We start from the raw sequence: 51,894 nt of genomic DNA, 5'->3' as shown, positions 1-51,894 counted from the left end.
ATGGACAATGGCTTGCATGCAATGCCACTTTCCGGATAGTCACTTAGAGCGTTTTTCTCCATTTGCCGTGTCCCACAGTGCAACTTGATCTCCTCCAGCTGCCACAAATGATCCGTCAATGGAGAACACAACGCTCGTTATGTGCGACGTGGATGATTGTTTGATATTTGCATAGCGATAGAATCGCATTTGAATTCTCCAAGAGAAAAACTCTGCGCATCCACAATGGTCAAATCAATAAAAATCTTGATTTGATAAAACTACATAGGATTACGGAAGCCAGCTTTCAGAGTTCTAGATTTTCCTTTTATGTGTTGGCGATCTTATTGAATGATTATGTTTCGCCATTCCGGTCAGATTCCCGTTTCCGCATATCGTCGGCGTAATCGAATTCCTCCGGCGATAGGACCGGTGTTGTGAAGTGGCGTTGAAGCCGGAGGCGGCATTCGTTGATTTTCACCCAGTAGACAATCCACGCCACGAAACTGATGCCTCGCAACAATGTGCTTGGCATTTTGGTGAATACTTCACCGTCCAGCATGCCGTCGGCCATCCGGAGGCCGGTCGAAATGATGAGGCCGTAGAGGCAGATCAGGCCGGGCCACAAGCCGTAGGAATCGTTGGGGTCGGCTTCTCCCAGAGCCTTGAATTGCTTCCGGAGCGACGAGGCCACCGAGTGAACCATCCAAATGCCCGCGATCACCCCCGCCAGCGGGATCAGGCAGAGCCAGACGAGACCGGGGGCCATGTTCCGATGTTCCGGCCGGACCATCCTCATCGTGCGATAAACCGAGAACAGGAACAACGACAGCACGCCATGCCAGAGGAGACACAAAACCAGCAAGAACACGATGATGAAAAGCAAGAGGTCGTTGGAAATCATGGCTGTTCCTTGCGCCGACCATCAGGGAAACCGGCGGCTGTCAGCGCCGGGGACGATAAGAGTCGTCCTCTTCCGGGTCTCGCCGGCCGATGTCATCGCCGTAGTCCAGTTCGTCATCCGAATAGCTCGCGGTCAAATGGCGCTTGAGCCGGCCCTTATATACGGCGATTTGCGCCCAATACACAATCCAGGCAATGAAACTGACCATCAGGGGCAACAGGGTGACCCCCATCAATTCCGAGGAATCAAATGCGTAGCCGAGCAGTTCGATCACCAGCGAGACGCCAAAACCATACACCCAGACGATACCGCTCACCGAGGCATAGGCGTCGCCCTGTTCGGATTGGCCGAGGGCTTCAAATTGACGCCGCAAGGATGCGGAGGTCGCGTGAACCATCCAGATGGCCGGGAAGACGCGGAGATAAGGGATAAGGCAGAGCCAGACACAGCCGGGCGGCATGCTCCGGTATTGCGGCCGGATTAGTTTCAACGTGCGGTGCATCGTGAGCAGGAACAGCACGAGGACGATGTGGCTGACGATGAAGAACACCAGCAGAAAAGCCAGAAACACCAGCATCGCCTCGACAAATCCTTGGGCCATGTGCCGCCCCGTCTGTGGAAAGAATTTAATCGTTGCCCACGAGAATCACCCGGAGGTCCATCACGTTGGTGTTGGTCAGGCCCGTTTTCATCAAGGCGTTGACGCGGTCGAAAACATCGTAAGCCGAGTGCCGGTTCAAGGCTTCGCCAAGGTCGATCTTCAGGCGGCGAAGCTCCGCGAGCGTGCTCGCATCGGCCACCGCCCCGGCGGCGTCGGTCGGGCCGTCTTCGCCGTCGGTGCCGCCGCTGAGAACCACAAAGTTCCTCATGCCATCGTCGCCGAGGGCGTGCAGCATCGCCAGCACAAATTCTTGATTACGCCCCCCTTTGCCGGGATTGGGGCCAAGGTTGACGGTTGTTTCGCCGCCGATGAGTAGGCAATGAGGGGGGGAATGAGCCTGCATGTCCGGCGGCAATTTTGAATTTCGTTCGGCGAGAACCTGAAAGACTCCCAGTGTGTTGGCAAGCTGCCCGGCCACTTCTCGGGTATCCCCCTCCACCTCACCGGCACTGAACGTGCTGTAATTCCGGCGTTCCGCTTCTTTTTGGGCCGCGTTTAATGCCACGGCGCTGTTGCCCAACAACACGTTGCGCACATTGGCCGGGAGCGTCTTCAACGTCTCGGGAATTTCGCCCGCCGCCCCGGCCCGCAGATGGTCGATCACGGCGGCGGGAGTCTTCTCCGTCAGCCCGTATTTGCCGATGACGAATAACGCATCAGCAAATGTTGATGGGTCAACGGCCGTCGGCCCGCTGGCGATCACATCGAGCGGGTCGCCGACGACATCGGAAATGATGAGGCTGAACAACCGTCGGCCCGCGAATGCCTGGGCCAGCCGGCCTCCTTTGATGCGGGAGAGATGTTTGCGGACGCAATTCATCTCGTTGATGGTCGCGCCGCAGCCGTGCAGCAACTTGGTGACGGTCTGTTTGTCCGCGAGAGTCACGCCATCCGGGGCGGGCAAGAGGGCCGAGCCGCCGCCGGAGATGAGGCAGACGGCCACGTCGTCCGGCCCGGCGCCGCGAAGCAGTTCCAGCATCCGCTCGGCGCCCGCCACCCCCTCAATGGTTGGGTGATTGCTCCCGCCCGGTCGGCCGGGGTGAGTGATGATGCGTTGGAGCGGCCGAACCGCGTCGGCGGGAACGTTGACCAGGCCGGTGATTTTGGAATGAAATTCCGGCAGGGCGTTTTCAAACGCCGCCGCCATCGCCGCCCCGGCCTTGCCGCCGCCGACCACGAGAATCCGCTTCGCCCGGCCGAGGCTCTCGCGGAAGTCGGCATCCCCTTGAAGAAAGCCGGGAAGCAACACCTCCGGCCGCACCGCCTCCACACCGGCGTGCCAGATCGCGAGGGCGTCGGCCGTGGTGGGGATCATTTTTTCGTCCGCTTGAAGTAATGGAAGCCGGCGCCACCTTTGATGTTGGTGGTCAGGGCGACGAGTTCCCAGTTTTCCTTCTCAAGCGAGGCGAGGCCGGCGTCGAAATTATCCCCGCCAAGCTTTTCAATCTGCCCGGAGTCCAGCCGTTTGTACTCGAACACCGGCCGTGGCGTCGCGGCCGTCCACGGTTGCCGTTTCAGATAGTGAAACCCGGCGGCCCCGGTTTCCTGAATACTGGTGACGAGCATCAATTCGTAGCCAAGTTCGCCGTATTTGTTCAGCCCGGCGTCGATGGAATCGCCCCCGAGCTTTCGCAAGGTTTCCTCATCCCGTCGGACATGCTCCACCGTCTTGTTGGTCGGGCTTCCCAAGGGGGCCGCCCCCGTCTGGCAAAGGCTCGTCCCCGCGAGCAACACCACGCCGGCCACCGCAATCATCCATCGAAACTGCCACATGCCACGGACTCCTTTCGTTCAGATATCTCGGGGGTTGTTTTATGGACGGGGGATGAGGAATCGAAGGCAACTTCACCCCACGGATGCCTTCCCTGAAAGAGAGGGGACCAAGGGGGTGGAAATCATCGTGTCACGCGATTCCCTGGCTCAAGCGTGGCCCTCGCTGGCTCTTCAGGCTCGGAAAAACATCAATGCCAACTCGCTTCTCTTTCTTTCAGGTTTTGAAATTGCGTTTTTGGGATTTTCCAGTGTGTTCTTGGTCTTGGCGAGCCGAGCAGCGTAAGCTGCCGGGTGGCTCCCGGCGGGCGCGGGCTTCCCTTTTAATCAGCCTGACCGAAACCCGTGGCTGAGGCGCCTTCTCTGCCGGAAGCCACCCGGCAGCTTACGCTGCTCGGCTCGCCAAGACCAAGAACACACTGGAAAACCCCAAAAACGCAACTTCAAAACTTCGGCGAGAGGCCGGAAGGTGAGTTTCCCTTTCCGCACCCTCAGCATTCGACCCGGTTGACGGCCAATCCCCCCAGCGAGGTTTCTTTGTATTTCACCTGCATGTCCGCGCCGGTTCGGCGCATGGTTTCGATGACGTGGTCGAGGGAGATGCGGTGGGTGCCGTCGCCGTGGAGGACGGCGAGGCGGGCGGCGTTGATGGCCTTGATCGCCCCCATCGTGTTTCGCTCGATGCACGGCACCTGAACCAGCCCGCCGACAGGGTCACAGGTCAGGCCGAGGTTGTGTTCCATGCCGATCTCGGCGGCGTTCTCAATCTGGGCGTTGGTTCCCCCCATCACGGCCGCGAGGCCGGCGGCGGCCATGCTACAGGCTACGCCGACTTCTCCTTGACAGCCGACCTCGGCCGCCGAGAGGGAGGCGTTTCGCTTGTACAACATGCCGACCGCCGCCGCCGTCCGCAGGAAGGTTCGGCCCCCTTGCGGCGTGGCTCCAGGAAGGAAGCGATAGTAGTAGCCGAGAACTGCCGGGATGACGCCGGCCGCCCCGTTCGTGGGGGCGGTGACAACCTTTCCCCCGGCGGCATTTTCCTCGTTGACGGCCAGCGCGAACAGGCTCACCCAGTCAAATACGCTCAGCGGATCGACCGGCCCCGCCGCTGTCAATTTGGCGTGCAAATCAGGGGCGCGCCGTTTGACACCCAATCCCCCCGGCAACACCCCGCCGGTGACCATGCCCCGTTCTATGCACTGTGACATCACCGCCCAGATGCGATCAAGCCCGGCGTCTGTTTCGTGGGCTGGCCGCCAGGTCAGTTCGTTCGCGGCAACGATATCGGCAATGGCCAGCCCGGTGCGCCGGCCGATTTCCAGCAGTTCCCTCGCGGATGTAAACTCGTGCGGCACCCGAAGCTCTTCCCCGGCGGCCGTCCCCTCGCCTTCCTTCACCACGAACCCGCCGCCGACGGAATAGTACGTCTCTTGCGCGATCACCTCCCCGGCGGGCGAAAAAGCAGTGAACCGCACGCCGTTCGGGTGGAAGGGAAGGAACTCGGTTTCGTGAAACAACAGGTCGTCCGGTTCGCTGAACGGGATGACTTGGCTCCCGCCAACGCGCAACTTGGCGGTTCCCCGGATCAGTTCGACCAAGGCGTCCGCCGTGTCGGGATCGACGGCATCCGGTCGTTCCCCGGAAAGCCCGAGCAGCACCGCCTTGTCCGTGGCGTGTCCCCGGCCAGTGAGGGCGAGCGAGCCATACAGATCGGTGACGATACGGCCGATGCCCGGAAGCAACGATTGATCCCGAAGACCGGACGCAAACCGAAAGGCCGCCAGCATCGGCCCGACGGTGTGCGAACTCGACGGACCAATGCCGATTTTGAACAGGTCAAACACACTGAGATTCACATCACCCTCGGTTTTTGTGTCTTCGATTTGCAAAAGATGCGGAAGCAAACAAACAGGCCGACGGGAGAGACCGGATCACCCATCCTTCACTGTATGCAATATCCGGACGGACTGTTGGAAGATGAACAAACGCGAACGGTCGAAAGAGAGGAGAGCCAGCGAGTTTCGGCGAATTGTCCGAGACTGAGACGTGAGTTTTGAAGTTGCGATTTGCTGGGGCTTGGGTTTTCGATGGTGTTCTTGGTATTGGCGAGCCGAGCAGCGTGAGCTGCCGGGTGGCTTCCGGCAGGGAAGGCGCTTCAGCCACGGGTCTGAGTCCGGCTGAGTAAAGGGGAGGCGACTCGGCTACCAGAAGCCACCCGGCAGCTCACGCTGCTCGGCTCGCCAATACCAAGATATCTCTGCGAAAGCCAAAAAAACGCAACATCAAAACTCGCAGGAGAGGATGCCGGACGGATTGGTTTTCACCCTATAACAAACACAGCCGCCCAAGCAACTTTTGAGACTTCCAAACAATACTCATCAGACAAAGCACACATGGCCGCCATCCTCTATCTGTTGTCGGTGGTCGTGATTGATGCCGGCTGGATCGTCATGTTGCGGGCGGTTCGCCGTCGCCTGCGGGCCGGGCGTTTCAATCAATCGCCGGAGGATGAGCTTCCCGTGTTGGACGGGGCCGAACTGGCGTTTCTGGCCGATGGTCCCCAACGGGTTTTCGAGATGGCGGCCGTGTGGTATGTGTCGAACGGCCACGCCGGGTATGTCGCCAAGACGCAACGACTGATCCCGCTGCGGCCATTGCCCGAAGACGCCCCGGCGATTGTGCGGATGCTGGAAAAGGATCTCCGGTTCGCCTCCGATCACACCCCGCTTTACAAAATCGGCCAACTGGTCGCCTCGGATTATCGATCGCATTTTGAATATCTCGAAACCCGGGGGCTGGTGGTTCCCATGTCTCGCCGGATCGCCCTCGGCGTCTATGCGGTCCTTCAATTTCTCTGTTCGATGGCTTTTTTTAGCGTCGGCCTGATTGCGGGCGAATTGATCCTCGACATGACAGACGACGATTTCGCCAGAATGCTGCCGCTGTATGTTGCCTTCTTTCCGGGGAGCCTCCTGTTTCTCTATTCGTTTTTTCTTGTCTCGGCCGTCTCGCTCACTCAATCGCGATTATCACGCCAAGGCCGAAAAGCGCTGGCCGCTTATCAACATCAACATTGGCCGGCCCGGCGCTGGTATGAAGTGTTTGGGCCGCCTCCCGGATTGGAGAATAACCTGCCGTTGGCCGTCGCCCTCTATGGCACATTGATGTTGCACCGGACCGATTTGAAAGACCTTGGCGACGGAATCAGCCCCCCGAGTTCCGAGTGACCGCGATGCCCCCCGAATATCATTCGCACCCGGAGTATCTGGCCCTGCTCGAAACCGTGCGGGCGTATCCGCATGACGACGCCCCTCGGTTGATTCTCGCGGATTGGATTGAGAAACATGGAGACGACGAACGGGCCGAATTCATCCGCTTGCAGATTCAGCGGGTGACTCTCGCCCGGATTCCCTTCAACCCCTTGGACGACACCAAACACGGACCCATCTATGGGTTGCTCGCCCGAGAGCGGGAATTATTGAGATACGCCAACCACGTCAAATGGATTGAATGGCGGGAAGCCAAATATGTCGGATGGTATGAAGGGGACATCACGCGGATCGACTTTAATGTTGGTCTTGACGAGTGGAATTATTGGTTCATCCGCGGATTCGTTTCCGAGATCATTCTCCCCTCTGCCGCGTTCATGACGCACGCGGCCACCCTGTTCGCCAAACACCCGATCGCCCGAGTGACGCTGACAAAAAGGCACCCCTGCCGGGACGCCACCTTCGGCCACTACACATTTTTCCCGTCCGATCACTTTGAAGACAACCCCTATGTGATCCCGGCGATTTTCGAGCCGCCGCCATCCGGGTTCCGTTTCGCCACGCGAGAGGCCGCCTTCGACTGGCTCAGCCGCCGATGTGTCGATTACGGCCGACAACTGGCCGGCCTGCCGCCCCTGCGGGATGTCACTTCTTGACCGGTTGGGACTGATGGACGGTGACACGGTGTTGATAGTGAAAGCCGGGGGCCGCGATGCCGATCACGTTCCCGGACATATTTCCCGGCTTCTTCGGTTCGTTGATCAATTCCTCTGGCATATCCACATTCCCGTCGAATTCGCCGTACTCGTGAACGTAGTAATCGAAGCGCTCGTCAGGCTTGGGTTTTGACACTTCCTTGGCGACCCTCAGAAATTCAAAATCCACCGGCTTCTTCAACGCTTTGCCATTCACTGTCTCCACACGAAGAAACGTCTTTCCTTCCGCCCCTTTTATCAACAAGGTTTTGCCATCGACAGTGATGCCGGTCACCCGGACGATGGTTCCAAGGGGCGCCCCCAGATAGCCAATCACATTCCCCGAATTGAAGCTTTCCACGGAGACCGGGGCGGCCTCTTTCGCCACCGGCTTGAGGCCGGGCGGGTCTTGCGCCCATGCCAAAATCGCCACCCCGGATGCGAACAAAAGCGTGAGCAGATAGGCCCGCTTGACGATCTGAGTTTTCATGGTGGTGATTCATCCCTTTGGCCGGAAGCCGGGTTTCAATCAGTCTTGGGTTCGCCACCCGGCAATAGCAGGAATGCCCCGGAAGGAAGGCCCGCCAGCATTGTTGCCGCGGCGCAGGCTTCCGGGAGAGTGGTGACCAGCGGGACGCGGGGGCAATCTTGGGCGAAACAGTGGCGAATGTAGCGTTCGCCGGTGAAGCCGTCTTCGATGCCGACGACCAACCGGACGCCGTCGCGTTCGTGCCGCACCTTCCACTCGGCCAGTTCAAACCGGGTGGTTTGCGCGTAGGCCCGGCCGGGGATGCTCACCACTTCGCGGGCCAGCCAAAACAGGATGACGCCGTTGTCCGCCGCCCGGCGCAAGAAGTGTGTTTCCCAATCGACCTGCCCGGCGTAGTCGAACTCCCCCGGCAAGCGTGGTCGGCGGGGCGAGGCGACCGTGATGCCCGGCGCGGAGTCCGCGAACCATTGGGTTGCCTCGGCCTGCCAGTCGGGCGCCCCCTTGATCGGGCCGGCCAGAAAGACCACCGGGCCGTCAACGGGAACAATCATCGGAGGCAACAACGCCATGCTCACGGCAATCCCCTCTTCTTATTTATTTGCCGCCCGGCTTCTTCTTGCGGGTCGGCCGAGCGGCGGCTTCCGATCGCATCGCGGCTTCCACTCGTTCAATCGCCGGGACGACGTCCTCAAAACCCTGCTCCAGCGCCTGCCGATACCAGTTGAGGGCTTCCTCCAAATCTTGGGGAACCCCCTTGCCCTGTTCGCAGCATTCGCCGAATTCGGCCTGACAGCTTGCCTCGCCGGCCTCGGCGCCCTGACGATACCATTCGGCGGCTTTGGCCAGATCCGGACCGACGCCCCGGCCGTTTTCGTAACTATACCCGAGCATGCCCATCGCGAGGGGATGCCCCATCTCGGCCGACTCCTGATAACACTCGAACGCCTTCCGGTGACTGGCCTTCACGCCGGTGCCGTTGGAGTAGCACAGCCCCAGCCCGAGTTTCGCGTCCGGGTGGCCGTGTTTCGCGGCCTTCTTGGTCCAGCGGTAAGCCTCGGCCTCGTCCTGCTCGATTCCCTCGCCCTGTTCGAGACGGCGGGCCAGTTCCAGTTGGGCGGCCGAATCTTCGTTCTCGGCTGACCGCCGAAGGGATTCGACATCCGGGTAGTCGGCCTGCGTGGGATGCTTGAGCGCCTTGGCGTAATCAACCTTGTTTTCTTCGAGCGATTCGGCCAGTTCGCCGAGCTTCTCCAAAATCGGCTCTTCGCTTTTGTTTCGGTTGACAAAGAAAAACTCGATCACAAACTTGAGGGTCCGGCCGAGTTGTGTCCCGTAGGCCACCGGCGGGAGGGCCAGCGGGCGCATCTGGACATGGTGCCCGCCCCGCGACAAATCACGCACCCACCACGCCAGAAATTCCAAGGCAACCCAGCCCTCTTGATTCTGGAGAAACCAGATCTCGGCCGCCACGAGAAATTCGTGTTTTTGGCCCCCTTTGGTGCGCCGAAGCGCCAGATGAGGCAGGTCGGCAATCTCCCCCGGCAGGGACAGTTCCTTCTCGCCGAGACCCTCCAGGCTGTGAATGTCAAACTCCACATCCCGGACGCCCGCCAGCCCTTGAATCGCCGACTGCAACCGTTGAACCTGTTCCGGATAATCACTCATGTCATGCGCCCCGCGAGCCAGACGATTGAATCGATTCGCCCCGTTCGGGGAGAGAGCTTCCCATTTCACGACCAACCGGGGGCCGCGTCAATACGCCGAAGGTTGACGGGCGGCCCGCTCCTTGGTCGGGTGATTTTGAAACACGGCCATGTATCGAAATCGCAAGGTGAATCCGCGCCCGTCGGGCGGTCTCGAACACCCGTGGGCGAACAATCAATTTTTCCGTTTTTCCACTCATCAACATCTCATTTCTCATGAGTGTTCGCCTTTGCCGAAAATCGCCGAACAAATCAACATTCGCCGATGCGTTTTGTTGCCTTGAAACCCTTGTTTTTGCGGGGCAAATTGAATCAATCGCGGGCAATGGCACGGCGTGTGGCAAGGCGTTTGCGTCAGGGGATTTCGCGGCTGGCGGGGCTTGTCTTGGTGGGCGAGGTTCCGGATTCACGCCGCATCCCATCTGTTGAAGGACACTGATTTCATGCGCATTTCCCTCACGCATGGCCTGGGCCTGACGGCTCTGGTCCTGGGAGTCATTTCGTTGATTCCCTTCCCGGTCGAGACGTCAGCCCAAGTTCGACCGTTCTTCCCCGGCGGCAGCCGGCCGGGGGTTTCCAACCCGCCGAAACTCGGGCAGGGCTATAACCAAAACATCTTCAAAGGCACCTCGAACACGGGCACGAACACCGGCACAAATACCGGCACGAACACCGGCACCAATAACAGCGGCCAAACCTTCAGTGGCAGTCAGAGTTTCAGCGGCCAAACCTTCAGTGGCAGTCAAAGTTTCAGCGGCAGTCAAAGTTTCAGCGGCACTCAAACGCAAATCAACCTGCCGGGGGTGCGAAGCCAACCCCAGATCGGCGGCACGCAGACGTGGCAATACATGCAAATGACCGGTCTGAGCGGCCAAAGCAGCCAGAGCTTTTCCGGCAGCATCAGCGGCCTCAGTCTCTCCGGCAGCATCAGCGGCCTCGGGCTCTCCGGCAACAGCCTCTTGGGCGGCATTGGCGGGATCGGCGGCATTGGCGGTCAAATCGGCGGGATCGGGGGAATCGCCGGTCAGATCGGAGGCATCGCCGGGAAGGGCATTGGCTTTGCCGGCGGGTATGGGCTGTGAGTCTTCAAGACGGCGAGTGTCTTCCGATATAGATACCTGTCGTATTTGTTAGTTATTAATGAGCTTATCATACTTATGAAACGGGCTCGGCCAGCGCCGGATCGTTGGCGTATTTTTGAGTGCCTGGCCCGCCCGATGGCGAACTTTCCCCCACACAAATGCGGCAAAATCGACCGTTCGCCCATTTGCGCCAAGGGGGGTCAAGACCCCAGGGGCGGCTTGAGAATTTTTAATGTTCTCCCTCCTCATCGTTGTCTCATTTGGATCGGCGATCTTCTTCTCCTTATTTTGTCGGAATTTGTGAACATTCGCCGCCCGGCGATTCCTTCCGGAACCATCATTTTGCAGGCTGGGGACAGAGTCGGCGGCCGACGGGAGGGGCAAACGGCAGGAAATTTGCGGCAAATGGGGAGCATACGCGACTGGCGCCGTCCATCAGGGGGCGCCGTCGGCTCTCCCTGCCATCCTCCTGAAGGACACCAATCCAATGCGACTTTCCGTTACTCGTTGTCTGGGTGTGTCGGCCCTGGCCTTGGGAATTGTCTCGCTGATCCCCTTTCCGAACGAGGCGTCGGCCCAACTCCGGCCGTTCTTCCCGGCCGGCCCGCGCCCGGGGATTCCCGGCCCCCCGGCGGTTCCTCCCGGTTATAACCAGAACATCTTCAAGGGGACCGTAAACAACAACACCGGAAATAACGGGAATAACAACGGCAACAACAACGGGAATAACAACGGCAACAATAGCGGCAACAACAGCGGCCAGTTTGGCGGTCAATTCGGCGGTGGCCAATTCGGCGGCGGCCAGTTCGGCGGCAGTCTCAGCGGTGGCAGCAGCTTTAGTGGCGGCAGCTTTAGTGGTGGCAGCTTTAGTGGTGGCAGCAGTTTCAGCGGCGGCCAAACGACGCTTAATCTTCCGGGCGTGACCTCCATGCCTCAAGTCGGCGGCACCCAGATCTGGCAATACATGCAGATGACTGGCCTTGGACAGCAAGGGGGCATTGGTGGCCAAATCGGCGGTCAGATTGGTGGCCAAATTGGTGGCCAAATTGGTGGCCAGATCGGCGGGTTCGGTGGCCAGATCGGTGGCATCGGCGGTCAGATTGGTGGCATCGGTGGCATCGGCGGTCAGATTGGCGGCATCGGGGGTATTGGCGGCATCGGGGGCATTGGTGGAATTGGAGGCATCGGCGGGATTGGGGGCATCGGTGGCATCGGTGGGATTGGCGGTCTCGGTGGCATTGGAGGCATCGGTGGGATTGCCGGTATTGGCGGCATCGGCGGGAAGGGGCTTGGCTTTGCTGGCGGATATGGGTTGTGATCCTCCTGCTCATTGATTCTTCGAGCGAATCATTCCCAATCGCGGTGATGACTCGCCCGATGTCAGCCATCAGCCGACGCGCGAGCAAGAGTATGGGATCGCTCCAACTCGCTCGCGCATCGGCTGATGGCTGACGTTCAGAAGGGAGAGAGTGTGTTTTGAGCAAATAGAAGGAAATCGAATTTGGATCGAAAACAAATAGGCCGATAATGGCCGAGTTGCGGAAGGCGAAATAAGGAGTTGGTTGGATGGGGGTGGCGTTGCCGGAGGATTAGAAAGCGATTTTCGCTAACCCGATTACATTCAAAAAATGTTTCAATTGATTGCTAATGAAAGGCTCATCACGGAGAAATAGACCCGGCAAACTCGGGTAAATACTGGCGTATTTTCGAGTATTATCTCAACACGCCGGGGATTTTTTCCCCACGGGGATGTATTGAAATTGGTCAGACACCCTTCGCGGATGAAGCGAGGAGTGTCAGCGAAAACGGCTTGGAAATTTTTCTGTCTTTTTCTTTATCTTTCTCTCCATTTCACATCAACGATCATTTTTGCCGTATTTCATCGGGATTTGTGAACGCGAAACTTTCCGGAACTCCCCAGATTTCCTGATCGGGCCACGTCCCGGCGGCCGGAGAGGCGGGAAAATGGCAGGAAACTTGCACCAACCACCGAGCTTGGCTGGCTGACATTCCCCTTCCAAGGGGAGTGGTCAGCTCCTTCCCCACCACCCTCCTGAGAAGGTCGGCAATTTCATGCGGTTTTCAATCACACACGGTCTGGGCTTGTCAGCCCTGGCCTTGGGAATTGTTTCGATGATTCCCTTCCCGACCGAATTGTCGGCCCAAATCCGGCCGTTCTTCCCGGGCGGCCCCCGACCGGGGATACCGAACCCCCCGAAGGTAAACCCTGGTTACAACCAGAACATCTTCAAGGGAACCTCGAACAACGGGAACAACAACGGCAACAACAACGGGAACAACAACGGCAACAACAACGGCAATAACAACGGCGGTCAGTTCGGTGGCGGCCAGTTCGGGGGTCAGTTCGGCGGCGGCCAATTTGGCGGGGGCCAGTTTGGCGGCGGGCAATTTGGCGGGGGTCAGTTCGGCGGAGGTGGTCAAAGCTTCGGCGGCGGCCAAACGACGCTTAATCTTCCGGGTGTGACCTCCATGCCCCAACTCGGCGGCACCCAGATCTGGCAATACATGCAAATGAACGGTGTCTCTCAAGGGGGCCAGATCGGCGGTCAAATCGGTGGTCAAATCGGTGGCCAGATTGGGGGCTTCGGCGGTCAGATCGGCGGTCAGATCGGCGGCTTCGGAGGCCAAATCGGTGGTCAGATCGGTGGTTTCGGCGGCCAGATCGGTGGCCAGATTGGTGGCTTCGGCGGTCAAATTGGAGGCCAGATTGGTGGCTTTGGGGGCCAGATCGGCGGTCAGATTGGTGGCTTTGGGGGCCAGATCGGCGGCATTGGCGGCAAGGGAGTCGGCTTCGCCGGCGGTTACGGGGTGTAAATAGCGGGGGCGGCGCCACCGGCGAACGTGGGCCGCCCCTCGGAGTCGAAGAATATTCCATCATCGGCCGCCGTCAGGCCGCCATCATCTGGCGGATGATCTCCGGCACGCGCACCGGTTCCGCGTCGGCGGGAGTATGGACCCATTCGGGGCTTGGCCTCACCCAGCATTCGGATTCGTCGCGGAATCGCACCAAGTGCAGGCCGTCGCGTTCTTCAATTCGCAGGGCGATCACGCAGAGCCTTCCGTCCACGATGTCCAGCCGGTTGGCCAGCAGGCGATGGCCGCCGCCGTCGGCCGTTTTCACGATCACCGGGGCGTCGAACCATGTGCCGTCCATCGTGCAGGGAATGAATACCAGTTCCATCGGTGTATCTCCATATGTTGATCGGTTAATCAATCATCATTTCTTGTCGAGCAGCGGAAACAGACAGTAAGTGCCGAAGCCGCCGCCGTGGCGGTTGCCTCGCTGGATCATGGTTCCCCAGGCCGGATGCCGGGCGAACAGGCTCATCAGGTGGACGGAGTCGCAGTCGGCCTCCAGCAGCAATCCTTCCTGCCGCAGAAAAGGAGTCCCGTTTTCGCGGGCACTCCACAGGGCCGCCACAATCTGGGATTGTTTGCCGGTGAAGTTGAAAATCTTCCCGTACCAGTTCACGCATTCAAAATTCGGCGAGTGCGAACACTTTTGCGACTCGGCCATTGGCGGCCCCGGCGACTCGTCGTCGCCCCCCGGAGGTTTGCCATCTTCGTCCATTGGAACGGAGAGCGTGACAAACAACCGGCCGCCCGTTTTCCGGGCCGCCTCGATGAGAGGATTGAGTTCCATGACGAAAAACCATCGGGCTTGGCGTGATTTTGTGATAGTGTACACATGTACATTTATCTCGGGCGATTCCGGAAGTCAATCCGAAGCAACGGCAAATCCCCGGAAATCGTCACAACACCGGATGGCCAGTGATCGGGCGTCGAACCCCAACGGAGCTTAAAGACGCGGATGGTTTCGAGACCCCAAGGGCTGTCTTGGGCCGCCGCAGGTCATATGGTTTGCCGATGAGATTGCCTGACCTGTGAGAATCAACTCAAACACCGAGGGCCCAATGGCTGACGACACCGAGACACGCGAACAACTCCTGCGTCGGGCTTATGCCGCGTTCAACGCCCGCGACATTGATGCGGCCTTGGCGACCATGTGGCCGGACGTGGACTGGCCCAACGGCATGGAGGGGGGCTGGGTTCGCGGGCATGACGAAATTCGAGCCTACTGGACCCGGCAATGGGGCCTGATTGATCCGCGAGTCGATCCGATCCGATACGCGCACGAGGGGGGCGAGGTCGCGGTCGATGTGAGGCAGTTTGTCCGCGATCTTGCGGGAACGGTATTGATGGACACCGTCGTGCGGCATGTCTATCAGATCGAAAACGGCCTTGTCCGGCGCATGGAAATCCGCGAGGCAGGGGATTGACGGCGGCCCGCCGGGCGGGGAGCATATCACTTTGTCGTCTGTTCCGCTCGCTTCATCTAACAAGCCGGCCGCCACGGCGAACAATTGCCCGTGTTTCCCATCGGAGCCTGCGAATGATCGTGTTCTTTCAATGTGTCGCCGAGTCGCTCGCGGCCAAGGGCTTTCGGTCGCTGGCGAAAGAATTGCCGTTCGGCACCTTTCTCTTTGAAGTCGCCGAGGATGTGTACAAGCGGTTGAAAGAGCAAAAACAGCATCAGGAAATCCGCGCCGAAATCGAGAACATGGCGAGGGTCGGAATTGATGAGGTAAAGAAAGCGGCGATGGCTGTCGCCAAGGAGGCGATGCCTGGCGATCCCGCGAAGGAAATCGAGCTGGAGCTTTATCTCTCGCAAATTCCCGGCGTGGTCAAGCAGTCGCTTCGCCGGCCAAGCGATCCGAGCGGCCACACGGCGCCGCCGGGTTTTACGATTTCCCGCGTTGAAGACGTGCTGGCCTTGTTGCCGACGCGGGTAAGCTCCTTTCGCCCCGGCGACCCGCTGCCCAACCGGGAGGGCTGGACGCTTCTTGAGATGCTGGGCACCGGCGGGTTCGGCGAAGTGTGGCTGGCCCAACACCCCAATTACAAATCGCTGCGGCGGGCCGTGAAATTTTGCAAAGGGCTGACGGACAAGGACCGAGCCTTGCTCCGCGAAGGCGACCTCATCGACCGGGTGATGGGGGCTGGCGCCGTTCCCAATGTCGTCTCCCTGATCGATGCCGACCTCGCAGGGGAAACGCCGTGGCTGATGTATGAATACTGCGGCCACGGCGACTTGGTCAAAGTGGCCTCCGGCTGGGCCGGCGCCCCGCCCGCAAAACGGCACGCGCAAGCCATTTCCTCGCTCAGGCAGATCATCACCGCTGTCGCCCATTTCCACCGACTGGGCGTGGTGCATCGCGACCTTAAGCCGGCGAATGTGCTGATCGGGCTGTCCAGTCTCGGCGAGCCAAAATTGATGGTGGCCGATTTCGGGATCGGCGGCATCGCCTCTCAAAAAGAATTGAACATGAACACCACATCAACTTCCAAGGGGGAGTTGATTGCGCTGGCCGCCCGAGGCGCTTATACGCCTCACTATGCCTCCCCTCAACAGAAGAAAGGTTTTCCGCCCGACCCGCGTGATGATATCTATGCGTTGGGAGTGATTGGTTATCAACTCATGATTGCGGATGTCACCGCCGAGCGCCCCGGCGGCAAGGGATGGCGGCGAACCCTGCGGGAACAAGGCGTGACGCCCGGCCTGCTCGACCTGCTGGAAAGCTGTTGGGACGACAAGGAGTCCGAACGCCCGAAAAACGCCGGGGAATTGTTGAGACAATTGGCCGGAATCGTGCCGGCCGGGGAACCGGTGGCCGCCCCCCCTGAAAGGCCCAAGAAACCCGAGCCGAGAAAAGAGAGGCCGCCGGAAAGACCAGAGCCAAAGAGACAGGCCAAACCCGAAAAACCGGGAAAAGCCGTGCAAATGTTGGTTTTATTCACCATTGTCGGGGGGCTGTTGCTGGCCGCCATCTGGGCGGTTTCCATGAGCATGATTGGAATGTTCGGCTTGGGTTCCCCGACAACCGCCTTGAACCCCGCCACAAGCAAGACTGCCATCCTCGATCCTGTTGAAGACTGGAAGCGGACACATCCTTGGCTAATTAACGGGACGGACTTGGATAAAACGTATTTATTGGGAGAATGGGGGGCGGCCTCCGGAGATTGGAAAGAGGCCCGATTCTTCCCAAGGTCAATGACATTTCTTGCCGATGGCACAATCAGAATCACCGAAGCCGAAGTTGTTTATTCAACGGAGCAAAGGCAGGTGGCCGGAATAACAACCACGGTGAATGTTCCAAAAATCGTGCTCAAAGACATCCCGTCGAAATATTCAATCGCCGGCATGTCGGCAACCATTGGCGACACGCATATGACCCTTGCCGATCAACAAACATTGTCGCTCACTCGTGGCTCAAAGATCATGACTTATATGAAGGGCAAAAAGCCCCCGGAGATCACCGGCCTCGAAACCGAAACCCCGCCGGGGTTTCTGCCGGGTAATCCGGGCCAATTCCCGCTGATGCCCCCGTCTCCCGATAAAAAAATGCCCGCGCCGGGCGGTTTTCCGGGATCGGGCAAGCTGCCGCTTCCGGGGGTGCCAGGAGGTTGACGAGGATGGCAGGCCCGTTTTCACGGCCTGCTATCCTCGGGAAGCCAGATGTCCGATCTGGTGCGCGGGCCACGCCGTAGCACCCCCTCGTCGGCCCGGTCGGACCGCAAAGTGTGCGAAACCGGGGTGGAATGCTCGACGGCCGCCACCACCTCGTCCTCAAACGGGAGGGTGAGTCCGCTGCGCCAAAGCACGGGAATGCCGTCAACGAATACTGTAAATTCGGCGATCAGTCCGTCCGCAATCCCGGCGTGAACATCCAGGTCTTTTTCCAAGGCGAGGACCATGTCTTCCGCATGGCTGCGAATCGCGGGGCAAGCGGGGCAGCGCCTGATAATGACATTCATGGTGGCTCCGTTGTGATGGGCGGGGACGCCCTGTTGGGCGCCCCGGTCGGAATGGTTCCATGACGATGAGAAGGCCGGGTCTCAGTGGTCGGAGTCTTTCTTGCCACCCGGCTCTTGAATCGAATGCTCGCCTTTGCCTTCAAAATCGCCAAGTCGCCGCTTGGGATCTTGCTCCTGCGCGGAGCCAACCTCGGCCGCCTCCACATCCTCCTGTTTGCCGCCGGAAAACGTCGGACCCATGTGGGATCGATTGCCGGCAGGCACGGAGCCGCTGTGTTTTTTCTTGTGTGACATCGTTGCTTCACCTTTCAAATTGGGCGGATATTCCGGGGAGATAAGGTGCATATGACGCGCCAGTCACGCAAAAAACGCTGTTTTCAAGGCATATTGACCGGTCAAACATACGGTCGCACGACACGCTCAACGATTGCGCGATGACTGGCCTCTTGCGTCGATAATACCTTCCCCCGAATGACTTTGACTGACAATCAAGCGTCGGTTAGCTTGCAACCACCGCAAACATGGCCAAGTCATGGCCGGGTGGCGAGCGAGGTGACCGATGATGGAGATTGTTGTTTTGTTCCGGCTCGGGCGGAGCATTGCCGCCAAGGCAAGCCAGCATGGCCGACAGCCAATATTGGCGGTTCTGCTGCTGATCGGGCTGTGGTTCGGCGGCGAATTCCTCGGGGGTTTGATCGGGTTTGTCGTTTCGTATGTCTTGTTTGAGGCCCGCGAGTCGAATCTGTTATTCATCTACGGGACGGCCCTCGGCGGCGCGATGCTGGGTGCGGTGATGGCATTCCGGTTGACCGGCCGACAGACGAACGTGACCCCCGAAGAATCCGGGCCGCCGGACGCGCACATCGGCGGGCTTCCCAAATTCCCCGAGTGACAGAACCAATTCTTCAAACCCGAAAGAAGTTCAGCGGCTTTGTGCGAGATATTCATTTTCCAAATTATTCTTCCTTTGACACATGTGTAAGCGGGAAACATCCGGCCATGAGTAAGTCGTCTTCCAAAGTGTTCATGTTTGACAACAATGATCCCGAGATGCAACAGGCCTGCGAGAACGCGCGGGCGTCTTTTCGGTATTTCTGGCGAGAGGTCTCTTGGGAGCGTCGGCGGATTATTCCGGCCCTTGACATGGCTTGCGTCAAAACCGCATTTTCCGATGGCGAACCGGAAGCGGGCGGAACGGATAATCCCGAGGTCGAGCAGATGTGGCTGGGGGATGTTGATTTCGACGGCGAATTCGTCAGCGGCGTATTGCTGAATTCGCCGAACTGGCTGAAGTCCGTCAAGGCCGGGGACACCGCGCGGCGGCCGCTTGGGGAGATCAGCGATTGGATGTACGGCATCAGTGGCGAGGTGTTCGGGGCCTATACGGTCAATCTTCTGCGATCCCGGATGGGCCGCGCGGAACGGCAGGAACATGATGCCGCGTGGGGCCTGAACTTCGGCGACCCGGCGAAAATCCGAGTCGCCCCCGAACCAAACAAGGGAGGCGGGCTGTTGAAAGGCTGGTTTGGCAAAAAACAGCCAGACTCGCAGGAACACCCGATGAGCGAAAACATGGCGGCCACCCTGAGAAAGCAACTGAAGGAAGACCCGTCCATGCTGACAGTGACCGACGACCGAGGCTGGACGTTCCTGCATCAAGAGGCTCTGGCCGGCAACGCCGCCACCGTGAAAACCCTGCTGGAAGCCGGCGCCGATCCCAAGGCCGCCACTCACGACGGCAAAACTCCGCTGCAACTCGCCCGCTCCCTCGGCTGGGAAAAAGTCGCCGCACTGCTGGCGGCCCGGTAGGCGCCGAACCTGCCGGAGTTTCGCGGCGTCATGTGGCGGGGATGCCCAATCAAACGGAGATTCCGTGGATCAACGATTGCATGAGTTGCATCTGCACGCCGGCTTGGTGTCCGGACGTGAGAAAACATGCGGCAAAAAGATGGCTTATCAGTCCGAAGAACTTGCGGTGCGAGCGGCGACGGCACACAATCGCTGGGACAAACGCCGGCATGATGTCGAACCGTATCCATGTGCATTTTGCCAGAATTGGCATGTGGGCAACATTATGCCGCTGGCATTGCTTGAGGCAATCGCAGCAGCATACGAACAAACTGGTAATGCTTAGCCCATTGAACCAGACAGCTAACCAAATGCCGTGCATTCCCGTCATCATCGAGAATGAATGAAAGCGGGTCTGACAAATCATTGTTGTCATTCGGGGTCCGTGGTCACAATGGAATGGCCGCTGATGGAGCATCGCAAACAACACTGGCCGAAACGCGCGGCCTCGCAAACGGGGCCTGTTCTCGGCTGCTTTGACGGCCAGTTGCGCATCCGGCGTGATCTTTTTGATGAGGCCGTCACGATTTGCGATATCGAGGCGCCGGAGACGCCGGTCGTTCGGCCGGGGGACGCCGAGGCATTGCAACTCGGCGATGCCACTGTTGAATTGTCGGGCCTCCTGGGCTGGCTGACCCCGTTTGCAGATCAATCCGGCCACACCTATTACATTCATCATCATGACAATATCGTGGCGGAGGTCGCCTTGTTCGATCCGTATGAACGGGTGGTTTTTGGTCGGCGATTGCGTCTGTTTCGCGCTTCCCCGGCCGATGAAGGGGGCTCCAATCTGCTGGGAGTCGCCGACCAAGGCCGGGCTTGGGTTCTCGTGATCGAAAACGACAATCAAGGAAGGTTCCGGATCGAGTTCCTTGGGCCGGCGGAGATGTGTCAAAGTCTGCGATCACATTTGAAAACGACAACCAATTGAATCGGACTTGAACATGGCAATGAAATGTCCGCGTTGTAATGCTCTCCGGGAACGGGACGACACGCCCTGCGTTTGCGGCCAGCCCGCCACGCGGTCGTCGTGGGGGTTGCCGGTCGCGCCGGTCCAGCAGCAGCAGCAGCCGAAGCCGACGCTTCAGGCTTCGATATCGGAATCCGTTTCCCACGAATCCCGTTCCGATTCCTCGGGAATTTCGGGACTCAGCGGGCCGAGGCTTCAGGCCGCCGTTATTTTTGTCATCTTGCTGGTGTTGATCGGTGGGTTGCTTGTCTACGCCGGGTGCGACGTGAGAACCGCTGTGTATGCGGCATGCACCTTCATTTTCGGCTCGTCCGTGATTTGCGCCGCGGTTTTCAATTGGAATTGGTTCTTCGATCAGGGGAAAACAGAGCATCTCGTCGATTTGTTCGGAAAGTCCGGCCTCCGGATAATTCACATCCTCCTGGGCATCATCTTCATTGGCCTTGGCGGCTGGCTCCTCCAATATGAGGGGTATCTCCAGAAATGGTTTTGACCGCGAGCGGCGATTCTGGCGATCATGCGGAAAGATCAAAAGCCCGGCCCTGACGGACAAGTCGGACCACGGGAGTCATCATGGCGGTGAGATGCCCGCGTTGCAATGCCTTCCGCGAACAGGAGGATGCCCCCTGTGCCTGTGGCCGGGCCAGTGCCTGGCAGTCGTGGCCGGGGTGGGCCGATAAGAACAAGACGTTGTCGGCCTCGATCACTGACTCCGTCACCTCCGAGGGGGAACGAAACAAGGATATCAGCGACGAGCGGTTGATGGCCGTCGTTGTGGCGTTCATCGTCTTGGGAGTGGTCTCGTTTCTGCTCATCCACGACGGATGCGAGATGCAAACCGCCTTGTGGACGGCGGGGTTTTTCGCCGGGGGATTGTTCGGGCTGGTCGGCGCCGCCTTCAATGCGGATTGGTTCTTTGAGCATCCGAAAACACAGTCCCTTGTCCGACGATTCGGCCGGCCCGGCGCCCGGCTGGTCTGCGTCTTCATGAGCCTCTTTGTCATCGCCTGGGCAGGGTGGCTCCTCGCGGAGGAAGGGTATTTCAAGAGATGGCTTTGACCGCGTGCGAGCCATTGTGGGGAAACCACGGCGTCGGCCATCGGACGCGGGTGTTGGGAAGCGGGCTGCGAGTGGCGTGGGCGACGCGGAGGGGGATGGCAAAAATCTTTCCCGGCATTGCCCTCTTGGAGCGAATGCCGCCAACGTAGTTCGAGGCAAACGAAGGGGACAAAACGCTTCGCAGGCCCCTGAAGAAAAGGTAAGAAATGAGAATTTGGTTGCGGCTTGAAGCGCTGGCTATCATCTCAGTGCCTCGACCGGCGACGATGCCGGTCGGGCGGCCCGGACGGCATGGAATGCGTCGGGGCAACTGACGGAGAATAGAGAAGCAAACCGCCAAACATAGCGGTTCAAAGTGGCGGGAAACGGGCCGGGTGGTCCGGGGTTTTGTCCCTTCTTTTCCGCAGGCTTCGATGGCTCGAACAGGAGTTCATGATGATGCGAGCGATTGTGACGATGGCCTTTGGTCTGGGGCTGTTTCTGGCGGCTGGCGACGCGCGGGCCGATCATCCGAAGCTCAAGGAAGCCATCCGGGAACTGGAAAGGGCCAAGGAGCATCTGAAGGGGGAAACGAAGCACGAACAGGTCAAGGCCGCCCACAAGGCCGTCAAGGAAGCGATCATCGATGTGAAGGAAAGCAAGCACACTTACGGCGGCCGCCGCGAGCAGCTTCTGAAGCATCTGGAATTCCTCGACAAGGAACTCGAAGCCCATTGGGCCAATTCCAGGAAGGCCATCGACGACGCCATTGTCGATCTCGAATTCGCCCAAAGCCGGGATTAACCACCCGGCGATTCGAGGGAGGCCGTGTTCGCCGCCCCTCTCCGCGAACATTACTCACGAAAACGCCCCAACCCATCAGCGATTGCTGATGGGTTTTTGCAATGGCCGGGGGACCGCAAACCCCGGCAAAGAACGTTGCATGGAAGAACTCTTCTCTTCCAAACTTCACAACTCTCAAACCACTTCCTCAACCAACTCCGGCGTCGGCAACACATGAGACGTGTTCGGCACATCGCCTGTCTTCAGCAATCCCACCAAGACCAGGCTAATCACGGCCGAGAGTGAGGAAATGATTCCCACCAGCGGGTAGCCGGGCAACCGGCTGTCGGGGCTTTGACCGACGAGCATCCCGATGGCCATGATGGCGAGTGCGATGAGGCCCTGCAATTTTTCCCCGAATTTTGTGGTCGGAGGTTCATTTGAGCCGACAAGCATTCCGGCGATGGTGCTGGCGAGGCCCATCGCCAGAAAGCCGATGGAGGAATTCAAACTGAGGAAGCCGCCGCGAACCTCCGGACGGGCGCTGCCGGTGATGAGGGCCTGCGCGGGCACGAACCGGCCGGACATACACACCATGAACCCGGTGCAAACGAGAATCACCACCCACAGCGGCACCGGATGCAGATTCGTCAGGATCAGGGCCATGACGATGGCGGCAATGGCCACAATCCGGAACACGAATTTCTTGCCGAAACGGTCCGCCAGCCGGCCGATCACGTTCGTGGAAACCAGCGTGAATATCCCGCCGACCAAGTAAACGTATTTCACGTTTTCCTTCGACTGCCCGGCGTTGGTGACCATCGCGTCCGCGATGAACGGGACGACCAGAAAGCCGCTCGTCGTCAGGGTCAGGTTGAAGGCGTAGGCCAGCAGGTGATTCCGCGAACCGGCCAATTCCAAAATGGTGGGGTGTTTCCGGCCGGCCAGCATGTGACCCCGCAACGACGGCAGCAAGAAAAAGCCCAAGAACCAGACAATCATGCTCAATCCGGCCAAGGCGGTGAAGGGGGCGCCGACGTCGAAGTTTTCCGCGAGGAACATGCCGATGGGGATGCCAATGACGGAAGCCACCGCGAAGGCCGACATCACGACGCCCATCGCCGTTCCCCGCCGGTAGTCCGCGAACACATCGCCGACAATCGCCATCACCGCCGCTCCGACGACGCCGCCGAAGAACCCGGCGACCGCCCGCGCGACCACCAATGATTCATAAGTCGGCGCGAGGCCGCACAACAATGTGCTGACGGTGAACCCGAGATACAGCGACAACAACGCTCGCTTGCGGCAAAACCGGTCGAGAAACTTCGCCGACAACAAACTTCCCAAACAGGCTGCGAACCCGTAAGAGCCGACGATATAGCCGAACTGTTTGGGAGTGATCGAATATTGTTCGCGGGCCAGCGGGGCGAGCGGCATCACAATCACGAAGTCGAGAATGTTCGTGAACTGCACGGCCGCGAGCAGCATCAACAGCCCCCATTCGGATCGGCTGATGGTGGGTCGCGGTCGATCGGTCGGCTTCATGGATTCCGGTTCCAGACAGGGTTGTTAGGGCATCCGGGAGAATACCACAGGCCCCCGCCCATCTTACAGGCCAGTTGGGGACCGGTCACCGGACGCCGGGGCCGTATAATCCGGGGTAACTCTTCCGAACTTGATTTGAATGGAACGGATCATGACCTTCCGCGACGGGCCGATTGACGGCGTCATTTGGAAACCGCTGAAATTTTTCAACGATCACCGGGGCTGGCTCTGCGAGTATTTTCGGCACGACGAACTGGACCCGGCCCATCACCCGGTGATGGCCTATATGTCCCAGACAAAGCCGGGCGTCGCCCGCGGTCCGCATGAGCACATCGACCAGACAGATTACTTTTGCTTCATCGGCCCGTCCCAATTCAAAGTGTTCCTCTGGGACGCCCGCCCGGCCTCCCCGACTTACGGCCACCGGGACATCAAGACCGTCGGCGACGGCGACCCGTTCGCCCTCGTCATCCCGCCGGGCGTCGTCCACGCCTACAAAAACGTCGGCGACACGGACGGTTTGGTGTTCAACGGCGCCAACCGGCTTTACAAAGGCTGGAAACGACAGGACCCCATCGACGAAATCCGGCACGAGGACGTGAAGGATTCGCCGTATGTGATGGAATGAGGCAATGACCAATGACCAATGACCAATGACTGGCGGGATGTTGGTTTTCCGGTCTGAAGGACCGGCTAACATAGCCCGGTCCGTGAGGGCCGGGTAAGCAACCCGTCGAACGACCTCGGTCTGAAGGACCGATTATCTGTTAAAGGTCCGCGAGGGCCGGGAAAACAGCCCCGCCGATAACCGGTCCTTCAGACCGGAAAGCCTTTTCGGGCGCCGTGTTCCCGGCCCTCACGGGCCGGGCTATGTTAGCCGGTCCTTCAGACCGGAAAGCCAAGGCCACATCAGTTAGAGGCGGTCAACGATGAAATCCTCTGAAACAAGCGAGACGGCAGCCGGAACAATTGATTCCTCAATTCACGCCTCGGCCAACTTGTTGGCCGAGGCGGCATCGGCAGAAGAAATGCGGCAGAAGATTCAAACTCGATTTGCCCGGTATTTCACTCCCGAGTTTACGGAACAACTCACCGCCCATGTCCGCGAGGCGGTTGCAATAGCGATCTGCGAAGCAAAATCGTGAAAAGGGTTTTCGTCGAAATATTTTCCGAATTACGAACGGTCTTGGAATTGTTGCCTCGTTCCGATCACGACGGCCAATGAGCCGGGACTTCCGACAGACACGATGTGAACGACAAATAGTGACGATCGAAGAAGGGACTCTCCAAATGGATTTCACCTCCGCCACCTCCGACTACGAACACTGGCTCGGGTCGTTTGTTCCGTTGCAAAGCGACGATCTGCGGCACAAGCATCGGCTGATGGCCAATCCGCAGTCGATGTTTCCGTTCTTTCGCGGGACGTATTATCGGTGGGCGCAACATTGGCCGCGAGTGTGCGCCGAACTCATCGTGGCGCCGACGGTGTTGTCGGTCGGCGATTTGCACGTCGAGAATTACGGCACCTGGCGGGACACCGACGGCCGGTTGGTGTGGGGCATCAACGACTTTGACGAAGCCGACGACCTGCCGTACACGCAAGATCTCGTGCGATTGGCCGCGAGTGTGCGACTGGCCCGGCGGGCGCGGGTGTTGACCATTCCGTTCCGGGATGCCTGCCGGGTGATTCTCAAGGGGTATCACCATACGTTGGCCGCGAGGGGCGGGCCGTTTGTGCTGGAAGAACGGCATCCGGAATTGCGGGCGATGGCGATGCACAAGGAACGCAGCCCCATTGAGTTCTGGGGCCATCTCTCCCGCCTGCTTCAAACGCCGGGGGTGGATCTGCCGCCGGATGTCAAGAAATTGATGATCGCCGAGATGCCGGTGAAGCATCTCGACGCCCAATACCGCCTGCGGCCGATGGTCGGGGTGGGAAGCCTCGGAAAACCGCGATATCTTGGCCTCGCCGAATGGGCCGGAGGCTGGATCGCCCGCGAGGCAAAGGCTGTCACCCCGCCGGCGACGGACTGGGCGTACAGCCGGGATTTGGGCTTTCGCTCCCGCGCGGCCGACGCGATCAAAAAAGCCAGCCGATGCCCGGACCCGCATTTCAAGCCGCACGGTTCATGGATCATCCGCCGGCTGGCCCCGCGATGCTCCCGCATTGAATTGCAACACCTGCGAAACATCACGGACCAAACACGCCTCCTCACCGCGATGGGAGCCGAGGCCGCCAACATCCATGTGGGCACGCCGGCCTCCATCCCCGCCATCTTGGAAGACCTGGACCGCCGCAAGAAAGGCTGGCTCCGGAAAGCCGCCCGCGAAATGGTCGCCGTGTTGGAACACGACTGGCACGAGTGGCAAAAATCAACGGCCGAGGGCGGGGCGGGCAAAAGAAAATAAGCGGCATGTTCATCACCACTTACGACATCCGGGAGGAAGGGTTTGGCGCCATGCGGTTTGCCTTTTGGGGCATGGTGTTGATGTTTTCAGGAATCGCGTATTTGTTGTTCAGCGGCAATGATCGTCGCCTGCATAACCGGCGGCCGTTGCTGATGTCTTCGGCCAGTTGGGAAAAAATGAAGGCCGCCCACCCGCAGATGGGCGAGTACGTCCGGCCGCACTTCATGGTCTATGTGGTGGTGTTATTCCTTACGGTGGTCGCTTGGATCGGAGCGGTGCATATCACCATTGACCGGTGTGCCTGTCTTCGGCAGGCCCGCACCGGGGATTTTGAAGTTGTTGAGGGGAACGTGCGGAATTATTCCACCCGGCTCGATGCCAAAGGGCGCGTGAACGGCGAGTATTTCACGGTCGGAGACTCGTCATTTTGGATGGATGAAAGCTTTCACGGCGGTCTCGAAAAAATGAGCGTGAACGGTGGCCCGATCCGTGAGGGAGAATATGTCCGGCTGTCATATCACGGCGGTCAGATCTTGCGAGTCGAAGTCTGGAAGTAGTTCTCTGATGACAACATGCCATTCTCCCTCCAAGCGGGAAGCTCGAAGGAAGAATGGACACCTTTCCCGAAATGCGAATCAATCCCGCTTGTCCAAGTCGATGCCCGGTTGGTCTTTGTCGAATTCCAGTTTGAAGTCCAAGCCCGGAATCGTTGGTTCCAGTTCGTCGAGGTTTTCCAGTGCCTTGTCCGGGTTGACCGGCTCCGGTTTCGGCACGGGTTTGGCTGGAATCGGGGTTAGAACCGGGATTTCGGCCTTCGGCTCCGGCTTCGGCGATTCTTTGGCCGGGACCGGCGGGGGCGGCGTCGGGATCGCGGATTGCGGGGCCGGGTTGCTCAAATCTTCCTTCGAGGGAACCTTGGCTCCGTCCATCAGCCCTTGGTGAAGCCGGAAACCGGGCACTTCCAAGGTGAAGTACATGGCACTGGCCGGGGCCTCGAACTCCAGGAAGGCCGGCAGGCCGACATCCGAGTAATCCTTTAGCACATTGCCTTTGGGGTCGAGAATCCGGCCGGTCGGGGCGACACGGGCGTTCTTGTCCACCACTTCCGCGAAGATCTGTTCGAGTGCCCGCATTTCACTGGCGAGTTTGTGGTCCCACAGATCCACTTCAGTGTCGAGGTCGTCCAGTTCCTCCATTTGCCGTTCGTCCGCTTCACGGCCGACGCCGATCAGCACGAACTTCACCGGATTGCGCTTCTTGCGGAAGATTTGCGAGGAGAGTTCTTCGGTGTATTCCTTCACCTCGTCGAGATCATGAATCGCCCCGTCGGTCACGAACACATAAAAGCCCCACGGGGCATCCTTGAAGCGTTCAACAAAGTATTTGACCGCCGGGAGCAATTGCGTGCCGGTGCCGAACCGCGTCGGGGCGTTGAAGACATGCCGCTCGGCCTCGTCGGCCGTGAGGTCGCCGACGACTTGAACCTCCGACCCGGCCGGGCCGGTCGCCCAATAGATGCAGGTGGTCCCGCCGTCCGCGTCGATCTTGCGGGCGAGATAGGCGCACACTTTTTGGGCCACCGGCGTGATGATGTTCATGGCCGTCGATTTCTCGGCGAACACGCTGGACAGGGCTCCGCCGCTGTTGATGCCGTACAGGTTGGACATCGAACCGGACCCGTCGAGGGCGATGCCGGTTTGCGCTCCCTCCTTGTGCGGGTCCATCAAAATAGTGGCTGAAACCTTCACTTTTCCCCCGGCGGAGATTTTGACATTTACTTCGCCAAAGGGGTCTTGCACGTTTTTGAGCTGAGCCATGATCGAAACTCCGAGGGGCGTCCGGTGAATTCCCACAAGATGATTCGCCTGACAAGCCGTCATCTTACCAGTTTGAACCCGCAAACCGGGGCATATAACATCGAGAAGACGTTCGACGAGACGAACCGGCAACCTCATCCAGAAAGATCACATGAAGGGCAACGACCAGATTATCGACGCGCTCAACCAGGCGCTGACCATCGAACTGACGGCCATCAACCAATATTTCGTCCAGGCGAAAATGTGCAAGAACTGGGGCCTGCACAAGTTAGGCGCGAAGCATTACGAAGAGTCGATCGGCGAAATGAAACACGCCGACCGGTTGATCGACCGGATTTTGTTCCTCGAAGGCGTGCCGGAAATCGCCCGTTACGACGTGATCCGCGTCGGCACGGACGTGAAGGAACAATTCGAGAACGACCTGAAACTGGAGTCGAAAGGGGTCCACCTTTACAACGAAGGCGTGACGCTGGCCGTCCAGTTGAAAGACAACGGCACCCGCGAGTTGTTGGAAGGCATTCTCGTGGAATCCGAGGAACACGTTGACTGGCTGGAAACCCAACTCGGGTTGATTGAACTGGTGGGCATTCAAAAGTATCTGGCCGAACAAATCGGCGAAGCCCCGGCCGGACACCATCATTAAAACAAACAAGGCGGCCTTTGTCGTCCGACTATTAAATAGTCGGACGACAAAGGCCGCCTTGTTCGCTCAAACACCTTTGTTATTCGGCCGCGCAGACCGTCAACGAAATCGAAGTGGAAGCGTGAGAATCAATGTACGACTGGATCTTCCGGTGACAGGCATTGCAGCCATCCCCGGCGCCGGTCAAGCGACGGACATCACGCACGCTGCGGATGTTCATCGTCGTAAGAGCTTCAACGAGTTGATCTTCGGTCACTTGCATGCAGTGACAAACCGTCGGCCCGCCATACATTTGGCAGCCGCCGCAATCCGATCCTCGGGGACACCCGTTAACCATCGCACCAATTCCTTGATGAGACTCGTTCTCAACTGAATCATAACCAAATTAGTGCTGTTGTCAAGAGTTGAGGAAAAGGGAAGCCGTTTTCCGAGGTTTTAGAGCAGATTTTCAAATTGACGTAGCGACCAAAGTGCCTTCTTTGTCGGTCCAACGGACCGATTAACATAGCCCAGCCCGAAAGGGCTGGGTCGGCCGACCGCCAATGCCCCCGGTCTGAAGGACCGGTTATCTTTGGGTTTCAGCCTTCGCGGCCCTGACGGACCTTGAGTCGATAATCGGTCCGTTGGACCGAGGTTTTTTGATGGCATTCTGACCCAGCCCTTTCGGGCTGGGCTATGTTAATCGGTCCTTTGGACCGAAAAACCATCCGTTTCGACCGCTATGCCAATTTGAAATCCGCTCTATTCATCCGAAGCGGCAAGGGAAGATGCGTCAAAGGGAAGCGATTCCAACAGCCTTCTCACTTCACCCGTTCAACTTCTCGGTGGCGAGCAAATCGGTGATGTCAACGCCATCGCTCGTCCAAAACCAGTCGCGGCCGACGCCGCCGGTCAGCGTGTCGATGGTGGCGGTGTCCGGCGTGACGACCAGTCGTCGGCTGAGTTGAACGTATGTTGACGGGCTGGCCGGATTGTAGTTGGCCAGAACATTCGCCAGAGTATCCGTTGTCGGATTGAAGACGGCGACGGCCCCGTCAAACAGGATGTCGTTCCCGGCATCGCCTTCGATTAGATCGGCCCCGAGGCCGCCCGCCAACAGATCGTTGCCATTGCCTCCCTTGATGGAGTCGGCGCCGCTGCCGCCGAGGATGACATCGTTTCCGTCGCCGCCGAGGAGATGATTCGTCCCGCCGAGGACCGAGATGAAGTCGTTCCCGGCCCCGCCATCAACGAAGGTTCGGCCCGCGCCACCCGTGACGGAGTCATTCCCCGCCCCGGCATAGATCGCGTTGATGCCGTTCCCGGCGGTCACCGTGTCGTTTCCGGCCCCGGCATCCACCCGATTGGTGCCGTCCCCGACGAACACGCGGTCGTTCCCGGCGCCGGCGGAGATCACATCGTCTCCCTCGCTGACGCCGACCGGATTGTCCCCGTAAATGGTGTCGGCCCCGCAACCGCCCGTGAGGACGTCGTTTCCGGTGCCGCCGATCAACCGCATCGGCCGGCTGACGGTCGATCCGTCGAACCAGTCGTTCCCGCCACCCAGATTCACGTCGATCAGGGTAAACGGCTGGCCCGCTTTCGGCGGATGAAGCGTCTGCCGAAACAATCCGTCCGGGGTCAGGATCTCCACATAAATCGATGTCGCGCCAACCGGTTGAAGACGGACCGAATCGGCCCCGTCGGTCCCGATCACGATTAACCTCGTCCCGTCAATCAACGCAAGCGGTCCTCGGGTCATCGTGACGGTCTGAACGGGGCTGTCCGCATTCCCGTCGTTCGCCTTGTATTGGAAGCTGATTCGGCCGACGAAGCCGACGGCCGGTGTGAACGTGAACGATCCGTCCGGCGACAAGTGCAGCGTTCCCGAGGGGGGCGGCGTCACCAGAACGGCGGTCAGGGAGTCGCCTTCGAGGTCGGTGTCGTTGGCGAGAACGCCGGAATCCGCCGGGACGACGAGGTCGCCATTCGTGGGAATCACATAGTCATCCGTGACAGCCGTCGGGGCATCGTTCACGGGATTCACGGTCAGGGTCACCGTGGCCGGTTCGCCCCGAAGCCGGTCGCTCAGATAGTAATCAAAACTGTCCGTTCCGTTGAAATTCGGGTTCGGGGTGTAGTTGAACCCGCCCTTCTGGCTCAGTCGCAGTGTGCCGTGGGCCGGGAGGCGGCTGATATAAATTCGGGTCGTCAATCCATCCGAAGTCGTGTCGTTGGCGAGAACGCCGGGGTTGTCGACGATAAGGACTTTGTCCTCGTCCGTCGTGTATGAGTCGTCTTCGGCCTCCGGGGGCACGAACGCCGCCGGTTGGTATCGGGCGACCACCAGATTCGAGCTTCCTCCCCCGGCCGTCAGAATCTTGTCGTCCGATTGCACGGCGACGCTGGCATATCCGTCGTTGTCATTGGGGACCAAGTCGGTGAGGACAACGCCCGGCATGGCGATGTGGCCGGGCGGCCCGAAACTGGGGTCGAGCTTCCCGTTGGCCGTGTACCGGGCGAGCAGCGACTTCGACCCTCCCTCGATGGCGGCCAGACCGGCCACCAGGATTCTTCCGTTTGATTGAAGGGCGACGCCGCTCAGGTCTCCCCCGCCGCCGAACGGCAGGTCCATCGTGGCGATCCCGTTGGTCCCAAAGGTGTGGTCCAAGGCCCCGGAGGTCGTGTAGCGAAGAAGAACCGGGGTTGGCTTGATCGACTGGCCGATGCCGCCGCCGCCCACCGCCAGAATCTTTCCGTCCGGGAGAAGGACGGCATCATGAATCGCCTCGAACTGCATGTTGTCCGGCGAGGTCAGAACCTGCCCGGAATTGCCGAAGGCGGTGTCCAAAGAGCCATCGGTGTTTAACCGGGCCAGGGCGAACCCGAAGTTCCCGCTGGAAGTGGAACTCAATCCCGCGAGAACGATTTTTCCGTTCGTCTGAACCATCACCGCCTCGGCCGTCGGGTTGGTGACGCCGAACGTGAGCTTCACGATCCCGTCGTGGTCAAACGTCGGGTCAAGCGTCCCGTTGGCGTCATACCGCAAGGCCAGCATCTGACCCGTGAATTGAGTCGGGCTGACCTGCGAACTGCCGCCGACCAGAATTTTGCCGTCCGGCTGGACGGCGATGGCGAAGCCGTTGTCATCCGCGGGCGACAGGTCCGTCAGGACGATGCCATCTCCCCCGCCGAATGTTCCATCGGGCGTCCCGTTGGAGTTCAGCCGGATCACCACCACTTCATAATTGCCCGACAACATGGCCGTGCCGGTGGCGACGATCTTCCCGTCCGGTTGCAGGGCGGCCGAGTACAACAGGCCGAATCCGGCCGGGACATTGATGGTCGCCACCCCGTCATTGCCGAACGTGGTGTCGGGGGTTCCGTCCCGGTTATACCGGAACACGGCCGGGGAACCCGCGCCCGTATTCAGCGACCCGGCCGACCCGGCGACAACAATCTTGCGATCCGGCTGGACCAGGATTTTGTGGGCCGATGTCTGCGGGGAACCGGGGGCGCCGTTTTGGTACAAAAGCCCGTCGCCGTTAAACGACGGATCAAGCGCCCCCGCGACGGGGGTGATACGGGCGTGGAGTTCTTCCAGACGGGGGCGAATATGCTTGGGCACGCAAAATTGTCCAATGCGGGGAGCCGGGCGTTGTTAATAACCGAATCATTATACCCGACAAGAGCCGGAATGATCGAGTTCGCCAGCTTTTGCCCAGAATCCCCGCCGTCTTCCCCCTGAATAATGTCGGCCGGCCATTGACGGGCAGTTGGTCAAAGAAACTTGCTCACGACACTCCGTTCAGCGGCTCCGTGGCGAGGCGGTCGGTGGCGTCAATGCCGTCGGTCGTCCAAAACCAATCCACGCCGGTTCCCCCGGTCAGGGAATCGGCCGAGGCGGCGTCCGGCGTGACAATCAGCCGTCCGGTAATTTGAACAAGCGTGGCCCGCCGAGTGGGGACATTGCCTGCCAGAACTTTCGCCAAAGTGTCCGTCACCGAGTTCTTGATCGCGACCGAGCCGTCAAAGAGGATGTCGTTCCCGGCGCCGCCGTCGATCGCATCGGCGCCGAGGCCGCCGGCCAGCAGGTCGTTGCCGGTTCCTCCCTCGATGGTGTCCGCTCCGCTGCCGCCGAGGATGATATCGTTCCCGGTCCCGCCGATCAGATGGTTCGTCCCGCCGAGGACCGAGATGAGGTCGTTCCCCGTCCCGGCATCGGCGAAGGTCTGGCCCGCGCCGGCCTTGATGGTGTCGTTGCCCGCGCCGGTGTTGATCGTGTTGATGCCGTCTCCGGCGATCACGGAGTCATTCCCGGCCTCGGTGTTGATCGTGTCGGCCCCGGTTCCGATGGTCACGGTGTCGTTCCCCGTGCCGGTGGTGATGGCATTGGCCCCGGTTCCGGCTCTGACCATATTGTTCCCGGCCCCGGCGTCGATCTGGTTGCCTCCATTGCCGGCAGCCACGAAATCATTGCCCGTCCCGGCGAGGATCGTGTTGTCACCGTTCCCGGCGGCCACGGTGTCGTTCCCGGTTCCGGCGTCAATCCGGTTGTTGCCGTTCCCGCCCCGAATGGAATCGTTGCCCGCCCCGGCGGTGATGATGTCGGCCCCGTTCCCGACGCTGATGTAGTCGTTGCCCGTGCCGGTGGTGATTGTGTTGTCGCCATCCCCGGCGGTCACGATGTTAACCCCGGTTCCGGCGTCAATCCGGTTGTTGCCGTTCCCGGCGATGATCCGATCGTCTCCCACGCCGGAGGTGATCGTGTCATTTCCGGTTTCAAGGCCGGCGAATGTGTCACCGTAAATCGTGTCGGCCCCGGCGCCGGTTTTGAGGAGGTCGTTCCCGGCCCCGCCCGTCAACCGGACCGGCCGGCTGATGGCCGATGAGTCAAACGTGTCGTCCCCGCCGGCCAGATTCACCGCAATCAGGCTAAACACCTTTCCCGCCGGCGGGCGATAGGTCTGCTTCAACACCCCGTTCGGGGTGTCCCGTTCAACGGAGATGGCCGCGCCGCCGCCCGACCGGAGACGGATGGAATCGACCCCGTCGGTCCCGGTGATGAACAGTTTTGTCCCGTCCACCACCGTGATCGCGCCGCGGGTCAGCGTGACGGTGCGGACGGGGCTGTCGGCCTGCCCGTCGTTCGCCTTGTATTGGAAAGTGATCTGCCCGGCGAAATCCTCGGCCGGTGTGAAGGTGAACGAGCCGTTCGGATTCAGATTCAGCGTCCCGGAAGGGGGCGGGATCACCAAGATGGCCGACAGGGCGGCGCTGTCGATGTCTCTGTCATTGGCGAGCAATCCGGCGGCCGCCGGGACGACGAGCGAGCCGATGTCGGGGAGCGAATAATGGTCGTCGGCCGCCGTCGGGGGATCGTTGACGGAGTTCACGGTCAGGCTGACCGTGGCCGGGGAACTTTGAAGCCCGTTGTCGAGTTTGTAGGCAAAGCTGTCGGCGCCGTGGAAATTCGGGGCCGGGGTATAGGTGAACGAGCCGTCTTGACGTATCTGCAAGCTGCCGTGATCCGGTTGCCGGGTCACGATGATCGATGCCGGGAGGCCATCTGACAAGGTGTCGTTGCCGAGGACGCCGGGGCTGCCGACCGTGAGGACATTGTCCTCGTCGATGGCGTAAGAATCGGCGACCGCCACCGGGGCGTCCGGCTCGGGGTTGATCGTCAGGGAGACGGTCGCCGGGTCGGATGACAACCCGTTGTCAAGTTTGTACTCGAAGCTGTCGGACCCGTTGTAATTCGGGGCCGGGGTATAAGTGAACGAGCCGTTCTGACGCATCTGCAAGACGCCGCGGGCTGGTTGCCGGGTCACGATGATGGCGGCCGGAAGATTGTCCGACAACGTGTCGTTGCCGAGGACGCCGGGGCTGTTGACGGTAAGAACCGTGTCCTCGTCGGTGGTGTAGGCATCGGGGGCGGCCACCGGGGGATCGGTCACCGGGTTCACCGTCAGCGAGACGGTGACGGTGTTGCTTCTCAAGCCGTTGTCGAGCTTATAGTCGAAACTATCCGGCCCGTTGTAATTCGGGGCCGGGTCATAGGTGAAGCCGCCGTTTTGGTTCAACTGCAGCGTGCCGTGATCCGGTTGTCGGGTGACGATGATGGACACCGGACGGCCGTCCGTCAAGGTGTCATTGCCCAAGACGCCCGGACTGCCAATGGCCAGGCGGGTGTCTTCGTCCAAGGTGTAGGAATCCGGCGCGGCGACCGGGGCGCCGGACAGGGGATTCACAGTCAGGCTCACCGTCACCGGACTGCTTTGCAAACCGTTATCGAGTTTGTACTGGAAGCTGTCTGCTCCGGTGTAATCCGTGTCCGGCGAATAGGTGAAGCCGCCGTCTTGGTTCATGCTCAATGTGCCGTGGGCGGGCTGCCGGGTGACGAGGACCAGCAGGGGATTCGCGTCGATAATCGTGTCATTGGCCAGCACGCCGGGGCTGTCCACGTTCAGCGGATTGTTCTCGCTCAGGGTGTAGGAGTCGGGGGCGGCCACCGGCGCGTCAATCACGGAACTGACCGAGAGGGAGACCGTGACTGTGTTGCTTTCCAGCCCGTTGTAAAGCTTATAGTCGAAGCTATCCGGCCCGTTGAAGTTCGGGTTCGGGGTGTAGGTGAAGCCGCCGTTCGGATTCATGTTCAACCGGCCGTGATCCGGTTGCCGGGTCACGATGATGACCGCCGTTCCGTTGTCCGGCAGCGTGTCGTTGCCAAGCACTCCGGGGCTGTTCACCGTCAATACGTTGTCTTCATTCAGGGTGTAACTGTCGGCGACAGCCGTCGGCTGGTCCGGCACCGGGTTGACGGTCAGCGTCACGGTGGCCGGATTGCTTTGCAAGCCGTTGTCGAGCTTGTACTCGAAACTGTCCTGCCCGAAATAATCCGGGGCGGGCGTGTAAATGAAGCCGCCGTCTTGGTTGAGGTCGAGCGTGCCGTGGGCAGGTTGTCGGGTCACGACGATGGCCGCCGGCGTGCCGTCGGGCAGCAGCGAGTCGTTGGCACGGATGCCGGGGCCGCTGACCGTGAGAACCGTGTCCTCGTCGAGGGCGTAAGCGTCGTTGACGGCGGTCGGCGGGTCGGGCACCGGGTTCACCGTCAGGGACACCGTGACCGTGTTGCTTTCCAAGTCGTTGTCGAGTTTGTAGTCGAAGCTGTCCGGCCCGTTGTAATTCGGGGCCGGGGTGTAGGTGAACGAGCCGTCTTGGTTCATTTGCAAGACGCCGTGGGCCGGTTGCCGGGTGACCATGATGACGGCCGAGGTGCCAACCGGCACAGTGTCGTTGACGAGGACGCCAGCGCCGGTCGCCGACAGGACGTTGTCCTCATCGACGGAGTAATTGTCGGCGACCGCCGTCGGGGCGGGGCTGGCAACGTTAAACCGGGCCAGCGACAAGGCCCCGCCCGCGTAGCCGCCCGTGACAATCTTCCGGTCGGACTGGATGGCGATGGAGCCAAAACTGGTGTTTTGTCCGGGGGACATGTTCGTCAGCACAATGCCCGGCATGAGCGTTTGTCCGGACACGCCGAAGGTCGTGTCCAGTTGCCCGTCGGGCGTGAAGCGAGCGAGAATCGACTTGGACCCGCCGGGGATGCCGTCCGCCCCGGCCACAAGGATGCGTCCGTTTGGTTGCACGGCTATCCCGCCCGCGATGCCGCCGTTTTCCGGCATGTTGACGGTCACCACGCCGCCCCCGGCAAACGTGGTGTCCAGCGATCCGTTGGCGTTGTAACGCAACAGCGCCAGTTCCGGTTTTTCCCCCGTGCCGATGTAGGCGCCGCCGGCCGCCAGAATCTTCCCGTTGGCCAGCAGGACGGCTTCCCGGATTCCCTCGAACTGCATGCCGTTTGGCGCGGTCTGCACCAAGCCGCCCGTGCCAAAGGTTGTGTCCAGCGAACCGTCGGGCTTCAATCGGGCCAGGGCGAACCCGAAGTTGCCGCCGCTGGAGGAAGTGTGCCCGGCCAGAATGATGTTGCCGTCCGGCTGGATCACGACGGAGTCGGCCGCCGGGTCGGCCGGGCCGAACGGGATTTTGACAAATCCGGCCGTTCCGAAGGTGTTGTCCAGCGAGCCGTCCGTGTTGAACCGCACGGCCAGCATTCGATTCGGCTGCCCCGGCGCGGGAGCCCCTCCGTCGCCGCCAACCACGATTTTGCCGTCCGGTTGCACGGCAACGGCATCGCCTCCATCGGACGAAGTGGAGGTGGCGAAGGCGAACCCGTCGCCGCTGAAGGTGTTGTCCAACGTACCGTCGGCGTTCAGCCGGACCACCATGATCTGATTGGCGTTGTTGATTCTCGCCGTTCCGACGCCGAGAATCTTGCCGTCCGGCAACAGGGCGGCCGTGGAAAAGCCGCCGGTCCCGCCCGGCACGGTGTCCAGCGGGGCGACGCCGTCGCCGCTGAAGGTGTTGTCCAGCGAGCCGTCCGAATTGAACCGAATGATGGCCGGTCGCGAGTCGCCGGTCGCCGTGGCCAGATTCGAGGAGGCAACGATTTTGCCGTCCGGCTGGACCATGATTTTGCCAAGGCCCTGGTTTGAATACCCCAGCACGCCACGGGTCAACATCCCGGTGCCGTTAAAGGTTGTGTCCAACGCCCCGGCGACAGGCGTGATGCGGTCGTGGAGTCCTTCCAGCCGGGGGCGAATGAGTTTGGACACGCGGAATCTTCCAGTGCGAGGAATCGAACGTTATTGGCAGCCGGATTATTATATTTTGACATCGACCGGAATCATCGGGCTTGCGAGTCCATGCCCGAAATTCCGGCCGCTTCCCAGCCACGCTGGCTTATGAAACGCTGTTCAGCGGTTCGGCGGCCAGCCGATCAGTGGTGTCAATTCCATCAGTCGTCCAGAACCAGTCCGTACCGCCGCCGCCGACAAGGCTGTCGGCCGAGGCCGTGTCCGGGGTGACGGTCAGTTCTTGGGTGATTTGAACGAGCGTGGCCCGATTGGAAGGGACGTAACTCGCCAGAATGGCCGCCAAGACTTCCGGCTCCTGGCCGGTCATGATGACGGCGCCGTCAAAGAGCATGTCGTTTCCGATGCCACCGTCAAGCGTGTCGGCCCCGAGGCCGCCAGACAGCAAATCCTTGCCGGCGCCCCCCTCAATGGAGTCGGCGCCATCGCCGCCGAGGATGACGTCGTTTCCGTCGCCGCCGAGGAGATGGTTGTTCCCGCCGAGGACCGAGATGAAGTCATTGCCGTCGCCGCCGTCAATGAAGCCCCCGCCAGTCCCGGCCATGACAGTGTCGTTCCCCCCGCCGGCGGTGATGGAGTTGATTCCATCGCCGACCGTCACGGAGTCGGTCCCGTTCCCGGCGTCGATGGTGTTGTTGCCATTCCCGGCCGTCACGGAATCGCTTCCATCCCCGGTGTTGATGGTGTTGCTTCCGTTGCCAACCGTGACGATGTCAATTCCCGATCCGGTGTTGATGGTGTTATTGCCGTTTCCGGCGGTGACGAAGTCGTTTCCGCCTGCGGTGGTGATTTGGTTGTCACCGTCTCCGGCAAGGATCACATTGACGCCGGAACCGGCGTCGATCACGTCGGCCCCGGTTCCGGCGCCGTCAACCGAGTCCCCGAAAATGGTGTCGGCCCCGGCCCCGGTCGTCAGAGTGTCATCTCCGTCTCCGCCGACCAGACTGACCGGCCGACTGACGCCGGATGAATCAAACGAGTCGTTGCCGCCGGCCAGATACGCCGTGATGACGCCAAACGACTGTCCGGGCACGGATGGACGATACGTTTGCGTCACCAGCCCGTTGGGTGTCTGGAGTTCGACCACCAAGGCCGGCCCGCCGGTCGGGCGAATCTGAACCGAATCGATTCCCTCGGTGCCGTACACGAACAACCGGGTCCCATCGACCACCGCGATGGCCTCGCGGGTCAATGTGACCGTCTGAACGGCGCTCTCGGCCTGTCCGTCGCTCACTTGGTATTGGAAGGTGATCTGGCCGATGAAATCTTCAGGCAGGAAAAGGGCGAACGATCCATCCGAATTGAGCAGCAGACCTCCGACCTCGGGAGGAGTCACGAGAGTCACCGTCAGGGGATCGCCGTCGGCATCTGTGTCGTTGGCGAGCAACCCATCCTCAGCCTGCACGTCAAATTCATCAACGGCATTGATGACGTAATTGTCCGCGACCGCGACCGGGGCATCGTTCACGGCGGTCACGCTCAGGCTGACCGTGGCCGGAAAACTTTGCTGCCCGTTGTCCAGCATGTACACGAAGCTGTCGGTTCCGCTGAAGTCTGGATCGGGCGTGTAGACAAACGCCCCTGTCTGGCTCAATTCCAAAGTGCCGTGGGCGGGCTGTTGAAGCACGGAGATGCTCGTCGGCGGGGTGTCGGTCACGGTGTCGTTGGCGAGGAGGCCATCGGCGCCATCGACCGTCAGGACCGAGTCTTCATCAACGGTGTATTCGTCATCCACCGACACCGGGGTCGGGCCGGGCCGGTTTTGGAACCGGGCAATGGCCAGTGTCTGGCCGGCGCCGGCCGCCACGATTTTCCCGTCCGGTTGGATAGCCACGCTTTGGAATCCGTTAACGGCGCCCGGAACCAAGTTTGTCACGACCACGCCCGGAATAATGCTGTTTTCGGGCGGCCCGAAGTTGGTGTCGATTTGCCCGTCCGGCAAATATCGGGTGAGGGTCGGGGACCCGCTGGCGAGGAGACCACCGAGGAGAATGTCGCCGTCGGTTTGTACCGCGATGGCATTGGCGATTCCGCCGCCGTCGCTCGGCAGATCTGTGGTCACGATTCCGTCGTCGTCAAATGTCGTGTCCAAGGAACCATCGGGCATGTAACGCAGAAGAACCGGAGTGGGTGTGATGGATGGGCCAATCCCCGCTCCCCCGGCCGCCAGGATCTTTCCGTCCGGAAGCAAGGCAATCCCCTCAATGGCTTCAAACTGCATGTCCGACGGCGCGGTCAGGACGAGGCCATCGTCGCCGAAAGTCGTGTCCGGGGAGCCATTGGCGTTGAGACGGGCCAGGGCAAACCCGAAGTTGTCGCTGGTGGTGGAACTGGTCCCCGCGAGGACAATTTTTCCGTCTCCCTGAATCTTCACGTCAAAAGCGCCCGGATTGCTTGGGCCAAAGTCCAGTTTGACAACTCCGTGGTTGCCGAACGTGTTGTCGCGCGAGCCATTCGTGTTGTAGCGAAGAGCCATCATCTGACTGTTGATCGAACTCGGATCGGTCTGAGTGCTTCCGCCGACCACAATCCTGCCATCGGGCTGGATGGCAACCGCGAAGCCGTTGTCATCAACCGGCGACTCGTCGGTCAGAACGACGCCATCCCCGCCGCCAAACGAAGTATCCGCGCTCCCGTCGGCATCGAATCGCGCCAAGAACACTTGATAATTGCCGTCGACACTGACGGTCCCGGTAACGACGATTTTTCCGTCCTGCTGCAAGGCGGCCGAGAACACCTGGCTGCTTCCCCGCCGGATATTGAAGGTGGCGATGCCATCATGACTAAACGTGGTGTCGGGTGTTCCATCCGAATTGAACCGGAACACCGCCGGGAAGCTGTTGACGCCATCGGAGCCTGTCCCGGCGGCGACAATCTTGCCGTCCGGCTGGATCAAAACGGTGTCGGCAGCACCGGCATAAAAGCCGGACTCGCTGTCAAGCACGATCCCGTTGTCGCCAAACGAGGGATCAAGGGCTCCGGCGGGATTGATCCGGGCGCATAGTTCCTCCATCCGGAGGCGAATAGGCTTGGGCATGTGGGGAAATCCTTGAAAGGGTGTGACGGGCATTTCACAGGCGGTTATTGTCCGGGCGATTGTTTGAAATGCAAGGGACAACAAGCCGCCGTGATGAGACAGTCATGCGAAGAGAAATGTTCGGCTCGTCGGGCCGGAAATTTTGTCTTTCCGGCTCCTTTTCTCAACACCGATCAAAGCGGTCGAAAAATCATTTTCGGCTACTTTTTGGATTCAACAACCGTCTTCACATCCGGCCGGTGGCGTTGGGCCATTGAGCGGAAGTCGCCGAGGTTGTTTCGCCAGAAATAGCGTTCGCTGAGATCCACCTCGGCCAGAACCACATCGTCGATTTTCGCGGCCTTGGCGAGGGGCGCCCCGGCGTGGTCATAGACGGCCGAGATCATCCAGTCGCGTTTGAGGTCCGAATAGGTGTTGCTCACCACATACACATGGTTCTCGCAGGCTCGGGCCTTCGCCAGCAACGGGTTGCACCCGGCGACGGGCCACGCGATCACCTCGGCGCCCCGGTTGGTCAGTTCGCGGGCCACTTCGGGGAAGAAGCCGTCGTAGCAAATCATGATGCCGATTTTGCCGATCTTGGTGTCGAACACCGGATACTCGTTGCCGGGGGCCACGCCCGCTTCCACTTCACTGTGCGGCAGGCACACCTTGCGATATTTGCCGATCAGTTTGCCATCCGGTCCGAGCAGCACGCCGGTGTTAAACACGGCTTTGCCGTCTCGTTCGTAAAGGCTCACGACAATGTGGGTGGAATGCTTTTTGGCGAGACCGCCGAAGTAGTCCGTCGTCGGGCCGGGGATGGCCTCGGCCGTTTCGTGCGGCGGCTTGTTGAGATTGATGTACGGCACGGTTTCTCCCAGCACCACCAAGTCGGCCTTCTGTTTGCCGGCCTCGGCGATCATCGGGACGTATTCCTCGCAATTTTGCCGCATTGATTTGCCCAAGGGAATGTGGTGGATGGTCGCCAGCCGCACGGGCCGGCTCGGCGGCGGGGCCGTTTCCGTGAAGCCCACGTCGGCCCATTCCACCCGGCCCTTCGGCGCCCATTGCAGGTGCAATTCCAAAATCGCCTGCGTGGCCTTCGTCGGCGCCCGATAGATGGCGGTCACTTCCGTCCAGCCTTGTTTGTCGGTGGCGCCGTCCAGCGGGTGTTCCGGCTCGGCCAGCGGCACGGGGCCGGTTTCCTTCTCATGGCCGGGAGGCACGTCAGCCAGAACCGATTTGCCGCCGGCGTTTTGCCAGACAATCCGAGCGATGGCGCTGCGGCGTGGTGCCTCCACCCCCGTGGTCTTGCGTTTGGCCGTGAAGAGATAAAACTTCCCGCCGGTGACGGGGACGGACTTTCGCAGCCACCCCTGATAGGCGACGGAATCTCCCGCCGTGAGAATCATCGCCCCGGAACCGGTCGGCCCTCCTTTCGGGTCAAACGAAAGCTCGGGCCGAATCTCCTCCCGCTGGGCCGTCAACTCCCAACCGCCCGGCAACTTGGGCGGAGCCGACTCGGCACGGATCGACAGCGGAACCGCCAACAGGGCGGCGAACAGCAGTGTTTGGCTGGCTGAAGACATGGTTTGCTTCTTGGTGTGTGGTCGGGAGGGTATGGATTAGTTTATCAAGGGACCGGGGGATGAGATGGCCTGTGCGAACGTCACCCACGGAAAAATTGACGGTGTTCTCAATTGTCAACTTCCCGTAAAGGGGGGAACATGCGATCATGAGAGACATTGAGGGATGATACCGTGGCAAAAAAAGACCCGATCCAACCGCAACGCTGTGCCCAGGTGCTGGCCGCCTTGGCCGCTCCGGAACGCTTGAAAATCGTGCGGTTTCTGGCCGAAGGCCCCCATAACGTGACCGAAATCGCCGAAATGCTGGCGATTCCTCCCGTCAACGTGTCCCATCATTTGATGATGCTGAAGCACGCCGATTTGATCGAAGGCACGAAAAAAGGCCGATTCGTGTGGTACGGCCTCTGTTCCGGCGTGCTGGAAGAGGCTGTCGAGGCGGGCATCCCGAAGGATGCCCTCAACCTCGGCTGTTGCCGGCTGGAACTGCCGATGCGAAATTGTGAGTAAGATCAGCGTCGGATTCGCAAGCCCATGCCGTTGACGACGCCTTCCACCTCGGCCTTTGTCAGCCACGGGAAATCGCCGGGGACGGTGTGTTTCAGCGCCCCCATCGCGGCGCCGTAATCCAAGCCTTGTTGCAAATCGCCGTTCATCAGCCCGTGAATCAACCCGGAGACGAACGCATCCCCGGCGCCGAGCCGGTCCACGATTTCCACCTCGTGGATGGCCGTGCGGAGGAATTGGCCCTTCGCGTGGCCGACGGCCGTGAAAGTGTTCTTCCAGACGGACGGCGTTTGCCGCATCGTCATGGCGACGGCGCCGAGATTGAACTTCTTCGCCGCCTCGGCCGTCGCCTGTTCCACGTCCTTGCCGGGGACACCGAAGAAGCGTTCGACATCCTCCGGGTTGGTCACCAACACATCAACGTATGTGATTGCTTTGTTCAGCCACGCGGCCGCCTGTTCGACGGTCCAGAGCTTGGCCCGGTAGTTGGGGTCGAGGCAGGTCGTCAGCCCGGCTTTCTTGGCCGCTTGCAAAGCTTCCAACGAGGCCTCGGCCGAACTCGGGCTGAGGGCGGCCGTGATGCCGGTGAGGTAGAACCACTTCACGCCCTTGAACGCGGCCGCCCAATCGATCATCCCCGGCGTGATCTTCGCCATCGCTGAATCGGCCCGGTCGTAGACCAACCCGCTCGGCCGGGGGGAGGCGCCGAGTTCGAGGAAGTAGACGCCGACCCGGTCTTGGTCGGTGAACAGCACATGCTCCGTCGAAACCCCGGCTTCTCTTGCCCGGTTGGCGATCAGATGTCCCAGCGGATTATCCGTCAGCCGGGAGGCCCACGCGGAGGTTCGCCCCAGCCGGGCCAGTCCGACGGCCGTGTTCAACTCGGCCCCGCCGATCTCGACATCGAGACTGTAAGCCTGTTCCAGCCGCCGAAAATTCGCGGGCGTGAGCCGAATCATCGCCTCGCCAAAAGTAACCACATCCATTCAGGGAGTTCCGAGTTTCAAGTGTGATTTCCGTAGGTCAGGCTTTCTAGCCTGACTGATCAGTCAGGCTAGAAAGCCTGACCTACTTGGTCGAAGAGGTCTGTCCGATCTTCTCCCGAATCATCGCATTCAGCATTTCCAATTTGACCGGCTCCGACGCCGGTTCGCTTCCAAGCCGGTCGCTGGAGCCAACCACCGTTCCGCCGGGAACCCCGGCCCCGGCCAGCAGAACGCTCCAGACGCCCGCCCAATGGTCGCGGCCGCCGAGGGGGTTTCGCTTGGGGGTGCGGCCGAATTCTCCGGCGGCCACCACCAGCGTGTCTTGCAAGAGGCCGCGTTGTTCCAGTTCCGTCAGCAGGGCGACATAGGCCCGGTCGAACATCGGGCCAATGGCCCGGTAATCATCAAGGGATGTCGCCAGCGAACCGCCGGCGGCGTGGCAATCCCAGCTCACCCGGTCGTACACTTCGGTGAACATGTTCACCACGACATTTCGAGTTCCCCGCTCGATCAGCCGACAGGCCCGCAAACAATCGTCGCCGAACGAAGAAGGGCCGAAAGTTTCGCGGGAACGATCTTGTTCCACATCGACACTGGCGGGGGTGAGGCCCGTTTGGCCGCGATCCAGATTGACGCCGGTGAAGCCGATGGGGCCGGGCAGGAGTTTCCCGCCGGTCAGCAGGTGCGGAATCGATTCATCGGGGCCGCTTAATTGGCCGGTTTGGAGCAGTTGCAGGCCGGTTTCGTGAATCGGGGCGGCGGTGTGATGGACCGACCGCACCACCTGAAACCGATGGGCGTTCGCGGCCATGTGCGGGAAGAGTTCCGTGAAGCGAACCCCCGGAATCCGCGTGGGGATGGCGGCAAACGGACTGCGGATCTCGGCCGGGGCCTCCGGCTTGGGGTCCCAGGTGTCCAGTTGGCCGGGGCCGCCGGTCAGCACGATGAAAATGCAGTTCTTCGTCTGGGGCAATGGATTCGCCAGCACGGGCGAAACGGCCAGCCCGATGGCGGACCCGGCGGCGGTTTGCAGGAAATCACGACGGCTGATCGGCATGGCGTTTCCCTTCAAAAACTCAATGGCGTGACACGTCCAATGCACAGACATTACTTTCCCGACGGGCAACAAACAATCTTTTTCAGCCCCGGACGGGCCAAACTCATTTTTCCGATCCGGGTTTTTCCCTGAATCATACCCGCCGCCGCGCGACTCTATTAAGATGAGTGGCTGAGGAGGCGGGCATGGTTTCTCCCACCGACGAGCCGCTGACACCCGAAGTGGTGTTCCGGGATTATGTGCCGCGTGTGTATAATCTCGCCCGGCGGATGCTGAACAACGACGCGGACGCCGAGGATGCCACGCAAGACGTGTTGCTTCAGGTGGTTCGGAAGCTGGACACGTTTCGCGGCGACGCGGCATTCACCACCTGGCTCCACCGGGTGACGGTGAATGCCGCCCTGGCCGTGCGGCGCAAGCGAAACCGGCGGGAGGAACATCGCGTTCACGACCCGCTGGAAAACTTCACTGAGGAAGGCCAGCATTCGGGGTTCGTCCGGCCGTGGCCCAAGCTGCCGGACAACATGGTTCTGGATTCCGAACAGCATCAATTGATTGAAGAGGCGATTGGCAAACTTCCCGAGACGTATCGGGACGTGTTTGTCCTCGCGGATGTGCAGCAACTTCCGAACGCGGAAATTGCCGAGTCGCTGGGCCTGAGTCTGTCGGCCGTGAAAAGCCGCCTGCACCGCGCCCGATTAATGATGAGGGATGCCCTCTCCCGGCACTACGAGGAACGATTGTCATGAACCTGACGTGTCGCAAAGTGACGGAAATCCTCGTGGATTTCGTGGACGGCAGCCTGCCGGAGGAAGAACGCGACACGCTCGAACGCCACCTCTGCGGATGCGTTCCGTGCGCGATTTACCTAAGAACCTATCACGACACGATCATCCTCACCAAATCCCTTCCGAATGTTCCCCTCCCCCCCGAATTTCTCACCCGCCTGAAGACCATGTTTGCCAAGGAATGCGGCCAGCAAGGCTAGCCATTCAAAATCGAGTTCTTCCGGCGACCGGATCGCGGTAAAATAACGCCGGAGGTGACACGATGCCCGCGCATGACTGGACCCGCGTCGATTCAAATTTGTACCACCACTTTCATCAAATGTGGTCGGCACAAATGACAAACACCCTCAATGCGATTCTCAAACCCAAGGGATATTTCGCCCTCGTTGAGCAACACACCGGCACGCCCGCTCCGGACGTGATCGCTCTGAAGACCGATTTTGATTCGGAAGACGATGAAACCGGGGATGTGGCGGTGGCCGCCCGCCCCAAAACGCGTCTGGTCCAGCAACTCGAATCAAACGCGGAAAAAGATGCCCGGCGGGCCAACCGGATTTCGATCCGCCATTCGCTTGGCAAAGTTGTGGCCATCATTGAGATTGTTTCTCCGGGAAACAAAAATTCCCGGCGGGCCATTCGGTCGTTTGTTGGCAAAACGGTGGAGTTCTTGGAAGAAGGCATTCACCTGTTGGTGATCGATTTGTTTCCTCCGTCAATACGTGATCCTCAAGGTATTCATGCGGTCATCACCGAGGCTCTTGGAGACACGCCGCTGGCCATGCCGGAAGGCAAGCCGCTGACACTTGTGAGTTACGAGGCCGCTGATCCAGTGACGGCTTATATCGAACCGTTCGCCGTTGGGGATGTGTTGCCTGACATGCCGCTGTTTTTGCGATCACAAGAACATATTTTCGTCCCGCTTGAGGCAAGTTATCAAGCCACTTGGGAGATGTTGCCCGAACCGTTCCGCGACGCCGTGCAACCATCCGCAAGTTAACATTGGTCGCCCCGCCTCACTTCTTCCCCTTCGGCTTCTTCGGCGGCAGCGAGCCGACAAACGTCATTGATGTTTGAATCAGATGGTGTTCCTCACGGTATTCGTCGGACTCTTCGCGGTCGATTTGAATCCAGCCTCGCATTGGCTGGCCGCCGGGTTTGAAGAATTCCACGCCGGGTTCGCCGACGCGGCTTTCGGCATAGTCGTCGGGGACTTTGAAGCAGACTCCTTCTTCGACCACGCAGGCGAACATGTGGTCCCGCAGGAAGTACGCCGGGTGGCCGAACATCTGGCCGAGACGGACGCCGGGACGGTTGAGAAGCAGGTCGTCCATCGTTTCTTTGTGGTCTTCGCGGTATTTTTTTCCGGCCGGCATCAGGGCATTCCTCGGGGGGCGTCGCCGGCGTATCGTGGCCGGGATGGCAAAATTTTTCAAGCGGCACTGGCCACTTTCCCACGTGCGCTTCAAAATAGTGCTTTCCCATATTGGGAAGACATTGCGAAAAAATGGCCTCGCGGCCAGCAACCGGGCGATGGACGAGACTCTATGCCGACGATTAACCAGTTGATTCGCGCTCCCCGCGTGGTGCAGACGTCCAAGCCGAAACACCCGGCCATGCTCGGCTGCCCGCAAAAGCGCGGCGTGTGTCTTCAAGTGAAGACCATGACGCCGAAGAAGCCGAACTCCGCTCTCCGAAAGATCGCCCGTGTGCGGCTCTCGACGGGGACCGAAGTGACGGCCTATATTCCCGGCGAAGGCCACAACCTGCAAGAACACTCCATCGTGCTCGTTCGCGGCGGTCGCGTCCGTGACCTTCCGGGGGTTCGTTATCACATCGTCCGCGGGGTGTTGGACTCCCAGGGCGTGCCTGATCGCAAGCAAGCCCGCTCCAAGTACGGGGCCAAGAAGTCCGGCAAGTAATCACGGTAGGAACCCCAACCCGAACAAGAGCGACCCGAGCCAGATATGTCGAAGAAATTCACCGCCAGTTACACCCACCAAAAGCCGGACGTGCGGTTTAACTCCGATTTGGTCAACAAGTTCATCAACTGCCTGATGGTGGACGGCAAGAAGTCCGTCTCCACCCGCATTTTCTACAAGGCGATGGACCACATCAAGGGCCGGATGCCCGACGCGGACCCGCTGCAAGTGTTCCTCGCCGCCGTGGACAATGTGAAGCCGAGCGTCGAAGTCCGCTCCCGCCGGGTCGGCGGCGCCAACTATCAGGTGCCGATTCCTGTGAAGTCGAAGCGTCAATTGTCGCTGTCGATTCGCTGGATCATCGCCGCCTGCCGCAGCAAGAGCGGACGCCCGATGTTCCTCCGTCTGGCCGAAGAACTCATGGCTGCCTCCCGTCGCGAAGGGGAAGCCATCAGCAAGCGTGAACAAACCATCAAGATGGCCGACGCCAACAAGGCGTTCTCCCACTTCGCGTGGTAACCAGCCGAGTTTGAACAGTGTCAATGGTCAGTGGTCAGTGCCGAACGCGGCATTGGTTGCTGGCCATTTTTGTGTTTCCGGATGTGATCGGCAAATGGGTATGTCAATCAGCAATGCCGACAAGAGCCCTCCTGCGTAAGCGGGAGGGGTTCACCCACAGAAATCAACCCCTCCCGCTTACGCAGGAGGGCTCTTGTTGATTGTGCGCAAGCCATTGTTCACCCACGGGTTTTCATTCTTTTTTGTTTCTTGATAAATGGCAGCCTTGGCCAACTGGCAAACCCTGTTTTGGGTTTTCCCTGATACCCGAATCACCTACTCCCGGATATACCCGTCCATTCCCAGTCCCAATAGTTCCGAATTTCCGGTGTCTCATGGCTGCGACCGCTGACTTAAAACTGATCCGCAACATCGGGGTGATCGCCCACATCGATGCGGGCAAGACCACGACCACGGAACACCTGCTTTACTACGCCGGGGAAAAACACAAGCTCGGCGGCGTGGACGAGGGAACCACCGAAACCGATTATGACCAAGAAGAACAAGAACGCGGCATCACCATCTACTCGGCCTGTGTGCCGTTCAAGTGGGCCGGACACAACGTCAACCTCATCGACACCCCCGGCCACGTGGACTTCACGGCCGAGGTCGAGCGGTCGTTGCGCGTGTTGGACGGTTGCGTCTGCGTGTTCGACGCCCAGAAGGGGGTCGAGGCCCAGTCCGAAACCGTCTGGCGGCAGGCCAACAAGTATTCCGTTCCCCGCATCGTGTTCGTCAACAAGATGGACGTGGTCGGGGCCAACTACGCCCAATGCCTCGATCAAGTCCGCGACCGGCTGGAGGGGCATCCGCTGCCGCTGGTCATCCCCATTGGGGCCGGTTCCATCAAGGAAACGCAGACGCCGTTCAAGGGCGTGATCGACCTGTTGGAAATGAAAGCCCTTTTCTTCGACGCCGGGGACAACGGCCGAACGGTTCGCAAGGCCGACATCCCCGAGGAGAACCTCGAAGAAGCCACCAAGTATCGCGAACAATTGTTCGACGTGCTGACGCAAAACGACCCGGACGACAAAATCACCTCGCTGGTGCTGGAGGGGAAAGAAGTCCCCATCGCCGCCGCCCAAACACTGATCCGCGAACAGACCATCAAGCGGACGATTCAACCCGTGCTGTGCGGCTCCGGCCGGGAACACATGGGCATCCAGCCATTGCTCGACGCGGTTTGCGCCTACCTGCCCAGCCCGCTCGACCGCCCGCCGGTTGTCGGGATGAACCCGAAGAAACCGGAGAAGGAAGAGAAACGCAAGCCGGATGTGAAGGAGCCGTTCAGCGGTCTCGTCTTCAAGGTGATCGCCCAAGACTCCGGGGACATCTTCTTTGTGCGTGTGTATTCGGGGATCATGAAGTCCAACACACGGGTGTTCAACCCCGGCAAGGACGCCAAGGAAGTCCTCGGTAAACTGTACCATATACACGCCGACCCGACCCAGCGGGACGAACTGACCGAGACGCACGCCGGGGACATTGTGGCTGTCATCGGCCTCAAGGATTCCGTCACCGGGGACACGCTGTGCGAAACGCAACAGCCGATCTTGCTGGAGAAAATCACCTTCGTCGAGCCGGTGGTCAGCCAGCGCATCGAACCGGAATCAACGGCCGACAAGGACAAGTTGCTCAACACGCTCAACAAGCTGCAACGCGAAGACCCGACCTTCATCGTCCGGCATGACAAGGACACCGGCCAACTCCTCATGAGCGGCATGGGCACGCTCCATTTGGAAGTGAAGCGGCACAAGATGGACCGCGATTATCGGCTCAAAGTCCGCGTCGGCAAGCCGCAGGTGAGCTATCGGGAGACGCTGAAAAACGCGATCACCACGACCGGCGAATGCGACCGGCAGATCGGCGGGAAGAACGTGTTCGCCCGTGTTCGCGTGGAATTCGACCCGCGCAAGGCCGAGCAGCCGGTGTCCGTCATCAACAAGCTGAAGCCAAACGAAATCCCGAACCCGTTCCCGGACGTGATCGTTCGCGGGCTGAAATCGGCGCTGCAATCCGGCGGCCTGGGCTTCCCGGTGTCGGACGTTCACGCAACGCTGATCGACGCCACCTTTGACCCGGAACGCTCGACGGAACCGGCCTTCGAGGCCGCCGCCGATGACGCCGTTCGCAAGGCGTTCAGCCGGGAAAACATGCAATTGCTTGAGCCGATGATGAAGCTGACGATCAGCGTCGCCGAAGAATCGGTCGGCAACGTGTTCTCCTATCTGATGGCCCGCCGGGCAGAAATCTACCATCAAGATTCCAACGGCAAAGTCTGCACGATCTATGCCTACGCCCCGCTGGTGACGATGTTCAACTACGCAGACGAACTGCGAAGCCTCTCCCAAGGCCGCGCCAGTTCCACCCTCGAACCGCACACCTACGCCCCCGCCCCGGATGAGTTGCTGCGGTCATTTTTGGACGGGTGAGGCAATAGGGGAATCAACGATTCCTGATCAGCCACATGGCCGAGGTTGGTTGCTCCTATTCTGAAGTGAAGCACAAAGCCCGCCCGACTGTTTGATGTTACCCCAATAGGCCAACTACCGGGTTGGTCTTTGACATGAACCGATGCGGCCGTTACGCTGACGGCTGTTCAGCCGTCGCGTAAACCACCCGACGGCAACCGGAATAGACCAATCTCCGAGTGGAGACGTCAGATCCAACGGAGTTGGTCTAATCATTGTTTGGTGGAAGAGGGCTTCGACGGTGGACGGCAACCGGAATATCGTCGTGACGGGCGACTGGTCCAATCCTGCGTCGCGGATGCTGTACGAGGCCCAGTGGCCGGACGAGCCGGTCTGCCAGGTGGCGTACCACGAGGGCCGGCAGTGCGGCGGGTGTTCGTTCTTCGCTGCGTTCGACGAGGACTGGGGTTTGTGCGCCCACCCCGGTTCGCGGCACCGGCTGGAGACGGTGTTCGAGCACTTCACCTGCCCGGCCCAGGTGCCGGAGGGGTGGGGGCCGCACAGCTTCGACGCCGACCCGAACTCCTGGTGCTTGTGCGGCGGGGAGGCGGACTACTGGCGGCCGCTGGTCGAGGCGGTCCGGCGGGCACAAGACGCCGAACAAGGCGTTGCAGGTGACCGGGGGCCTCAGTCGTCGTAATATTGGTGCCAGCCGCTTCGGCCCCGGCACCTGAACTGTGGCGTTAGGCCGTAGAAGGCAGATAGCCTGCGTTCGAGGTGTGGCGTGCTTGCGAACCTCCAAACCCTGAAACGTACCGTATCACCACCGAAACATCCTCGGTGCCCGAGTGGCGACTGGGCTGCGGTGGAGCGTGAGATTGGGTTTGCGCTCCCCCCGGATTACAAACAGTTCGTCGCCACTTACGGCACGGGTTCGCTGCAATCATTCATGCACGTCTGGAACTATCTGGACGTGCCAGACGGGACCGACTTGAAGACTGCCATCCGCCAAGTGACCTCCGAGTACGAACACGACCGTAGGGCCGGATACCAGATCGCATTCGAGCCGTACCCCCGGCCCGGATGCATGATCCCGTTCTGCAGCACCGATGACGGCAACTACCTGAACTGGCGGGCCGTCGGTGAACCGGAGACGTGGTGCGTGGTTGCTTACGACTGCGGGTCGGGACGGCTGATCCCCGCCGAGGGCGTCAACATGGTCCAGTGCCTGGCGATGCTCGCCCGGAAGTCAAACCCCTTTGGTGATGCGTTCTGTAACGTCGAGAGCTTTGAGCCGCCCGTGCGGTACGGCTCCCGCGAGTGACAGACTGTCCGAACTAGATAGCGTGTTGTCTCGGGGGGAGGCGGTGGGCAGATGGGCGGCTGAGGTCGCCGGCGAATCAAGATGCCTAACCCGGCGTTGCAGCCGCCCCCCGCCAGTAGGTTTTCCGTAATCACAGCTCACACGGGCGGGGGCCGCTGCTGAGCTTCATTGTTCGGCGGCGGGAGGATGTCGCAAATGGGTTGGGAGTTGTCGGCGTACAGTTACGACAGGAAGCGGCAGGGCGGGTTGAGCGAAAAGCCGCTGGCCGTGATGGACTATGGGCACGAAGGCGAGATGAGTGAACTGCTCGGGTTGAAGGACGGTCCCGGCAAGACTCGCGTGGCCAAGCACACTCTCCAAGAGGCGTTGTGCGAGTGCTGCGAGCAGTACGTCGATGACGAATCTTACATTGACGAAGTGCTGTTCTTTGCGACCGTTCTGGCGAACTGGCCGCACAAGGCGAATAATGTGTGCATCATGCTGTCGTAAGTAAATCGCCGCGTGAGATGCAACAGTCATCATCGCCGAACCAAGCGTTGCAGGTGACTGGCGGGGTGGGCTTTGCCACGCTAGCCCCCATTTTGGCCCCCTATCGTTGCATCT

The 51,894-nt window shown here is 60.2% G+C and carries 51 protein-coding genes; 29 read left to right on the top strand and 22 right to left on the bottom strand.

Annotated features, from left to right (window positions below):
- Positions 1 to 334 precede the first annotated feature (334 nt).
- From BGIM_RS0110755 to BGIM_RS0110730, 5 genes are all read right to left on the bottom strand, one after another.
- The gene (locus BGIM_RS0110755) at positions 335 to 883 is read right to left on the bottom strand and encodes a hypothetical protein (protein WP_020469787.1); all 549 of its coding nucleotides are present in this window, start codon (positions 881 to 883) and stop codon (positions 335 to 337) included.
- 40 nt (positions 884 to 923) lie between these two features.
- Positions 924 to 1,484: a hypothetical protein gene (locus tag BGIM_RS0110750; RefSeq protein ID WP_020469786.1), complete on the bottom strand. Its 561-nt coding sequence runs from the start codon at positions 1,482 to 1,484 to the stop codon at positions 924 to 926.
- A 25-nt stretch (positions 1,485 to 1,509) separates the two neighbouring features.
- On the bottom strand, positions 1,510 to 2,859 hold the full coding sequence (locus tag BGIM_RS0110745) for a glycerate kinase type-2 family protein (protein WP_020469785.1): 1,350 nt from the start codon (positions 2,857 to 2,859) through the stop codon (positions 1,510 to 1,512).
- Complete coding sequence (locus tag BGIM_RS0110740; RefSeq protein ID WP_020469784.1) at positions 2,856 to 3,317, bottom strand: hypothetical protein; 462 nt, start codon at positions 3,315 to 3,317, stop codon at positions 2,856 to 2,858. The genes BGIM_RS0110745 and BGIM_RS0110740 overlap by 4 nt, the downstream gene beginning before the upstream one ends.
- 488 nt (positions 3,318 to 3,805) lie before the next feature.
- On the bottom strand, positions 3,806 to 5,170 hold the full coding sequence (locus tag BGIM_RS0110730) for an L-serine ammonia-lyase (protein ID WP_029629928.1): 1,365 nt from the start codon (positions 5,168 to 5,170) through the stop codon (positions 3,806 to 3,808).
- A gap of 537 nt (positions 5,171 to 5,707) precedes the next feature.
- On the opposite strand from BGIM_RS0110730, the gene BGIM_RS0110725 reads away from it, so the two are divergent.
- Entirely contained in the window at positions 5,708 to 6,541 is an 834-nt protein-coding gene (locus tag BGIM_RS0110725) for a TIGR04222 domain-containing membrane protein (protein ID WP_020469781.1), read from the top strand.
- Positions 6,542 to 6,546: 5 nt separating this feature from the next.
- Complete coding sequence (locus tag BGIM_RS0110720; protein ID WP_020469780.1) at positions 6,547 to 7,239, top strand: TIGR02996 domain-containing protein; 693 nt, start codon at positions 6,547 to 6,549, stop codon at positions 7,237 to 7,239.
- On the opposite strand, the gene BGIM_RS0110715 is transcribed toward BGIM_RS0110720, so the two are convergent.
- Genes BGIM_RS0110715 through BGIM_RS57285 form a run of 3 tightly spaced genes read right to left on the bottom strand, consistent with a single transcriptional unit; the run spans position 7,229 to position 9,433 of the window.
- A complete protein-coding gene (locus tag BGIM_RS0110715) occupies positions 7,229 to 7,768 on the bottom strand; it encodes a hypothetical protein (RefSeq protein ID WP_020469779.1) in 540 nt (179 codons plus the stop codon). The two genes, BGIM_RS0110720 and BGIM_RS0110715, sit on opposite strands and share 11 nt — an antisense overlap.
- Positions 7,769 to 7,803: 35 nt before the next feature.
- Positions 7,804 to 8,337 carry a nucleoside 2-deoxyribosyltransferase domain-containing protein gene (locus tag BGIM_RS0110710; protein WP_020469778.1) on the bottom strand — a complete coding sequence of 178 codons (534 nt, stop codon included), beginning with the start codon at positions 8,335 to 8,337 and terminating at the stop codon, positions 7,804 to 7,806.
- A 25-nt stretch (positions 8,338 to 8,362) separates the two neighbouring features.
- Positions 8,363 to 9,433 (bottom strand): tetratricopeptide repeat protein, encoded by a 1,071-nt coding sequence (locus tag BGIM_RS57285; RefSeq protein WP_157368870.1) that lies wholly within the window; start codon positions 9,431 to 9,433, stop codon positions 8,363 to 8,365.
- Between the two features lie 481 nt (positions 9,434 to 9,914).
- Between BGIM_RS57285 and BGIM_RS0110695 the strand changes: the two genes are divergently transcribed.
- From BGIM_RS0110695 to BGIM_RS65775, 3 genes are all read left to right on the top strand, one after another.
- Entirely contained in the window at positions 9,915 to 10,553 is a 639-nt protein-coding gene (locus BGIM_RS0110695) for a hypothetical protein (protein WP_020469775.1), read from the top strand.
- A gap of 487 nt (positions 10,554 to 11,040) precedes the next feature.
- A complete protein-coding gene (locus BGIM_RS65780; RefSeq protein ID WP_193788965.1) occupies positions 11,041 to 11,871 on the top strand; it encodes a hypothetical protein in 831 nt (276 codons plus the stop codon).
- Positions 11,872 to 12,626: 755 nt separating this feature from the next.
- Complete coding sequence (locus tag BGIM_RS65775; protein ID WP_157368868.1) at positions 12,627 to 13,388, top strand: hypothetical protein; 762 nt, start codon at positions 12,627 to 12,629, stop codon at positions 13,386 to 13,388.
- A gap of 73 nt (positions 13,389 to 13,461) precedes the next feature.
- Here the strand turns inward: BGIM_RS65775 and BGIM_RS0110675 are convergent, their stop codons facing one another.
- Positions 13,462 to 13,755, bottom strand: coding sequence for a hypothetical protein (locus BGIM_RS0110675; protein ID WP_020469772.1), 294 nt, complete (start codon positions 13,753 to 13,755; stop codon positions 13,462 to 13,464).
- A 36-nt stretch (positions 13,756 to 13,791) separates the two neighbouring features.
- Entirely contained in the window at positions 13,792 to 14,217 is a 426-nt protein-coding gene (locus BGIM_RS0110670; RefSeq protein ID WP_029629925.1) for a hypothetical protein, read from the bottom strand.
- 271 nt (positions 14,218 to 14,488) lie between these two features.
- On the opposite strand from BGIM_RS0110670, the gene BGIM_RS0110660 reads away from it, so the two are divergent.
- The gene (locus tag BGIM_RS0110660; RefSeq protein WP_020469770.1) at positions 14,489 to 14,854 is read left to right on the top strand and encodes a nuclear transport factor 2 family protein; all 366 of its coding nucleotides are present in this window, start codon (positions 14,489 to 14,491) and stop codon (positions 14,852 to 14,854) included.
- 113 nt (positions 14,855 to 14,967) lie between these two features.
- Positions 14,968 to 17,043, top strand: coding sequence for a serine/threonine-protein kinase (locus BGIM_RS0110655; protein ID WP_020469769.1), 2,076 nt, complete (start codon positions 14,968 to 14,970; stop codon positions 17,041 to 17,043).
- 20 nt (positions 17,044 to 17,063) lie between these two features.
- Here BGIM_RS0110655 and BGIM_RS61245 read toward each other — a convergent pair whose 3' ends face one another.
- Together BGIM_RS61245 and BGIM_RS0110645 are read right to left on the bottom strand one after the other, a co-directional pair.
- Positions 17,064 to 17,390: a hypothetical protein gene (locus BGIM_RS61245; RefSeq protein ID WP_193788964.1), complete on the bottom strand. Its 327-nt coding sequence runs from the start codon at positions 17,388 to 17,390 to the stop codon at positions 17,064 to 17,066.
- A gap of 81 nt (positions 17,391 to 17,471) precedes the next feature.
- On the bottom strand, positions 17,472 to 17,684 hold the full coding sequence (locus BGIM_RS0110645; protein ID WP_040888949.1) for a hypothetical protein: 213 nt from the start codon (positions 17,682 to 17,684) through the stop codon (positions 17,472 to 17,474).
- Positions 17,685 to 17,949: 265 nt separating this feature from the next.
- Here BGIM_RS0110645 and BGIM_RS0110640 point away from each other — a divergent pair, with 265 nt between their 5' ends.
- From BGIM_RS0110640 to BGIM_RS0110610, 7 genes are all read left to right on the top strand, one after another.
- Positions 17,950 to 18,282 (top strand): hypothetical protein, encoded by a 333-nt coding sequence (locus BGIM_RS0110640; protein WP_020469766.1) that lies wholly within the window; start codon positions 17,950 to 17,952, stop codon positions 18,280 to 18,282.
- 107 nt (positions 18,283 to 18,389) lie between these two features.
- Positions 18,390 to 19,199, top strand: coding sequence for a DUF2314 domain-containing protein (locus tag BGIM_RS0110635; protein WP_029629924.1), 810 nt, complete (start codon positions 18,390 to 18,392; stop codon positions 19,197 to 19,199).
- A gap of 64 nt (positions 19,200 to 19,263) precedes the next feature.
- Positions 19,264 to 19,524, top strand: a complete 261-nt coding sequence (locus tag BGIM_RS62730) for a hypothetical protein (RefSeq protein WP_020469764.1) — start codon at positions 19,264 to 19,266, stop codon at positions 19,522 to 19,524.
- Positions 19,525 to 19,632: 108 nt separating this feature from the next.
- Entirely contained in the window at positions 19,633 to 20,169 is a 537-nt protein-coding gene (locus BGIM_RS0110625) for a hypothetical protein (protein WP_029629922.1), read from the top strand.
- A gap of 13 nt (positions 20,170 to 20,182) precedes the next feature.
- Positions 20,183 to 20,701 carry an immunity 17 family protein gene (locus BGIM_RS61240; RefSeq protein WP_084759817.1) on the top strand — a complete coding sequence of 173 codons (519 nt, stop codon included), beginning with the start codon at positions 20,183 to 20,185 and terminating at the stop codon, positions 20,699 to 20,701.
- A gap of 80 nt (positions 20,702 to 20,781) precedes the next feature.
- Positions 20,782 to 21,267 (top strand): immunity 17 family protein, encoded by a 486-nt coding sequence (locus BGIM_RS49800; protein WP_020469761.1) that lies wholly within the window; start codon positions 20,782 to 20,784, stop codon positions 21,265 to 21,267.
- A 432-nt stretch (positions 21,268 to 21,699) separates the two neighbouring features.
- Positions 21,700 to 22,050, top strand: a complete 351-nt coding sequence (locus BGIM_RS0110610) for a hypothetical protein (RefSeq protein ID WP_029629919.1) — start codon at positions 21,700 to 21,702, stop codon at positions 22,048 to 22,050.
- A gap of 174 nt (positions 22,051 to 22,224) precedes the next feature.
- Here BGIM_RS0110610 and BGIM_RS49795 read toward each other — a convergent pair whose 3' ends face one another.
- Entirely contained in the window at positions 22,225 to 23,574 is a 1,350-nt protein-coding gene (locus BGIM_RS49795; protein WP_020469758.1) for an MFS transporter, read from the bottom strand.
- Between the two features lie 139 nt (positions 23,575 to 23,713).
- Here BGIM_RS49795 and BGIM_RS0110600 point away from each other — a divergent pair, with 139 nt between their 5' ends.
- The 4 genes from BGIM_RS0110600 to BGIM_RS0110585 all read left to right on the top strand — a co-directional run bounded on the left by BGIM_RS0110600 (position 23,714) and on the right by BGIM_RS0110585 (position 26,540).
- Positions 23,714 to 24,202, top strand: a complete 489-nt coding sequence (locus BGIM_RS0110600; RefSeq protein ID WP_020469757.1) for a dTDP-4-dehydrorhamnose 3,5-epimerase family protein — start codon at positions 23,714 to 23,716, stop codon at positions 24,200 to 24,202.
- Between the two features lie 301 nt (positions 24,203 to 24,503).
- Positions 24,504 to 24,719: a hypothetical protein gene (locus BGIM_RS0110595; RefSeq protein WP_020469756.1), complete on the top strand. Its 216-nt coding sequence runs from the start codon at positions 24,504 to 24,506 to the stop codon at positions 24,717 to 24,719.
- A 145-nt stretch (positions 24,720 to 24,864) separates the two neighbouring features.
- Positions 24,865 to 25,983 (top strand): DUF2252 family protein, encoded by a 1,119-nt coding sequence (locus BGIM_RS49790; protein ID WP_020469755.1) that lies wholly within the window; start codon positions 24,865 to 24,867, stop codon positions 25,981 to 25,983.
- Positions 25,984 to 25,988: 5 nt separating this feature from the next.
- Positions 25,989 to 26,540 carry a hypothetical protein gene (locus tag BGIM_RS0110585; protein ID WP_020469754.1) on the top strand — a complete coding sequence of 184 codons (552 nt, stop codon included), beginning with the start codon at positions 25,989 to 25,991 and terminating at the stop codon, positions 26,538 to 26,540.
- A gap of 78 nt (positions 26,541 to 26,618) precedes the next feature.
- Here the strand turns inward: BGIM_RS0110585 and BGIM_RS62725 are convergent, their stop codons facing one another.
- Positions 26,619 to 27,800: a VWA domain-containing protein gene (locus BGIM_RS62725; RefSeq protein WP_157368866.1), complete on the bottom strand. Its 1,182-nt coding sequence runs from the start codon at positions 27,798 to 27,800 to the stop codon at positions 26,619 to 26,621.
- Between the two features lie 151 nt (positions 27,801 to 27,951).
- Between BGIM_RS62725 and bfr the strand changes: the two genes are divergently transcribed.
- Positions 27,952 to 28,443, top strand: coding sequence for a bacterioferritin (gene bfr / locus BGIM_RS0110575; RefSeq protein WP_020469752.1), 492 nt, complete (start codon positions 27,952 to 27,954; stop codon positions 28,441 to 28,443).
- 79 nt (positions 28,444 to 28,522) lie between these two features.
- Here the strand turns inward: bfr and BGIM_RS49780 are convergent, their stop codons facing one another.
- The 5 genes from BGIM_RS49780 to BGIM_RS0110550 all read right to left on the bottom strand — a co-directional run bounded on the left by BGIM_RS49780 (position 28,523) and on the right by BGIM_RS0110550 (position 41,744).
- Positions 28,523 to 28,780: a (2Fe-2S)-binding protein gene (locus BGIM_RS49780; protein ID WP_084759814.1), complete on the bottom strand. Its 258-nt coding sequence runs from the start codon at positions 28,778 to 28,780 to the stop codon at positions 28,523 to 28,525.
- Positions 28,781 to 29,248: 468 nt separating this feature from the next.
- Positions 29,249 to 32,050, bottom strand: a complete 2,802-nt coding sequence (locus BGIM_RS0110565; RefSeq protein ID WP_020469750.1) for a tandem-95 repeat protein — start codon at positions 32,048 to 32,050, stop codon at positions 29,249 to 29,251.
- A gap of 166 nt (positions 32,051 to 32,216) precedes the next feature.
- Positions 32,217 to 37,097 carry a tandem-95 repeat protein gene (locus tag BGIM_RS57280; protein ID WP_020469749.1) on the bottom strand — a complete coding sequence of 1,627 codons (4,881 nt, stop codon included), beginning with the start codon at positions 37,095 to 37,097 and terminating at the stop codon, positions 32,217 to 32,219.
- 127 nt (positions 37,098 to 37,224) lie between these two features.
- Positions 37,225 to 40,173, bottom strand: coding sequence for a tandem-95 repeat protein (locus tag BGIM_RS0110555; RefSeq protein ID WP_157368864.1), 2,949 nt, complete (start codon positions 40,171 to 40,173; stop codon positions 37,225 to 37,227).
- Positions 40,174 to 40,373: 200 nt separating this feature from the next.
- Entirely contained in the window at positions 40,374 to 41,744 is a 1,371-nt protein-coding gene (locus BGIM_RS0110550; protein ID WP_020469747.1) for a carbon-nitrogen hydrolase family protein, read from the bottom strand.
- A 171-nt stretch (positions 41,745 to 41,915) separates the two neighbouring features.
- On the opposite strand from BGIM_RS0110550, the gene BGIM_RS0110545 reads away from it, so the two are divergent.
- Entirely contained in the window at positions 41,916 to 42,251 is a 336-nt protein-coding gene (locus BGIM_RS0110545) for an ArsR/SmtB family transcription factor (protein WP_020469746.1), read from the top strand.
- Positions 42,252 to 42,253: 2 nt separating this feature from the next.
- On the opposite strand, the gene BGIM_RS0110540 is transcribed toward BGIM_RS0110545, so the two are convergent.
- Positions 42,254 to 43,234 carry a sugar kinase gene (locus tag BGIM_RS0110540; RefSeq protein WP_020469745.1) on the bottom strand — a complete coding sequence of 327 codons (981 nt, stop codon included), beginning with the start codon at positions 43,232 to 43,234 and terminating at the stop codon, positions 42,254 to 42,256.
- Between the two features lie 82 nt (positions 43,235 to 43,316).
- A complete protein-coding gene (locus BGIM_RS49770) occupies positions 43,317 to 44,342 on the bottom strand; it encodes a DUF1501 domain-containing protein (protein ID WP_020469744.1) in 1,026 nt (341 codons plus the stop codon).
- Positions 44,343 to 44,476: 134 nt separating this feature from the next.
- Here BGIM_RS49770 and BGIM_RS0110525 point away from each other — a divergent pair, with 134 nt between their 5' ends.
- From BGIM_RS0110525 to BGIM_RS0110515, 3 genes are all read left to right on the top strand, one after another.
- Positions 44,477 to 45,040 (top strand): RNA polymerase sigma factor, encoded by a 564-nt coding sequence (locus BGIM_RS0110525; RefSeq protein WP_020469743.1) that lies wholly within the window; start codon positions 44,477 to 44,479, stop codon positions 45,038 to 45,040.
- Positions 45,037 to 45,279: an anti-sigma factor family protein gene (locus BGIM_RS49765; protein ID WP_020469742.1), complete on the top strand. Its 243-nt coding sequence runs from the start codon at positions 45,037 to 45,039 to the stop codon at positions 45,277 to 45,279. The genes BGIM_RS0110525 and BGIM_RS49765 overlap by 4 nt, the downstream gene beginning before the upstream one ends.
- A 62-nt stretch (positions 45,280 to 45,341) precedes the next feature.
- Positions 45,342 to 46,076 (top strand): DUF4058 family protein, encoded by a 735-nt coding sequence (locus BGIM_RS0110515; protein WP_020469741.1) that lies wholly within the window; start codon positions 45,342 to 45,344, stop codon positions 46,074 to 46,076.
- A gap of 16 nt (positions 46,077 to 46,092) precedes the next feature.
- Here the strand turns inward: BGIM_RS0110515 and BGIM_RS49760 are convergent, their stop codons facing one another.
- The gene (locus tag BGIM_RS49760) at positions 46,093 to 46,452 is read right to left on the bottom strand and encodes a hypothetical protein (RefSeq protein WP_020469740.1); all 360 of its coding nucleotides are present in this window, start codon (positions 46,450 to 46,452) and stop codon (positions 46,093 to 46,095) included.
- A gap of 171 nt (positions 46,453 to 46,623) precedes the next feature.
- Between BGIM_RS49760 and rpsL the strand changes: the two genes are divergently transcribed.
- The 6 genes from rpsL (at position 46,624) to BGIM_RS0110475 (ending at position 51,780) form a co-directional block, all read left to right on the top strand.
- Positions 46,624 to 46,998, top strand: coding sequence for a 30S ribosomal protein S12 (gene rpsL / locus BGIM_RS0110505; protein WP_020469739.1), 375 nt, complete (start codon positions 46,624 to 46,626; stop codon positions 46,996 to 46,998).
- A 45-nt stretch (positions 46,999 to 47,043) separates the two neighbouring features.
- A complete protein-coding gene (gene rpsG / locus BGIM_RS0110500; RefSeq protein WP_020469738.1) occupies positions 47,044 to 47,517 on the top strand; it encodes a 30S ribosomal protein S7 in 474 nt (157 codons plus the stop codon).
- 374 nt (positions 47,518 to 47,891) lie between these two features.
- Entirely contained in the window at positions 47,892 to 49,988 is a 2,097-nt protein-coding gene (fusA, locus tag BGIM_RS0110490; RefSeq protein WP_020469736.1) for an elongation factor G, read from the top strand.
- A gap of 280 nt (positions 49,989 to 50,268) precedes the next feature.
- Entirely contained in the window at positions 50,269 to 50,667 is a 399-nt protein-coding gene (locus BGIM_RS0110485; protein ID WP_020469735.1) for a hypothetical protein, read from the top strand.
- A gap of 84 nt (positions 50,668 to 50,751) precedes the next feature.
- Positions 50,752 to 51,291 carry an SMI1/KNR4 family protein gene (locus BGIM_RS0110480; RefSeq protein ID WP_261339974.1) on the top strand — a complete coding sequence of 180 codons (540 nt, stop codon included), beginning with the start codon at positions 50,752 to 50,754 and terminating at the stop codon, positions 51,289 to 51,291.
- A gap of 195 nt (positions 51,292 to 51,486) precedes the next feature.
- Positions 51,487 to 51,780, top strand: a complete 294-nt coding sequence (locus BGIM_RS0110475) for a hypothetical protein (RefSeq protein WP_020469733.1) — start codon at positions 51,487 to 51,489, stop codon at positions 51,778 to 51,780.
- The last annotated feature ends 114 nt before the right edge of the window (positions 51,781 to 51,894 follow it).

This window comes from Zavarzinella formosa DSM 19928 (assembly GCF_000255705.1).
In the GTDB taxonomy this organism is placed as follows: domain Bacteria; phylum Planctomycetota; class Planctomycetia; order Gemmatales; family Gemmataceae; genus Zavarzinella; species Zavarzinella formosa.
Note: the sequence above shows the minus strand (reverse complement) of the source record. Positions and strands in the feature narration are given on the sequence as shown.

Excerpts from the sequence above, each read along its gene's own strand:
- BGIM_RS49790 (WP_020469755.1), top strand. The coding sequence starts at position 24,865 with ATGGATTTCACCTCCGCCACCTCCGACTACGAACACTGGCTCGGGTCG.
- BGIM_RS62725 (WP_157368866.1), bottom strand. The coding sequence starts at position 27,800 with ATGGCTCAGCTCAAAAACGTGCAAGACCCCTTTGGCGAAGTAAATGTC.
- BGIM_RS65775 (WP_157368868.1), top strand. The coding sequence starts at position 12,627 with ATGCGGTTTTCAATCACACACGGTCTGGGCTTGTCAGCCCTGGCCTTG.
- BGIM_RS0110585 (WP_020469754.1), top strand. The coding sequence starts at position 25,989 with ATGTTCATCACCACTTACGACATCCGGGAGGAAGGGTTTGGCGCCATG.
- BGIM_RS0110720 (WP_020469780.1), top strand. The coding sequence starts at position 6,547 with ATGCCCCCCGAATATCATTCGCACCCGGAGTATCTGGCCCTGCTCGAA.
- BGIM_RS49795 (WP_020469758.1), bottom strand. The coding sequence starts at position 23,574 with ATGAAGCCGACCGATCGACCGCGACCCACCATCAGCCGATCCGAATGG.
- BGIM_RS61240 (WP_084759817.1), top strand. The coding sequence starts at position 20,183 with ATGGCAATGAAATGTCCGCGTTGTAATGCTCTCCGGGAACGGGACGAC.
- BGIM_RS0110660 (WP_020469770.1), top strand. The coding sequence starts at position 14,489 with ATGGCTGACGACACCGAGACACGCGAACAACTCCTGCGTCGGGCTTAT.
- BGIM_RS0110635 (WP_029629924.1), top strand. The coding sequence starts at position 18,390 with ATGAGTAAGTCGTCTTCCAAAGTGTTCATGTTTGACAACAATGATCCC.
- BGIM_RS0110515 (WP_020469741.1), top strand. The coding sequence starts at position 45,342 with ATGCCCGCGCATGACTGGACCCGCGTCGATTCAAATTTGTACCACCAC.
- rpsG (WP_020469738.1), top strand. The coding sequence starts at position 47,044 with ATGTCGAAGAAATTCACCGCCAGTTACACCCACCAAAAGCCGGACGTG.
- BGIM_RS0110715 (WP_020469779.1), bottom strand. The coding sequence starts at position 7,768 with ATGAAAACTCAGATCGTCAAGCGGGCCTATCTGCTCACGCTTTTGTTC.
- BGIM_RS0110640 (WP_020469766.1), top strand. The coding sequence starts at position 17,950 with ATGATGGAGATTGTTGTTTTGTTCCGGCTCGGGCGGAGCATTGCCGCC.
- BGIM_RS49765 (WP_020469742.1), top strand. The coding sequence starts at position 45,037 with ATGAACCTGACGTGTCGCAAAGTGACGGAAATCCTCGTGGATTTCGTG.
- BGIM_RS0110655 (WP_020469769.1), top strand. The coding sequence starts at position 14,968 with ATGATCGTGTTCTTTCAATGTGTCGCCGAGTCGCTCGCGGCCAAGGGC.
- BGIM_RS0110710 (WP_020469778.1), bottom strand. The coding sequence starts at position 8,337 with ATGGCGTTGTTGCCTCCGATGATTGTTCCCGTTGACGGCCCGGTGGTC.
- BGIM_RS0110745 (WP_020469785.1), bottom strand. The coding sequence starts at position 2,859 with ATGATCCCCACCACGGCCGACGCCCTCGCGATCTGGCACGCCGGTGTG.
- BGIM_RS0110610 (WP_029629919.1), top strand. The coding sequence starts at position 21,700 with ATGATGATGCGAGCGATTGTGACGATGGCCTTTGGTCTGGGGCTGTTT.
- bfr (WP_020469752.1), top strand. The coding sequence starts at position 27,952 with ATGAAGGGCAACGACCAGATTATCGACGCGCTCAACCAGGCGCTGACC.
- BGIM_RS0110750 (WP_020469786.1), bottom strand. The coding sequence starts at position 1,484 with ATGGCCCAAGGATTTGTCGAGGCGATGCTGGTGTTTCTGGCTTTTCTG.
- BGIM_RS49780 (WP_084759814.1), bottom strand. The coding sequence starts at position 28,780 with ATGGTTAACGGGTGTCCCCGAGGATCGGATTGCGGCGGCTGCCAAATG.
- BGIM_RS61245 (WP_193788964.1), bottom strand. The coding sequence starts at position 17,390 with ATGAATGTCATTATCAGGCGCTGCCCCGCTTGCCCCGCGATTCGCAGC.
- BGIM_RS49760 (WP_020469740.1), bottom strand. The coding sequence starts at position 46,452 with ATGCCGGCCGGAAAAAAATACCGCGAAGACCACAAAGAAACGATGGAC.
- BGIM_RS0110595 (WP_020469756.1), top strand. The coding sequence starts at position 24,504 with ATGAAATCCTCTGAAACAAGCGAGACGGCAGCCGGAACAATTGATTCC.
- BGIM_RS0110600 (WP_020469757.1), top strand. The coding sequence starts at position 23,714 with ATGGAACGGATCATGACCTTCCGCGACGGGCCGATTGACGGCGTCATT.
- BGIM_RS0110475 (WP_020469733.1), top strand. The coding sequence starts at position 51,487 with ATGGGTTGGGAGTTGTCGGCGTACAGTTACGACAGGAAGCGGCAGGGC.
- BGIM_RS0110625 (WP_029629922.1), top strand. The coding sequence starts at position 19,633 with ATGGAATGGCCGCTGATGGAGCATCGCAAACAACACTGGCCGAAACGC.
- BGIM_RS0110540 (WP_020469745.1), bottom strand. The coding sequence starts at position 43,234 with ATGGATGTGGTTACTTTTGGCGAGGCGATGATTCGGCTCACGCCCGCG.
- BGIM_RS0110555 (WP_157368864.1), bottom strand. The coding sequence starts at position 40,173 with ATGCCCAAGCCTATTCGCCTCCGGATGGAGGAACTATGCGCCCGGATC.
- BGIM_RS0110740 (WP_020469784.1), bottom strand. The coding sequence starts at position 3,317 with ATGTGGCAGTTTCGATGGATGATTGCGGTGGCCGGCGTGGTGTTGCTC.
- BGIM_RS0110670 (WP_029629925.1), bottom strand. The coding sequence starts at position 14,217 with ATGGAACTCAATCCTCTCATCGAGGCGGCCCGGAAAACGGGCGGCCGG.
- BGIM_RS57285 (WP_157368870.1), bottom strand. The coding sequence starts at position 9,433 with ATGAGTGATTATCCGGAACAGGTTCAACGGTTGCAGTCGGCGATTCAA.
- rpsL (WP_020469739.1), top strand. The coding sequence starts at position 46,624 with ATGCCGACGATTAACCAGTTGATTCGCGCTCCCCGCGTGGTGCAGACG.
- BGIM_RS49770 (WP_020469744.1), bottom strand. The coding sequence starts at position 44,342 with ATGTCTGTGCATTGGACGTGTCACGCCATTGAGTTTTTGAAGGGAAAC.
- BGIM_RS0110675 (WP_020469772.1), bottom strand. The coding sequence starts at position 13,755 with ATGGAACTGGTATTCATTCCCTGCACGATGGACGGCACATGGTTCGAC.
- BGIM_RS0110645 (WP_040888949.1), bottom strand. The coding sequence starts at position 17,684 with ATGTCACACAAGAAAAAACACAGCGGCTCCGTGCCTGCCGGCAATCGA.
- BGIM_RS0110725 (WP_020469781.1), top strand. The coding sequence starts at position 5,708 with ATGGCCGCCATCCTCTATCTGTTGTCGGTGGTCGTGATTGATGCCGGC.
- BGIM_RS0110550 (WP_020469747.1), bottom strand. The coding sequence starts at position 41,744 with ATGTCTTCAGCCAGCCAAACACTGCTGTTCGCCGCCCTGTTGGCGGTT.
- BGIM_RS65780 (WP_193788965.1), top strand. The coding sequence starts at position 11,041 with ATGCGACTTTCCGTTACTCGTTGTCTGGGTGTGTCGGCCCTGGCCTTG.
- BGIM_RS49800 (WP_020469761.1), top strand. The coding sequence starts at position 20,782 with ATGGCGGTGAGATGCCCGCGTTGCAATGCCTTCCGCGAACAGGAGGAT.
- BGIM_RS0110695 (WP_020469775.1), top strand. The coding sequence starts at position 9,915 with ATGCGCATTTCCCTCACGCATGGCCTGGGCCTGACGGCTCTGGTCCTG.
- BGIM_RS0110525 (WP_020469743.1), top strand. The coding sequence starts at position 44,477 with ATGGTTTCTCCCACCGACGAGCCGCTGACACCCGAAGTGGTGTTCCGG.
- BGIM_RS0110755 (WP_020469787.1), bottom strand. The coding sequence starts at position 883 with ATGATTTCCAACGACCTCTTGCTTTTCATCATCGTGTTCTTGCTGGTT.
- fusA (WP_020469736.1), top strand. The coding sequence starts at position 47,892 with ATGGCTGCGACCGCTGACTTAAAACTGATCCGCAACATCGGGGTGATC.